Here is a 57671-nt window from a genome sequence, read left to right as displayed (position 1 = left end):
GTCCTTGACCGTTAAGCGCTGCTTTAAGCTGCGACATTTGATTTTCCAATAAATCGCGAGCCATTCCGTTATCGGTCATGAATTGTGCGGTTAATTGGCCATTGTGCATAATAAGGCGAATATCTACCTGGCCAAGATGTTCGGGAGTAAGCGATAGTTTCGCTTCCGATGTCCCGTTGCCTTGCGTCAATAGAAATTGCTTTACAAGGAACTTCTCCATCTGCTCCGCGAACTGCTGCACGGGTACTTGAGTTGGCAGTTGCGCAGGCAAAGCCGTTTTACCGGCCGCAGTATCCACGTTAGCTAACGGATCGCTTTGCAAGAAAGTCCATGCGGGCTGCGAATCCGAGTTGCTCGCTTCTTCCGAAGCAATAACGGATGGAACAACAGCGGTCTGGCCGTCCGAAGACGCTGACTCAGTGGCATTGACAACATTTACTCGCCATAACGGCTCACGAAGCATTTGAACGGGACGACGGGTTTCTTGAACGACTACAGCCGCCTGATTCATTGCTTCTTTCGGAACCGCTGCTCCGTTCTCGGAAGCTGTCGCCGCTTTGGTATCCGATGACGGGGCGTTAACGCTGTTCGTGGCCGTTTGCGTTGCCGTAGCTGCTGCATTAGGAGTCAGCGGCGCCAGCGAATCCAATAAGGATTTCAGTTGCCCGGCAAAATCGGAAGCTAATCGAGCGCCGTCCTTGCCTGAAGCAATTGCCGTGGAAAGCTGTTGCAAGGTTTCACGCAGAGCTTTAACGACTGGCTTAGAAGTGGGAACATCCGCTTGTTGAGCCGTCTGAATCGGCAACTCGACTGTCGATTGACCTGTTGCATCCGTTGGTTGGCTTTGACCTAGTTGCTGGATCACTCCTTGAAAAGCGGCTAGCAAAGCGGCCAGTTGATCTTCAGCTTCTTTAGGCAGGACATCGCCTTGCTCCAATTGCTGCAATTGCTCAACTAGATTAGCCAGCATAGCCAGCAGGTCTTGGTTTGGATCTTCAGTCGCTGATCCTCCAAGCTGTCCTAACAAACCGACTAAACCGACAGGCAAGGACAAACCAGCTGTAACTGCCGCAGTATTGCCGCCTCCGTCAATCGCCTGAATAAGAGCGCTCGCGAACCCGCCCTCCTGTGCAGAACCAGCTGCGGAAGTGGATGCCGTTGACGCTGCTTTGCCCGAGGATACGGACGTTGTAGAAATGGCTACATTCATTTTTCTCACCTCCTTTCAATAGTTACCGAAGCGGATGCTTAGGGATTGGCCGGCATAAGCTTGCTAACCAGTGCCGCCGTCGTTTTCTTGTCGGTATCGGACATCGCCGCTAAGATGCCGGAACGAGCCGTATCATCCAATACACCTAAAATACGCAAAGCTTTGCTTTGATTGGTACCCGCCATTTGGAGCAAGAGAACCGCAGCCTTAGCAGGCTGCATGCCCGAGAATGTCTTATTAAGCTCAGCGGTGTCCAACGTAGAGGAACCTTCCCCCGCTTTCTGCTCCAATTCCTTGATGCGGGATTGTAATGCCGCGATCTCTCTGTTGTCGACTTTGTCGGCATCCTTTAATTTCATCGTAACGTCTGCCGCTTTCTTCGGGGTCATTCTCTCCAACACTCTGCCTCGTACTGTGTCCGACATCGCGCCGATTACGAGAGCAGACTCGTCCAAAGTCATGCTTTCCAATATGGGAGCGGCTTTGCTCGGTGTCATCTTGCCATACATGTCCGCTAGAGAGGTAATGCGAGCTTGATAGGATTCGTTGGTAATCGTTTTCTCCGAGTTATCCTTGGTTAATTGATCCACCTTGCTTTGCAGATCGACGATTTGCTGCTTCTGTTGCGCGGTTTGATCCGTAGCTTGCTTCAAAGCCGTCTCCCGGTCCGTTAGGAGCGCATTGAGCTCCTCGACTTTGGCCTTAGCGTTCGTTACCGTTAATTGTTCATCCGTATTGGCTATAGGATCAGAAGGCTTAACAGGGTCCGGCAGCATTGATTTGATAACCGGGATCTTATTGCCGATCTCGAGTGCCGCGTTCCGCCATTCGCTATTAAACATCAATAGCAATACACCTAGCAATACGGCGGTAAACAAGATCGGGGTAACGAAAAAGAGAAATCGTTCGAAGCCGCTGTAACTGCTTTTTTCCACATCCGCGCTCGCCACGATTCTCCCTCCCTTCTCCTGCGAAACGTTCATAGTCACTGCTTACGCCCGAGACGAGGCAGCGGACCGAACGATCGCGATTTCATCGAGCTCATTTTGTTCTTTGGCCAGCCTGTCGCTCCTGAATCGTTCAAGAGCCCGGTCTCTCGCGTTAACCCATACTTTTTCGTCTACCATCTTATCGGTTAAATGGCCTTGGCGTATTCTTACTTGAACTTCGGCAGATCTGACGCCTTCATGCTGCTTGCGAATTCGCGCGTCCAATGTGTCTATATAGGTTTGCAACATCGCCAGTCGTGCCAAGGGCGTCGGTCTCTCCGATGTTTCTTGCAAAGATTGTCCCATTTCGGCGCGCTCTTGGTGCAAGTGTGCCAAACGTTCTTCCTCTTGCCTTAATTTTCCGAGCGAAGCGGCGTATTCCCATTCGGCCATCGATTTCTGGCTGCCCTTCAAATCAACGATCTTCTGCAAAGGATATCGGAATGACATAATAACTTATTCTCATCTCCTATAGAAATCGATGATCAACCGTTCTTGCGATTCCTGCAGCGTTGCCTTCTCGTTGGTCTTCTGTTGGGTGAAAGATTTAATGAGATCATAATACTGAATGGCTTTATCAATTTCGGCGTTGGAGCCTCTCTGGTAAGCACCGATATTAATGAGATCCTCGGATTCCCTGTACACCGACAACAACCTCTTTAATTGCTCAGCCGCGCCTTGCTGTTCCTCGTTAACGATATCTTTCATAACCCGGCTTACGCTTGATAGAACGTCGATTGCCGGAAAATGACCTTTGTTCGCTAGATTCCGATGCAGTACGATATGGCCGTCCAATATCCCCCTTACCGCATCGGCAATCGGTTCGTTCATATCGTCGCCATCGACGAGCACCGTATAGAAGGCCGTAATGGAACCGGTTGGTCCCGTACCTGCTCGTTCCAACAGCTTGGGGAGTGCCGCAAAAACGGAAGGCGTATAACCTCGAGTTGCCGGAGGCTCTCCGATCGCTAGCCCCACCTCGCGCAGCGCCATGGCGTACCTTGTTACGGAATCCATCATCAGCATGACGTTCAAGCCGCGATCGCGAAAATATTCCGCAATCGTTGTTGCGATGAGCGCTCCTTTCATGCGAATGAGCGCGGGTTGATCGGAAGTGGCGACAATGACGACCGACCGGGCAAGACCTTCCGGACCCAAATCCTTCTCGATGAATTCTAATACTTCCCTTCCACGCTCGCCTACCAAGGCTATAACGTTAACATCTGCCGAAGTATTGCGTGCAACCATCCCGAGCAAGGTGCTTTTCCCAACGCCCGAACCGGCAAAAATCCCGACCCGCTGCCCTTGACCGACCGTCAATAATCCGTCAATCGCTCTAACCCCGGTTCCAAGAGGATTCGTCACTCTCGGACGCTTAAGAGGATTTCCAGGCGAATTATGCGTGGAGTAGTGAGGCATTCGCACCGGCAAGCTAGTACCGTCGAGCGGCCTTCCCAATCCATCAAGCACTTTGCCTAGCAATTCGGAACCGACTTGAACGGTAAGCGGCCCTCCCGTGGCGACGACGTCGCAGCCGGGGCCGACCGAATGAAGATCGCCAAGAGGCATTAGCAATACCCGATTGTTGCGAAAGCCAACCACTTCTGCAAGAACGGATTTGCCGCCTTTCATCGGATGAATCGAGCAAACGTCTCCGATGCTGGCATCGGGTCCTTCCGATTCCACGGTCAAACCGATGATTTGCGTCACTTTGCCATTTACCCGCACAGGATCCATTAAACGAAGCGTTTCCGTATAACGATTAATGTCAGGTGACGTCATCGCGGTAAGCCTCCTCGGCACCATGGGCGGCGACTCTAAGCAGTTGCTCGCGAATGGCCTCCAATTGAGTATCGACGCGTGCATCGATACTGCCAAAGGCTGAACGAACGATACAGCCGCCTTCTTTAATCGTTGAATCCGGAACGATCTGCAATTCCGCCTGCGAATCCAAAGCCAATATTAATTCATCTTTCGCCGCTTGCACGTAAGCAAATTGCGAAGGGGATACGCATAACACGATGACTCCCTGCTCTTTCCTGCGTGAGAGAGCCTTTTCGAAGAGCTTCATGGACATTTCGGGTGCTTTAGCCAGCTTGCGGTTCATGATTTTCTCCGCAATCGAGCAGCTTAGCTCTACGAGAAATGACTCGCCTTCGTTAATAACCGTTTCTTTAGTGATGTAGGCATGCTCCACGATAGCTTGCGCTTCATGAATTCGATCGGACCATTGCTGTTTAATGTCTTCCTCCGCTTGAACAACGCCAAGCCGGTATCCCTCATCATAGCCTTGGCGACTGACCTCTTCGCGGTGCAACTCATCTTCTTCTCTGCGAGACTGCCACCAGTCTTCGGCTTCACGCTCAGAAACGGCGCGAATTTCTGCCGCAGCTTCTTGCGCTTGAAGGATGATATCGTGAGCCGCTTGCTCTGCATCCCCGATGATGCGCTCTTTCAACGTTTGAGTTTCGACATCAATCGTCTCATTTCCTTCGCTGTCGACACCCGAATCCGAAATATTTTGCGGAATCGGCGAGATTCTCTGGATGAGCTCCAACCTCTTTAAATCTTCCAGCGAGACAACGTGAGAGGATTTGATCAGATTAGACAATAATATCGTCTCCTCCGCCTCGTGCGATAATGATCTCTCCCGCTTCTTCCAGTCTGCGGATCGTCGCTACGATGCGCGTTTGCGCTTCTTCGACGTCTCGCAGCCGCACTGGACCCATGTATTCCATCTCTTCCTTGAACGTTTCGGACATCCTTTTCGACATGTTGCGGAAGATTGCTTCCCGCACTTCTTCGCTGGCCACTTTGAGCGCCAATTGCAGGTCGGCATTCTCGATGTCGCGAATGATTCTCTGAATGGAGCGATTGTCGAGATTGACGATATCCTCGAACACGAACATCCTCTTCTTGATTTCCTCCGCCAATTCCGGGTCTTGAATTTCCAAGGAGTCCAGAATGGTCCGTTCCGTCCCCCGGTCTACGCCGTTCAAGATCTGAACGATAGCTTCGATGCCGCCGGCATTCGTATAGTCCTGAGTAACCGTTGCGGAAAGCTTCTGCTCGAGAACTTTTTCGACTTGAGAGATAACCTCCGGAGATGTACTGTCCATCAGAGCGATCCGGCGGGCAACTTCAGCTTGTTTTTCTTGCGGCAAAGACGATAGCACCGCAGACGACTGCTCAGGCTGTAAGTAGGAAAGCACCAAAGCGATCGTTTGCGAATTCTCGTTCTGAATAAAATTAAGAATTTGCGACGGCTCGGCCTTACGGGCAAAATCGAACGGACGCACCTGCAATGTCGCGGTCAATCTATTGAGAATATCCAATGCCCGCTGCGAACCGAGTGCTTTCTCCAAAATTTCTTTGGCATACGTAATGCCGCCCTGAGTGATATATTCCTGAGCGACGCATATTTGATGGAATTCGCTGAGAATCATTTCTTTCTCGCCGCCATCGACTTTGCGTACGTTGGCGATTTCTAATGTGAGCTGCTCAATTTCATCGTCCCGCAAATGTTTGAACACCTGCGCGGATACTTCTGGTCCAAGCGTGATCAGAAGAATCGCGGCTTTTTGCCTGCCGGACAATTGAACCCCTGGAATACCTCTAGCCATCATTGCCACCTCTATTCATCCACTAGCCAAGTCCGGAGAAGATTAACGAAATCATCCGGTTTGCGTTTGGCCAAGCTTTCCAGCTGCTTGCGTACTTGGCTTTCGTTGGCAACATTGTCGAGATCGATTGTCGGCAGCTCCGCGGGAGGCATCGCCGCAAGCTCTGCTGCTTCCTGAGCGGACTTACGACGGCGATACATCATATACCCGCCTCCGCCAAACAAGGCTAACGCTAGCAACCCAGCGCCTGCCAGCCATAACGTCGACGGCGAGACACCCCCGCTTGAAGCCGCGTTTGCCTCGAACGATTGAGACAAGACGGAAACTCGCTGCGCCACAGCCTCATCCGTCAAGTCCAGGCCAGACTCCCTAAGGAGCGTTCTGGTGACGCGAAGCAGCACGCCTTGAATCTCTGTCAGCTTCTCAGGAGTCATGTTAGTGGAATTAACACCAACATTTATCGATAAATCCTTCACTTTATAAGGACCGTAGTCGATATTATTAGTAATACGGTTAACTTCGTAATTTACGGTGCTGGATACTTCCTCCGACGATGAGGAACCAGAACTTCCGCTGCCTGGGTAATTCGTAATATCGTTCTGTCCTGTACCTGCTACGCCTCCGGACTGCCCATTTTGCCCCGTGAACGTTTTGCTTGAATCTTGGGTACTGATCGGAATCCCCTTGTTGTCATTATCAGGCAGCGGCTGCACAAGGTTTTCCTGAGAAGTCTTCTTGTCAAAATTCAACGACGATACAACGCTCACGACCATGTTGTCCATGCCGACGATTGGGTTCAGGAACTGCTGTATGTTTCTTTTGAGATCGTTCTCGAACTCGTTCTGAATCGCGAATTGGGTTTCATAGGTTTGGCCACCCAACCCTCCGCCTCCAAGCTGGGAAGAAGGCGTCAAGTCGCCCGTGCTGCTGCTGATCGTAATATCTTTGACATTCAAATTCGGCACAGCGGATTTAACGAGATTATAGTAGCTGTCGACTTCTTCCTGTTTCGGGCGGAACCCCGGTTTGAAAGTAATAACGACAGCTGCGGTAGCTTTATCCTTATCGGCTTCGTTCAGGAATACGGAGTCTTCCGGCAAAGTTACGATTGCCTTGACCTTGGCGATTCCCTGTTTGCTTAATAGAAGCTGTTGGATTTCTCCATTCAGCGCGTTTCTAAACTTAACTTTGAATTCCTGATCCGTCGTACCGATTGTCGAAGAGGATGCTCCCATCTCGGCGAATCCGATCGAGCCGTTCTGCACGAGTCCTTGCGAACCGACATCCACTTTTACTTTGGAAGCGGAAGCGCTTGGAACTGAAATGCTCGTCCCCGCGTCGTTCAATTGATATTTGATCCCGCTGCCGTCCAAGTAATTCATGATGGCGGCTGCGTCCGTACTATCCAAATTCTGAAAGGCGAGTTCGTACTCCGTTCTTGTGAACAAATAGGTAATCATTATGATTGCAAAAATTAATAAAGCTGCCGTGGAAGCGAGTACCCATTTTTGCGTTTTGCTGTACTGGTTCCAGAAACCAAGCAGCTTCTCTCGAACCTGTGCCCACTTCTCGTTCACAATTTCACCTCACCTGCGGTTGGCGCAACAGGATAAGCGGATATCTATCCGCTTATGCCCGCCGCGTGATTGTTGCATTGTCTATCTGCGACTACATTTGCATCCGCATGATTTCCTGATAGGCTTCTATGACTTTGTTGCGTACCTGTGAGGTTAATGAGAGGCTGAGTTCAGCTTGCGCAGCTGCGATCACGACTTTATTCTCATCTACTTCTCCGATCAAAAATTGATCGTTTACTTTATGTACGTTCTGTTCTTGAGCCGCGACTCCATCTAAAGCATTCTTAAGAAACGCAGCGAAATTTTCCGTTGCTTCCGCAGGCGTTGCCTTTGTTTGAACCGGATTAATGTTGGGTAATAACCCAACAGGCGTTATCATCGAATTCGAAATCAAGTTAACTCCCCCGCTTTCATCAAGTGATTATTTTACCTTCTGCAAGAATTAGCGGCCGATCTCAAGAGCTTTCATAAACATCGATTTCCTTGAATTAAGAGCTGTTACGCTTGCTTCATAAGAACGGGATGCAGCCAGTAAATCAACTTGTTCTTTCAGCATGTCGACATTAGGCATATAAACCATTCCATTAGCATCGGCATCGGGATGCGACGGATTGTATACTTGCTTAAACGGCGTTGAATCTTCTTGTATGGATGTAACCTGCACCCCTTGTGCAGACGAACCATTCATCTTTTCATTCAACAAATCTCTGAATTTAGGCTGAGCGGCCTCCATAACGACCATCTTTCGCCTGTAAGGAACGAATTGACCGTTCACGTAGCCGGCGCGGGTTGTTTCCGCATTGGCGATGTTGGCCGATATAACGTCCATCCTGAGCCGTTGGGCCGTCAACGCAGAAGCGCTGATATCAAATCCGCCAAGCTTCATCCGTTAACTTCTCCCTTCGATTGCTATTCTCATCATTTTCACATCATGATTAACTTGCTGGGCGAGAAGGTTGTACCGAAGTTGATTTTCTGCCAGCAAGGACATTTCCTTGTCGATGTCCACGTTGTTGCGATCATTGTTAATGGATGTAGATTCATCCGTGACCACTTTCGGCGATGGAGATGGATAAGACGTATTGATCGGAATATGACGGGCATTGGTCATCCTGCCGGCAAGTACGGGGATCCCTTGCGCGCCGATCGCTTGTGTCAACAATTCCTCGAAAGCGACATCAGACCTCTTGTAATAGGGGGTATCTACGTTCGCGATATTATTGGCCAATACGCGTTCTCTCATAGTAGCGGCATTAATTGCACTTTCCAAGCGCTGAAACGCTGCGCCGCCTAATACGTTCATTACTGTCGCCCCTCTTCGCTGTTTCATGAGAATTTCATAATCTTCATTCCACTTTATTCCACGTAATTATCTCATATTCCTGCTTTTTTCGACATCACTTTCTTAACTTTCAGCAAAAAATCTACATAAGATGACAAATTAAAATTTTCTTAGATTATCATCTACGACACAGGGTCTTGTGACAATAAGAAAAAAGCCCTAATCTTTTTGTCAAAGATAGGGCTTTTCGAAGTGATCCAGGAAGGAAAATTAGTTTTTTCGATGCTCGAGTTCTTGAAGCAACTGGGAATTCAGAATGCGAATATAGGTCCCTTTCATCCCAAGAGAACGCGTTTCAATAACGCCGGCACTTTCTAATTTACGAAGGGCATTAACGATGACCGATCTAGTTATACCTGCGCGATCCGCTATTTTGGAAGCGACCAAAAGCCCTTCTTTCCCTTCCAGTTCCTCGAATATTTGTTCGACTGCTTCCATTTCGCTGAACGAGAGCGAGTTAACGGCAACGGACACAATCGCTTTGCTTCTTGCTTCCGTTTCTCTTTCCTCGACTCTTTCTCTCAGAATTTCCATGCCTATGATCGTAGATCCGTATTCGGCTAAAATCAGATCATTGTCTCCAAAAGAGTCATTTTCTCTGGATAGGACTAAAGTACCGAGTCGATCGCCGCCTCCGATAATCGGAACGATTGTTACGATCCCATTATCGAAAGCATGTTCAATCGGAGACAATATATCCTCATCTGACGATACGTTGGCAGCCGTTTCCGATATACGCAATAAGCGCTCGTTCGTTTCCACGGGAAACCGCAGTTCATCTGAATCGTCTTGACGGAGCCACATTTCAGAGAACCCGGAAGCATGCGCAGAGCCTAGTACTTTGCCCCTTCTGCTCAGGACAAAAACATTACCTTGCATCGTTTCCCGCAGTCCTTCCGCCATCTCGCGGAAGTTCAGCGGTTTGCCCGCCGCTTTCTGCAACAATTTATTAAGCGTTCGGGTTTTCGTCAACAACGTCATGATTTCTGTTTCCTCCTAATACGACAAACAAGTAAAACGGCTTCTCCGTCCTTAGGACGGAGATATACGTTTGTATCGAGCGATTAGATGAGTATAAGAACATTGAAACTTATACTTTCTAATCGTACAAGTAAACCAGCTTCGCAGTTATAAAATATATTGACTCAAATCTTTGTTACTTGCAATGGTAGCCAACTTCTCTCGCACATATTCCGGTGTAATCGTCATTTCTTCCAACTGTAATTCCGGCGCTTCAAAGGACAAATCCTCCAACAGCTTTTCCAAAAGCGTATGAAGCCTGCGGGCGCCTATATTCTCGGTATTATGATTGACTTCTTGCGCCATGCGCGCAATTTCCGAGATTGCCGTACCGGTGAAGGTTACGTTGATGCCTTCCGTTTGCAGCAGCGCGGTATATTGTTTAGTCAGCGCATTTTCCGGTTCGGTCAAGATCCGCACGAAATCTTCGTCCGTTAAGCTGCTGAGCTCGACCCGAATCGGAAATCGTCCTTGAAGCTCAGGGATTAAATCGGATGGCTTGGCGACGTGGAAAGCGCCTGCGGCGACGAAAAGGACGTAATCGGTTCTGACCGGGCCGTATTTGGTCATAATAGTCGAACCTTCAACGATGGGCAGTATGTCTCTCTGCACTCCCTCGCGAGAGACGTCAGGCCCTTGTCCGCGGCCTTGGCTGGCTATTTTGTCAATCTCGTCGATGAAGATGATGCCGGATTGCTCCGCGCGCCGCACGGATTCGGAGATAACGTCATCCATATCGATCAACTTGTTCGCTTCTTCCACGATGAGCACTTTACGAGCTTCTTTAACGGTAAGCCGCCGTTTTTTGCGGCGTTTCGGCAGAAACTGCCCGAGCATTTCCTGCATATTGCCCATCTGCTCTTGCCCGGGTCCTCCGAGCATATCCATCATGTTAGGCGAATTATCTTCAACTTCGATTTCGATGTTCTCGTTCTCTAATTGGCCTGCATCAAGCTTAGCTTTCGTATCGCGTCTTTTGTCCTGCAGGCCAGGATCAACGGGTTCCGGCTCGTCGCTTGGCGTGCTTAATCCTCCGAACAACATTTCAAGCGGATTTTTCTGGGATTTAGGCTTTTCGGGAGCAGGCACCAATAGAGCCGCCAGACGCTCGTTAGCCGCTACTTCGGCTTTGTCCTTCACTTTCTCTGTCCGCTCATCCTTGACCATCCTTATGGCCGTCTCGACTAAATCCCGAACCATCGATTCGACGTCTCTTCCGACATAACCGACTTCGGTAAACTTCGTCGCTTCGACTTTGATAAAAGGGGCATGAACCAGCTTCGCAAGCCGGCGGGCGATTTCCGTCTTTCCGACGCCCGTCGGTCCGATCATTAGGATGTTCTTAGGCACGATCTCATCGCGCAATTCTTCCGGCAGGCGGCTGCGGCGATACCGATTGCGCAATGCGACGGCAACCGAACGCTTGGCTGACTTCTGACCGACGATGTATTTATCAAGCTCCGCCACGACTTGGCGGGGAGTAAGCGTATCGTTCATGAAATCCTCTCCTCAATCGATAAGTTCAAATTTCTTCGACGACCAGATTATTGTTCGTGAACACGCAAATTTCAGCGGCTGTCTCGAGCGACGCTCGAGCGATCTCCTTCGCTTCCATGGTCGGAGCGAAGCGCTTTAAGGCACGGGCTGCCGCAAGAGCGAAACTTCCGCCCGAACCGATAGCAAGAATGCCGTCATCGGGCTCGATGACTTCGCCGTTGCCGGACAATAGCAGCATCCCCGTCGCATCCACGACGATCATCATCGCTTCCAAACGGCGCAATACCCGATCGGAGCGCCAATCTTTAGCCAATTCAACCGCAGCGCGCTGCAAATTGCCATGATGTTCCTCCAGCTTGCCTTCGAACTTCTCGAACAAAGTGATCGCATCCGCAACCGAACCCGCAAAACCCGCGATGACTTGGCCGCGATAGAGCCGGCGGACTTTTTTGGCCGTGTTCTTCATGACCATGCTGTTCCCGAAAGTTACCTGACCGTCGCCCGCGATGGCGCCCTTGCCATTATGGCGAACCGCGCAAATCGTCGTTGCGTGAAAGCTCATATCCATCGGTTAACCCTCCCTGCTTTTACTTGTAGAGCCGCAAAAGCAGCGGCTATGTGAATAACGCTGCCGCTGCTCCAAGAGCTATACCAAAGTACCTTGCTGAATTTCCGATATTAGCGCTTCGATGCCTTCCAAAGCCCTTGCCGCAATGGCTTCGTTTTTTTCCTTCTTGCTGCGGACTCTGTGTCCGAGCGGCGGAAAAAGACCGAAGTTCGCATTCATCGGCTGAAAGTGTTTGAAATCGGCCGTCGTAATATATTGCGCCATGCTTCCAAGAGTGGTGTGCGGCGGTACCTCTAAAGGCTCCAACCCCTTGGCCAGGCGTCCCGCGTTTAATCCCGCGATTAATCCGGATGCAGCCGACTCCACGTAACCTTCCACTCCGGTCATTTGACCGGCGAAAAATAACGTCTCTCTCCCGCGGAACTGATACGTGGGGTGCAACAGCTTCGGTGAGTTTATGAAAGTATTTCGGTGCATGACTCCAAAACGTACAAACTCCGCATTCTCGAGCCCGGGAATTAAAGAAAATACCCTTTTCTGCTCGCCCCACTTCAAGTGGGTTTGAAAGCCGACCAGGTTATACAGCGTACCGGCCGCATTGTCTTGACGAAGCTGGATAACCGCATGCGATTGCGCGCCAGTCCGCGGATCGACTAAACCTACGGGTTTCATCGGCCCGAACAGCACCGTCTGCTTACCGCGCTTGGCCATAACCTCGATGGGCATGCAGCCTTCAAAGTACATTTCCTTCTCGAAGTCTTTGACCTCGGCTGTCTCCGCCGTAGTCAACGCCTCATAGAAAACATCGAATTCCGCTTCCGTCATCGGACAATTCAGATAGGCCGCTTCACCCTTATCATAACGGGAAGCCAAGAACACCTTATCCAAATCGATGGAATCCTTCTCAACGATAGGCGCAGCCGCATCGAAGAAATAAAAGTACTCCTCGCCCATTAGCTCTTTAATGCTATTGGACAGCTCTGGAGAGGTCAGCGGGCCTGTTGCGATAATAACAATGCCATCTTGCGGAATTTCCGTAACTTCATCATTCACTACCGTAATCAGAGGGTGTTCCCGAAGTCGTCTTGTGACTTCTCCCGAAAATCCGTCACGGTCTACCGCGAGCGCTCCTCCGGCGGGAACGGCATGCAAATCCGCGCAGGACAATATGAGAGAATCCAATCTTCTCATTTCTTCCTTGAGCACGCCGACCGCATTGGTCAAACCATTCGCTCTGAGGCTGTTGCTGCACACTAGCTCCGCAAACCCGTCCGTATGATGGGCAGGCGTGCGCTTAACGGGGCGCATTTCATATAAAGTGACGGGGACGCCCTGTTTGGCGATCTGCCATGCGGCTTCGCTGCCGGCTAAACCTGCGCCGATTACCGTCACGGATTGGGCATTATTCAAAGCGGTGACCCTCCTTGCCTTTCGCTACCGTTTATTCTGCAATATCTTCCGTATCCTCGACATTCTCGGTGTGGGTGCACACCGTGCAATGATACTGAACTTCGCCTTTAACGCGCTTTTCTATCATCATCCCGCCACAGCTAGGACAAGGCTTCGGAACCGGCTTATCCCATGACACATAATCGCAGCTAGGATAAAGATTGCATCCGTAGAACATCCGGCCTTTCTTGCTGCGACGCTCGACGATTTGCCCTTCGGCGCATTTCGGGCAATGGACGCCCGTGTCTTTAATGATAGGCTTCGTGTTGCGGCAATTCGGAAATCCGGAGCAGGCAAGAAATTTTCCGAAACGGCCCATTTTGTAAACCATCGGGCTTTCGCATTTTTCGCAGATTTCATCGGACGGTTCGTCTTTGATTTCGATTTCCTTCATTTCGTCCTCGGCGAAATTAAGCCTTACCTCGAACGATTTGTAGAAATCGCCAATGACGTTAACCCAATCTTGAGTTCCTTCCTCCACATGGTCTAAATCGCCTTCCATGTTAGCGGTGAACTCCGCATCGAGAATTTCCGGAAAAAACTCCTCCATGAGCTGGATGACAAGTTCCCCAAGCTCCGTCGGAATAAATTTCTTCTCTTCCATCGCGACGTAATTTCTTTTCTGAATCGTCTCCAACGTTGGCGCGTAAGTACTTGGACGGCCAATTCCGAGCTCCTCGAGCGTCTTGACCAGCCTAGCTTCCGTAAATCGCGGAGGCGGCTGGGTAAAATGCTGCTTCGGATCGATTTGCTTGGATTTGACGTTATCGCCTGTCGCGAGCGCCGGGAGCAGCTTATCTTCATCCGTCGTACCATCATCGTTGCCTTCAACGTACACCTTCATGAAACCGGCAAATTTCAGCTTGGAGCCGTTCGCGCGGAAGGTTACCGGCCCGTTGCCTAAATCGACGGTCATCGTATCGAGTACGGCGGACGACATCTGACTGGCCACGAAACGCTCCCAGATTAGCTTATACAAGCGAAGCTGGTCTTTAGATGTGAATGCTTTCACGGAATCCGGATCGCGAAGAACGGACGTCGGGCGAATGGCTTCATGCGCATCCTGTGCGTTGGCGTTTTTCTTCGTGTAAATACGCGGCGTCTCCGGCATGAATTTATCGCCGTATTTACCGATAATATACTCGCGAGCTTCCTCTTGTGCGACAGGAGAAATCCGGGGTGAATCGGTACGCATATAGGTGATGAGACCGACGGTTCCTTCTTTGCCAAGATCTACGCCTTCATAGAGCTGTTGAGCGATTTGCATCGTCTTGGAAGCACGGAAATTGAGCTTGCGCGCGGCTTCCTGCTGCAAGGAGCTCGTAATGAACGGAGGAGACGGATTACGCAAACGTTCCTTCTCTTTGACGTCGCCTACGACAAAAGATTCATTTCCCATAAGGGCAAGCACTTCTTTAACGTCGGCTTCGCTCGTCAGCTCTTTTTTCTCCCCGTTCAGGGAATGGAACTTCGCTTCAAACGACGCGCTCCCTTTCATCAAATGCGCGGTAATGCTCCAATATTCTTCCGGGACGAAATCGTTGATTTCATTCTCGCGATCATAGATCAGCTTTACGGCTACCGATTGTACCCGACCGGCGCTTAACCCTTTTTTAACTTTTTTCCATAACAACGGGCTAATCTTGTAACCGACTAGTCGATCCAGCACCCTTCTCGCTTGCTGGGCGTTGACCAAGTCCATATCGATCGGACGAGGATTCTTGAATGCATCCTTGACCGCTTGTTTCGTGATTTCATTAAAAACAACGCGGCAATCTTCCTTCTCGTCTATTTCCAAATAATGCGCCAGATGCCAGGCTATCGCTTCGCCCTCCCTGTCGGGGTCGGCCGCGAGATATACTCTTTTCACCTTTTTGCTGGCGTCTCTCAGTTCCTTAAGAATGCTGCCTTTTCCGCGAATCGTAATGTATTTCGGTTGGAAGTCATTTTCGACCTCTACCCCGATTTGGCTCTTCGGTAAATCGCGTATGTGGCCCATGGACGCTTTGACGATAAATTTGCTTCCTAAATATTTTCCGATCGTCTTGGCCTTAGCCGGCGACTCTACGATTACGAGTGAATCCGCCACGTCCATTCCTCCTCTCCTACGGTCGACAAGTCCTCGCGTTTATGTGCTTATGTCTTCATTAGAGGACAGTATATACAGAACCGGGTTGTTGATGAATCCGTCTTTTTATTAGTAAAGATAGCAGAACGGAGTGTAAATGTCCAAATGTCATCCCGGATCGTATCGTCAGCTCGTCTATCGAAAAGGGTTGATCGAGTAAAAAATTGTAAATCAACGCCTCGTCTGAGGTGAGGTTAGAGGTTGGCATACTTGTTTGTTTCGATGCCTCTTCGGCCTCTGGATTCCCAGGTTTTGTTGGAAGAATATAAGAATAAGCCCGGAACACATCCGTCTCGTCAAGCACCGGAATCGCGCCTTTCCTTAAATACTCGAGCGCCCCAATACTCCGGGGAGACGTAATTTGTCCGGGTACGACAAATACGTCCCTATTGTAGCCAATCGCCAAATCCGCCGTAATAAGAGCCCCGCTCTCCTTGGCGGCTTCCACGACAATAACGCCGTAGGAGAGACCGGCTATAATTCGATTGCGGAGCGGAAACAATCCGGGTCGAAGGATCGTATCCGGCGGGATTTCCGATACGATTAACCCTTGCTCGACTAAGTCGTGATACAACGCCTTATTCTCGGGAGGGTATATATGGTCAACCCCGCCCGCTAACACCGCGATCGTCCCGTAAGGCGCGCGTAAAGCGCCCGAATGGGCCGCCGCGTCAATCCCCCTCGCCAACCCGCTTACGACCGTCATACGCTGCGCACAACCGGCTGCAATGTCTTCCGTCACCTTGCGTCCGTAACCCGTAGCCAAACGAGTGCCGACGATCGCGATAGCCGGATTCCGAACAAGCTCCCAATTCCCTCTATAATAGAGCACCCAAGGCGGATCGGAAATCTGAAAGAGCATTTCAGGATAATCATGGTCTAAGTAAGTTACCAACCGCATTCCTCTTTCTTCGTGCTTGCGCAGACGCCGCTCTACGGCCTCCGGGCGCATATTAGCGACGATAGAAGCGGCTTGTTTGGCATGCAGCCCCATATCCCTCCAATCCCCCGCCAGAAAATCGAAAGCAAATCGTAACGCCCCCTTCCCTTTCGACAGCCCATAAAGAAGAATATTCGCAATAGACAGCTTGCCTACTCCGTCCGTCTCATGAAGAGCGATCAACGCCTCTCTTGTTATACCCGTAAATAACGCTTCCGATTTGGTTACGCTCCTGACCTGTTCCCGTTTCTCTTCCATCAATGGGATTCGCTCCTTAGAGGGTTAATAACGCAAAACAGCCTCCCACTCCCTCGGACGAGGGGGCGGAAGGCTGCTTGCCTTGCCGAAAATCACGCATACGTAAATATCGCGAGCGGATTTCTATATGTGCTTACTGTAACATTAACCTTTGCATTTTTCCAGCAGTCCTTTTTCCTCAAGCACGGCGACAAGAGTCGCGCCCATGTCGGATGGCGTCGGAGCAACGCGGATGCCGCTTGCTTCGAGTACCGAAATTTTCTCGGCAGCCGTACCTTTGCCGCCGGAAATGATCGCCCCGGCATGTCCCATGCGTTTACCCGCAGGAGCAGTAGCGCCGCCGATGAAGCCGACGACAGGTTTCGTCATGTTCGCCTTCACCCATTCAGCCGCTTCTTCTTCCGCCGTGCCGCCGATTTCGCCGATCATGATAACGGCATACGTATCCGGATCTTCGTTAAACAGCTTAAGGATGTCAATGAACTCGGATCCTTTAACCGGGTCCCCGCCGATACCTACGGCAGAAGATTGGCCAATGCCGCTTGAAGTCAGTTGATGAACCGCTTCGTACGTCAAAGTTCCGGAACGCGAAACGACGCCTACATGGCCTTTTTTGTGGATATAACCCGGCATAATGCCGATTTTAATTTCTCCCGGCGTAATAACGCCCGGGCAGTTCGGTCCGATCAGACGGGTTTTCTTGCCTTCCATGAAACGCATGACCTTAACCATGTCGAGTACCGGAATTCCTTCCGTGATACAGATGACAAGTTCAAGCTCGGCATCTACCGCTTCCATGATCGCGTCAGCCGCGAACGGAGGAGCTACATAGATAACAGATGCCGTAGCCCCGGTCGCTTTAACCGCTTCGCGTACCGTGTTGAATACCGGCAAAGAAACCGTAGTTCCATTTTCCAAGTTAAAATCAACGTTCGTGCCGCCTTTACCCGGCGTAACGCCGCCGACCATCTGCGTACCATAATCCAATGCACCCTTGGCGTGGAAATTTCCCGTTGCGCCCGTGATGCCTTGGGTGATCACCTTGGTGTTTTTATCGATCAAAATACTCATGATTTTACACTCCCCGGTAGGTTCTCCCTAGTCATTTCACGAGCGACACGATTTTCTTCGCGCCGTCGGACATCGAATCGGCAGCCACGATGTTCAGGCCGGATCCGTTCAAGATTTCTTTACCCAATGCAACGTTCGTGCCTTCAAGGCGGACAACGAGCGGACGATCAAGACCTAGTTCGCGGGCAGCTGCCACAATACCTTCCGCAATGATATCGCACTTCATGATTCCGCCGAAAATGTTAACGAAAATCCCTTTGACGTTCGGATCCGACAAAATGATCTTGAACGCTTCGGTTACTTTCTCTTTGGTAGCGCCGCCGCCAACGTCAAGGAAGTTAGCCGGAGACCCGCCGAAATATTTAATGATGTCCATCGTCGCCATCGCAAGACCTGCGCCGTTAACCATACAGCCGATGTTGCCGTCGAGCGCGATATAAGACAGATCGAATTTGGAAGCTTGTATTTCTTTAGCGTCTTCTTCGTCCAGATCGCGAAGCTCGACGATATCCTTGTGACGGAACAAAGCGTTGGAATCGAAGTTCAGCTTGGCATCAAGCGCGATTACGTCGCCCGAACCGGTTACGACAAGCGGATTGATCTCCGCGATAGAACAGTCTTTATCTTCGAAAGCTTTGTACAAAGCAAGCATGAACTTGATCGCTTTGTTGATCAGATCGCCAGGGATCTTGATGTCGTAAGCGAGTTGGCGAGCTTGGAAAGCTTGCAAGCCAACGGCGGGATCTACGACGACTTTAATGATTTTCTCGGGGGAATGAGCGGCGACTTCCTCGATATCCATGCCGCCTTCTTCGGAACCCATCATAACGACGCGACCCGTACCGCGATCAACGACGACGCCGATATAATATTCTTTCTTGATGTCGCAGCCCTCTTCGATCAGCAGGCGCTTGATTTCTTTGCCTTCCGGACCGGTTTGGTGCGTGACCAATACTTTGCCGAGCAATTCCTTCGCGTAATTCGCGACATCGTCCAAGTTTTTGGCGATTTTGACTCCGCCCGCTTTACCGCGGCCGCCCGCATGGATCTGAGCTTTAACGACGGTAATCGCGCTGCCTAGCTCTTTCGCGGCGCTTACGGCTTCTTCTACCGTAAAAGCCACTTTACCGCGCGGTACGACGACGCCGTACTGCTTCAAGACTTCCTTGCCTTGATACTCATGAATATTCATGACCTTGGCATCCTCCCGTTGTGCACGTAATATCTAGTGCGACTAATTATAGCGACAATTGCATCGCGCGCAGTCGTCACATTGTGAATCTATGTAACAAAACCTTCATCATTGTATCACTATTTGTTTAACCGTTCCTCACTTTTTCATCAATTTTTTAGTCTAATTTGGCAATGGTTTCATCTCAATCTGATATGGAAATACGGCAAACACATATAGCATCTGCATTTTAATTAAAAATCATGCTGAGAAACCAATAAAAAGCTGCCCTTATTCAACATCCGTTAGCGGAATGACGAATGACAGTATTGTGCCCTCCCCCTCCTTGCTATGGATGGACAGGCCATTCCCGTACATTTGCGTCAGTCTCCGATGCGTGTTTGACAGCCCAATTCCTTCTTTGCCCTTTCTCGCTTGACCTAGGACTTGCTGGACCTTCTCTTGTTTCATGCCCTTGCCGTCATCCGTAACTTCAATTAACGCGAAAAGCTCCTGACGGCGTATCCGAATTCGGACCGTACCGCCCTTAACCCGGCTAAGAACGCCATGTCTGACCGCATTTTCTACCAGCGGCTGGATCGTAAGCGGCGGAAGGAGCACCCCGAGCATATTCGGGTCAACCTCCCAGACGACGGACAGTCTGTCCTCGAATCGTTCTTTCTCGATATACAGATAGGCGCGTACAAGATCCAGTTCATGGGAAAGCGCAACGAGTCTCCCTGCGTTCAGAAAATCGAAGCTGATCCGCAAATATGATGTAAAGGCATCGCCGAGTTTGCGCATTCTCCCCAAATCCAAGTCGCTTAGCGCCATGATCGAATTCAGCGTGTTGAACAGAAAATGGGGGTGGATTTGCGCTTGCAGGTAAGCGGCCTCCATGCGCATCCGTTCATTAACGGATTGCCTTAAGGTGGTTAGCGACCAGATGCGGTATTTCAGTTCCAGCGCGTCAATCGGTTTAGTGACGTAATCATTAGCTCCAGATATAAACCCGGCATAAGTATCCGCCGGCTCGCTTCGCGCGGTCAACAATAAAATCGGAAGCTCCGAAACGGAAAAGCGCTCCCTTACTCTTTGCGTCAGTTCGTAACCGGACATATGCGGCATCATCACATCGACAATCAACAAATCCCATTGCTCCGTACCGAGCAATTCCAGAGCCTCGCGAGCCGAAGTGACCGATTTGACGATATACGGATCCGCCTCCAGGATATCAACGAGGACCTTTAGATTAACCGGATCGTCATCGACCGCGAGGATATTCGCCCTTCCGTCCCCGAAAGGCGGTAAAGCAAGCTGCGGTGAGGGCCATGCGTTGTCTGCTGCATCCGCGAGCATCCGTGAAGCCGCGGCTTCCTCTTTACCTTCAAACCGTTGGTAAGGAAAATCCTGCAAGACCGGGAGTATAGGCGAATCGGTCAACGGAAGAAAGAGGGTGAAAATGGACCCTTTGCCTGCTTCGGAGCGAACCGTTATTTGGCCGCCATGCAGTTCTACCAACTGCTTGCAAATGCTTAGGCCTAGACCGATTCCGCCGCCGTCGCTCATTCCGTGAGGCCCTTGCTCGTAGGGGGTAAAAACGCGTTCCTGCGTTTCCTTATCCATACCGGCTCCAGTGTCGGATACATGAATAAGGAGTGCCTGTCCGTTCTCGATCTCCGCAGTGACGGTAATGTTCCCTTCATCGGTGTATTTGAGCGCATTATGAAGCAAATTAAACAAAATTTGGACGAGCCGCTTTTCATCCGCCATAACGGGCGTCATCGATTCCTCCATGTCCTTTATCAGCATGACGGGCTTGCCCTCGGCCATAAACTTCAACATGTCGAACACACCGGTAACGACCGATGGAATAGATACCGGCTTCTTCTGCAGCACTATGCGCTGCTCCTTAAGCCGCACGACGTCAAGCAGATCGTTTAACGTATGCGACATCCGCCGGCTAATCGTGATGAGAAGTTCCATGTCCTCGGAGCTTTTAACGTCCATTGCGTGTTTTTCTTTGGCGGCGATGTTCTGAGCGATATTCATTATGCCATGCAGCGGCGTTCTCAGCTCATGCGATGTATTGGCGAGAAACTGATCCTTCAACTTGTCCGACCTTCTCAATTGCTCGTTCAGCATGGCGTTTTCCTCGGAATTACGAAAGTAGCGTTTAAACCAGTATGCCGAAAATCCGACAATAGCCGCGATCACGTCAATCGGATAGTAGATACGGCTTATATTCTGGTATGAACTTATACTTCCCCAGAAGACACTGGATAAGATGCTCGTAGCGGCCAGCAACAGAAAGATAGTATCGCGCTGCTTGCGGGCCACCATTTTTGCGATAAGATAAATACTCCATGCCAAAGGGAATAAATAAAGTAAAGAGAATGCTCTAATTTCCATGGAATAATAAATGAGCGGCGCCGTTGCTGCAAGCACAAAACCCGAATAGAGAACGAGTACGGCGGTATACGTGCGAAACAATTTGACGCCTACCACGTGCTCGGAGAAGGTTCTGGTTAACAGCAACATAAAAAAAGAAAGCCATTCATACGAAAGCAGCCTGATTTTCAGATCCAAGGTATAGCCGAAAGAGAACCATTGCAGCAGCAAGTTATCGTTGGACGACACAACGGAAAGACTGGCGGTTAGGAGCAGCAGGAAGAAGATAAGGAACGCCTTTTGCCGCAGGTTGAACAAATACAAGATGCAAGCATAAAGACCGTGCATCATCAGTATGAAGAAAGTCACAAGTTGAAAATTGATGGAATTCCCGCGTTCGGCATCGACAGCCGCCTCCGACCCGAAGCGAATGGGTTTGACAATTCCGCCATTGAAGGGATCGGCGAAATTCGCCGTGCGCACAAGCAGTTCGATTTCCTTCGCGCCGTCCGCCTTATAAGATGCCACGTAGGAAGCCTTCCTCGGCTTATACGCTTCCTCTCGCTCTGCCGGCATGCCGGATACCGCAGCCGTTTCTCCGTTGATTTCCACAATGGACGATGCCTGAATTTCCTGAATCCAGAATTGGTAGGACTGATTCTCCCTTGGGTCAATCAGGATGCGCAGCCTGTACGTCCCGTAACCGAAAGACGAGTCCGAGTCTTTCGACATACCGCTGCGCCAATCTCCCGGAACATGTACATAATGCCGGTTGTCATTGGATTGTCGCATGATGTCTTCATGTGAGATGAATGCTGCGGGGTAAAACTCCCATTCACCTTTTAGCGAAATGGAAGGGGATTTCTCGAAATTCCACCCGCGCAAATCGAGTACGCCTTGAATTGCACGGGGATGCTCAGGCGTAGCAAAAACCTCGGCCCAAAGCCACCGCATGCCGAGAAGAAAAGAAAGAAACAGGATCACCATCATCATGTGTTTCAGGGCAGTTTTGTTTTTTGTCGATTTCATAATCCGTTAGATTCGACACAAATTCCGCGATATCCTTTTTCAAACAAAAATGTATTTCCAGAAGCGTATTATTGACAGTTATCGCCGATCGGGGTAGACTTTGCTCAAATGGAATATTCGGAAAGGAAGCACCTTCCCGTCTGTAGATCAACAGCGGAGGAAGGTGTTTTTTCGTGTATGTCAAAATCATGAGCGCAAGCGTGCTTGGCGTAGAGGGCCGTTTAATTGAAGTAGAGGTGAATATTTGCTCCGGATTACCGCAGGTTTCCGTCGTTGGTTTGCCGGATTCGGCGGTTCGGGAGTCTGTTGAGAGAGTACGTGCGGCTATCCAGAACGGCGGCATGAAATTTCCGATGGATCGGATCACGATCAATCTCGCCCCCGCGGATCTTCGCAAGGAAGGCAGCGCATTCGACTTGGCGATAGCTGCAGGCATACTGTGCGCGAGCGGCCAAGTCGATGAGAGGCTGCTGGATGATACGATGTTCATCGGAGAGTTATCTTTGAACGGAACGGTTAGAACCGTCCCCGGCGTGCTGCCCATGACCGAATTGGCAAGAAATACGGGTATCCGGCGTGTCATCGTACCGCAAGATGCCGTCACTGAAGCCTCGCTCATTTCCGGTATCGAGGTATTCGGAATTTCTTCTTTGGAAGAATGGATCAACGGATTTATTGACGATAGGGATACCTCTTTCAATAGCGCCTCGCGTACTAAGTTTCTAGCTAACGATTTACAAGCAGTTCAGTCCCGCTGGGGATCCGGCGAACAGGAAAGCGAAATCGACTTATCCGACGTTATTGGACAAGAACAAGGTAAGCGAGCACTTCTCATCGCGGCTAGCGGCATGCATAATCTATTGTTCATTGGTCCTCCCGGGACGGGTAAAACCATGCTTTGTCGCCGTCTACCCACTTTGATGCCGCCGTTGGACGACAAGGAAGCGTTATCCGTAACGAAAATTTTTAGCGTCTGCGGGAAGTTGGACAATGGCCATTCAGGACTCATTCGTCGCCGTACCTTCCGCGCTCCGCACCATTCCATCTCGACTGCAGGTTTGATCGGAGGGGGATCGATGCCCAAGCCGGGCGAGGTCACGCTTGCCCACCACGGCATATTGTTTCTTGATGAAATGCCTGAATTTTCCAGGACGAGCCTAGAAGCATTGCGCCAACCGCTCGAAGATCGGGAGGTAACGATCGGACGCGCTCTCGGCGTTTGTCGTTTTCCGGCCCGCTTCATGCTGGCGGCATCGATGAACCCCTGTCCGTGTGGTTATTATGGCGGGGGCGTGGACGATCGTCCTTGCACGTGCACTCCTACAGGGATAGCAAGATATCGCGCACGAATGTCGGGTCCGCTAGCCGATCGGCTAGATTTGCAGGTAGAGCTCCCTCGTCAAGCTGTACGGCAAGGGACAAATGTGGGGATGACCTCCGCGCAAGCTAGGGAGATCGTTATGGATGCCGTCCGCAGACAGAAAACCCGCTATGCTAAACACGGATTTCAATGGAACAGCCAGCTGCAAGGTCCGCTGCTTAAGAAATATGCGAAACTCTCTTCTGATGCGGAGATGATGCTTCAACAGGTATACGATCAGCTAGGCCTTAGTTTTCGCGCGCATGACCGGATTCTTAAAATGTCTCGGACGATAGCCGATCTAGCGGGCAAGGAAACGATCAGGTTGGAGGATGTGGCGGAGGCGATTAGTTACCGGTGTTTGGATAAGGCAGCGGAATAAGCGCGACGGCAAAAGAAAAAGCAAGGAAACTAGTCGTTTCCTTGCCCGCCGTAGTCGATTAGTTCTAGCAGTGCCGCCGGAATTTGGAATTCCTGATCGCGGATAATGATCCGCTTCGTGCCGTCTTCCGCGTATTCTTCGTTGTTTTCCTTTATTTCCGAAATTTCTTTGTGCAGCCGTTCCATTTGCTGATCCAGTGCGGCGGCCGAATCGGCCGCCTCCTTCAACTCCTGCAACAGTCTCGCAGGTACGGACGCATTGTATTTGTAGAAAATTTTGTGCTCCAAACTCGCCCAGAAATCCATCGCGATCGTCCGGATCTGCACTTCCACGCAAACATTTTCGTGCCGATCGGACATGTACACCGGCAATTCAACGAGCAAATGAAGGCTTTGATAGCCGTTCGGCTTCGGTTGCTTGATGTAATCCTTCGTCTCGATGATCGTAAGGTCGCTCTGGCTTTGCAGCATCTCGCTAATGCGATAAATATCCGATACGAAAGAGCATGTGATTCGCAAACCGGCGATATCTTTAATATTGCTCTTAATGCTAGGAAAAGAAAGCTCGCATTGCTTACGGTACATTTTGTTCAATATACTTTCCGGTGTCTTCAAGCGGGATTTCGTATGCTCGATCGGATTGTAATCGTGCAGAAAATGAAACTCTTCCTTCAGAATTTCGATTTTCGTCTCCAAGGAGTCCAGCGCGAATTTGTACATCATCATGAACCGGGTGATTTCGTCCTTGAATCTTTTGAAATTTTCCAGTTGCAGCGTTTGATTAGTCAGAATCGTTCACCCTTCGTGAGTAACTTATTTACCTAGCAATATACGGGTATACGGCGAATCGATCGGCAGCATGATGACCGGCTCGTTCTGCAGCGTCGTCACGTAGCTTTGCAGCGTCCGATAGAAACTGTAAAATTCGGGGTCTTTGCCATATGCCTGATTATATATTTTCGCCGCTTCTTGTTCTCCTTGCGCGATGATCTTCTTGGCGTCCGCCTCGGCTTGGGCAAGCAGCTCGGTTGCCGTACGGTCGGCTTTGGATGTGATTTTACGAGACTCTTCGTCACCCTCGGATAAATAACGCGCGGCGATCGACTGACGATCGGAGATCATCCGATTATAAACGCTTTGCTTGTTTCCCGGGGGCAGATCCGTGCGTTTAATGCGAACGTCAACGATCTCGATCCCGTAATTATCGCGTACGAATGCAGCGGCTACATCCTTCGTAATATCATCGTTGATGTTCCCTCGCTCGGTATTCTCGCTTATGATATTATCATAATTGATCTCGGAAAGCTTGCGGCGGACGGTGTTGTATACCGCTTCGTCAATCCTTTGTATGCCGACGCTTACCGTCTGGGCCGTTCTCAAAAAGCTCTGCGGATTCTTGATTCTCCAAACCGTATAATTATCGACGATTATCGGTTTCTTATCCTTGGTCAGAATCTGCGTAGGATTGCTTTCATAAGTCATTTGATATTTCGGCAATTTCGATACGCTCTCGATAAAAGGTATTTTGAAGTACAGGCCGGGGCTTTCTTCAACTCTTACCGCTTCGCCAAACTTAAGGACGACCTTATATTCTCCTTCTTTAACGATAAACAGGGATGTCGCTCCGACGATAATGACGACAACGAATAACACGAGGCCGAGAATTAATTTTTTGGTCATTTCGTTGCCCCTCCTTGCGTGGATCCTGCGTTGCCTGAAGCGGATCCGGCTCCGGAAGAAGCTCCGGTATTGCGCAGAAGCTCATTGATCGGCAAATATTTGACGGTATCGCCGCTGGAGTCCGAGATGAAAATTTTGGCTTTCGGCAATATTTTCTCCAATGTTTCCACGATTAAGCGACTTTGCGTGACTCCCGGATTTTTAGCATATTCCGCGAAGATGGCGTTAAACTGTGCGACATCCCCTTCCGCGTTCAGAATACGGGATTTTTTGACGCCTTCGGCATTCTCGAGCAATGCTTGGGCTTCTCCGCGGGCTTTCGGTATTTTGTCGTTCTCGTATTTGGCGGCGTTGTTGATCTTCGTGTTTTTCTCCTCCCGCGCATTCGTAACTTCGCGGAAAGCTTCCTCCACCTGACCGCTCGGCGGCTCGATATCTTGAAACTTGATGTCGATGATCTGCATGCCCGTATGGTATTTGCCCTGAAGCTCAAGCAGCCTCTCGCGAACTTTATCCTGAATTTCGGTTTTTCCGTCCGTGATCGCGTAATCGAGTTTCTCCGAACCGATGACGGAACGAATAGAAGAACTAGCTGCGTTACGCAAAAATTGCTCCGGATTATCGATGTTGTATAAGTACTCTTGGATATTGCTTATTTTCCACTGGACGACGGCATCCGCGGATACGATGTTCTCGTCTCCCGTTATCATCATCGCTTCTTCGTCGACCGGTGTAACGACATCTCCGTCTTGACGATAACCGATATAAATACGCTGAGTGAGCTCCGCCGGCACGACGATGACCTGCTGGATCGGGTACGGCCACTTGAAATGCAGTCCTGCGGTTGTCTCCCCCGTATACTTGCCGAACGTTAGAATAGCCGCCCTTTCTTGCTCCTGAACGGTGTAAAACGAAGAATACGCAATAATAACGATAAATAAAGCGGCAATGCCGAAACCGATCTTCTTAAATAAACCTGGCGGTAAATCCATTGGATTTTGTCGTTTTGTTTCGTTATTGACCAGTTCCATTCCGACTTATGCCTCCCTTGAATACGTAAAAGTCATATCCGACTTCCTAAGGGGTTGTTACGCAACGGGAGGCGCTTGCGTTTCATAAATTGTCCATTGATCGCTGCGGTTCGGACCAGAAAATAAAAAGCCCGCCACGTAAATGGAGGCTCGGTCATAAAATACGTCAGCGTCAGAATGCGCCTTGGAGGTGTTTGATCTCAGGATCGGCGCCGCCTTGAAGGAATGTAACGGCTATCACGTCAAACCGAATCGATTGGGGGACTCCGCCATGCTGCTTCAAGTAGACCGTTGCCACTTCGCGGACTTGACGGCATTTGCGAGGCGTCACGGCTTCAACCGCCGTTCCAAATCGGGTCGGATTCGTTCGCGAGCGCACCTCAATGATAATCAACGCAGAACCATCCATTGCGATGATATCGATCTCTCCTAACCGACAGCGCCAATTGCGCTCCAACAGCGCATATCCCAATTGCCGCAAGTGATCCGCCGCGGCGTCTTCTCCCGCTCTTCCAACGGCTGACCGATTGCTGCGTGCGACGGATTGAGTCGATTGCCCTTTGGCTTGTGATTGGAATCTAGTTTCTTCCATGAGCGTGCGCGTCTCCTCAAGGCAAGATAGGTTTGCTGCTCTTCTCGTTAACACCAGCCCGGCGATCCGACCGGTATACGAAGCTTAGCACTTCGGCGACAAGCTTATATAATTCAGGGGGAATCTCCTGATTCAAATCCAGCTTGGAAAGAACTTCTACCAAGGAGGGGTCCTCCTGAACCGGAATGCCGTTTTCCTGCGCGCGACGCATGATTTCGTCGGCTATGACGCCCTGGCCTTTGGCAATTAGGGTAGGCGCGGAGCCTTGCTCCGGTTCGTATTTGAGGGCGACGGCTCTCTTAGGTAGATGGCGTGGATTACGTTTTTCCTTGCCGGATGGGTTCATGCTCTATAGTCGACCCCTTTATAAGGTTTGGCGGCATAAGCGCTTGCGATAGCGGCTTTGTCTGCGCCCGAAGTAGGCAGAGCGTTATTGATGGAGCCGCTCTTCCATTGCGGAAGGGGAGCCGCGGTTAGGGAAAATAGCTGGAAACCTGCCGCGGACATGCCCGACGCCAGTTCTTCCCTTGCCTGATCCAATAAATCCGACATACCGGGAAAATCGTTCAGCAGCTTCAAGGAGACGATTCGGTCGACGACCTGAACGTCTACGATCGTATCTCCGAGATTTCGCATCCGCAAATCGAACAGCAGATGGCAATTGTCCACGTCCCATTCCCCGCGGCGGCTGCGCCGCGTCTGGACATGAACGGTGGCCGTCGTCTCGCCGTTCGCGCCCTTCATGGGCACGAACAGCGTCATATGGCTGAAGGGCGCAACCGCGCTCCGGTCGGAGGAAAGCAGCAGCTGTTGGCCGGTCACTTGATTGGCCAACGTTTGCGCCGCTTCCCGCAGAGCGGGGGGCACGTCATCATGCGCCGCAAGGGCGAGCAACGCGCCCTTGAGCGTATCCGCGGCGGGCCGCGCCTCTTGCCCGGGGGCATCCGCCCCGGGCGCCAGAGCTGCGGCTGCGCCCGCAGGAAGCCCCTCGGCGGGGTGCATGAGCCGATGCTCATGCCCTACGCCGAGCCATTGCAGGAAGCGGCCGATCCAGGCCGCTTCCGGTTTAGGGGCTGACGCCTGCGCAGCCGCGTCAGCTTTGTTCCCGGCGCGGAGGCTGTCCGCCGCAGCAGGCGCCGCAGGCGCTTGGCCCGCAGCCGCTTCGCCGGCTGCGGCAAGAGCTTGTGCGGCGCCTGGCTGCGCACGGGCGCCCTGCTCCGTGGCGGCGCGCGCCGTTGCCGACTGCGCCGCCGCATTCGCATTCGCCGCGGGCGTCGGAGCCGCGGCAGGCCCACCCATGGCGCGGCCAGCTTCGCCCTCGCCTCTCGCGACTACCGCTTCCGAGCCCATTCTGGTCGGCTCTCCCGCCGCTTTCGAACCATTCGCCGTTTCTTTAGCCGAATTAACTAGATTAGCCGCCAACTGCGCCTTCCCCTCATCCGTCACCTTTGGTAGATTCGCGCCACTTGCGTTAGCAGCATCTCCCGCCAGTTGGGCTTCCCCTTCCGCCAGCAGCGCCGTACCTTGGGTCAACAAGCTTTGCAGCCGCTGTCCGAGCGCGGCAGCTTCCGAGGAAGGAGCCGCTGCCCCTCCAAGCCAATTAGCTACAGCAGTTCTCAGTCCCGCCAGCTCTTCATGGATCGGTTGACCGAACAACGCTTGCCGCAGCGAGGATAACGTCGTTTCCGTCGGCGTCAACCCACGCCGAAATGCGACATCCGATGCGCTCGACCAAGAAGCGGCATCGACTCCGGCAGGTTTAAGAGCCGCCGCCGTATTAAAAAAAGCCGCCGTCTCGCGCCCTATCGGATAACCGTCCCGCTTCAACCCGCGCAGCAGCTCCATCGCCCATTTCTGCTCGGGCAGCCCGAACGTCTTCAGTACGTCTTTCAGCCCTTCCTCGGGCAAAACATCCGACGTATCCATAAGCGGCTTTAACGTAACGAGTCCACCGACTCCGCCAGGCTGCACTTGGAGCAGCGTGCTCTTCCCGACCGGCATCTCCGCATCCAGCTTGGCCCGCACTTGGACCCCGTTGATGTTGATCATCGCCTCTTGATTTTCCAACAGCTCCACGAGTACGCCTCTCACGATTTGACCGATTCTCAGTTCCAGCGCGCGGCTATCGGCCGGTTGCGCCTCACCCATCAATGCCCGAAGCATCGGACCGATGTTCATGCTCATGCCGCTTCCTCCTTACGAACAACCCTATATCCCTATATATCGGAATTTATGCAATCCCCTATAAATGAATTTCTTCTCATTGAGTTCCAGATGATTGTTGCTTGTGATCGGATGAGCTTCATTTGAGCATGATCGGAAAAGTAGCAATGAGTTACTCGAAATAATCGACTAATTCGTCAGCCATAGCCACCTAAGTAACAATTGCGCGGAATACAGCCATTTCTTTTCATTGATCCTTCTCATCCAGTCCTTCTCATTCAGTCCTTCTCATTCAGTCCTTCTCATCCAGTCCTTCTCATTCAGTCCTTCTCATTCAATCCTGCTCTTTCAGTCCTGCTTTTTCAGTCCTGCTCTTTCAATCCTTCTCTTTCTACTCTCTCATTCCGCTCTTTCGCTCTTCTCATCCACTTCTTCTCTCTAATCACTCAAACAACAGCTGCTCCTGCACATCAAAAAATCCTTTAAGAAAGCTGCGGCGATGCAAAGCCGTTGGGCCAAGCTCTTGCAACGCTTCGCGATGCACCTTAGTCGCGTATCCCTTATGTACGGCTATCCCATAACCCGGGTAAAGCGTCTCCCACACTTCCGTGCACAACCGATCACGCGTAACCTTAGCTACGATAGACGCGGCGGCTATGGATTGGCTAAGGCTGTCGCCTTTGATAATAGCGGATTGTTCTATTTCCAAGTCAACGGTTTCCGCATCAACAAGCAAATGCTGAGGCACGACGCCCAAACCTTGCACGGCTTGTTTCATGGCCAACCTGGATGCCTGCCTAATATCGATCGTATCGATAACGGAAGCTTCAATCCGCGCCACCGACCAAGCGACCGCTTCTTCTATGATTAGATCGTATAACCTGTCCCGCTTTTTCTCGCTGAGCTGTTTCGAGTCGTTCACTTCTTCGAGCACAAGCCCTACCGGTAAAATAACGGCAGCCGCGACAACGTCCCCGAACAGGCAGCCGCGTCCAACCTCGTCTACTCCGGCAACCGCCGTCAGTCCCTGCGACCATAGTGATGCCTCGAATTCCAATCGATTGATTTCCGTCATTTATGTAAAATCTCCTTACCCTTGAAATACCCTTCCGTTTCCCTATTGTCCGTTATGCCCTCTCAAAAGCCAAGCCTTATTTTGTAAAATCGCTAGAACAATAGCCGCTCCCCGCACGCCTAATCGCCATCCCACGAATCCGATAGAAATCTTTTGCGCGTGTCCTCCGTGGGCAGCAGACAACTATCGTTATAACCAAACCAAAGATATCGTTTCCTGGCGATCCAATCATAAACGCGATTCCGTACGAACGAAGGTATGACACGCAAAACGTAAAAGAGCGACCAAACGCCGCCCAGCTTCCTCAGCAGCCTTAACGCGGCCGTCGATTTGGTATAATACCGCCCGCTATCGATCAACACGAATGTATCCAGCTTATCGACCGACAAATTTCCTTTAAGCAATAACTTCCGACCCCGTTCGGATTGCAAGGAAGCGAATCGAAACTTGGCATTGGGATCGCGCTTAATGATAAATTTGGTAATCGATTGACATAGGTTGCATTGTCCGTCTATGAGTACGATCATCGGTTCCTCAGCGCTTCCTCTCTTAAACATTGCTCAACCGCCTCTCACCGTCTCCCTGCTCTCCCGCTATTGTACTCTATTATCTCATTGAACCTCTCACAACTGAAGTCACGAGTTTGCGAAAAATGATCATCAAAAAAGCCGCTCTTCAAGGGGTATGCCCCACCTGAACAGCAGCTTCGAGTTTTTTCGTTCCCATTCATTCCGGACTCTCCAACGTCATCCGCCCAAGCTTCCCCGAACGGAGATCGCGAAGCAGCAGCGTAGCCGCTTTCTCGTAATCGACATGTCCGCCGCTGACCAAACACCCGCGCCGCCTGCCGATGTTTTCAAGAACATCGATGGCCGCTTGCATATCCGGAAGCTCGGAAGGCAACTCCTCTAGTCCGTAACGCTCCGCCAAAACGGAGCCGTAACGTTCGACCAATATGCGAAGAACGAAGCAAGCCACCTCATCGATATGAAGGATTTCCTCCTTGATCGCCCCGGTTGCGGCCAATCGGAATCCCGCAACGGGATCGTCGAACCTTGGCCACAATATACCCGGCGTATCGAGCAGTTCGAGCTCGCCTCCGAAACGGATCCACTGCTGACCTTTCGTAACGCCGGGACGGTCGCCCGTAAGAGCTATATTTCGTCCTGCAAGCCGGTTGATCAACGTCGACTTGCCGACGTTCGGGATGCCGACGATAAGGGCGCGAATCGGACGGGGTTTCATGCCTTTATCAATTTGACGTTGGATTTTCTCCTGCAGCAATTCCTTTGCCTTTCCGGCAAGCTCTTTAACCCCGGTTCCGGCATTCGCGTCAATCGCGTGAGTAGAATGGCCCTGAGCGCGAAAATAGCGACTCCAAACCGCCGTTTGCTCCGGATCCGCCAAATCTGCTTTGTTCAGCAATATCAAGCGCGGTTTCGTGCCCGTTATTTCATCGATCATCGGATTGCGGCTAGATTGCGGAATCCGCGCGTCGAGCAGCTCGAACACGACATCGATCAACTTCAGCTTCTCTTCGATTTGCCGTTTCGCCCGGGTCATATGACCGGGAAACCACTGAATCGTCATCGTAAATCACCTCTCTTACAGAAAGAAACGCGAGGGGCTGCCCCCTCGCCTCATTAATGCGATACCAAATGAAAATCCTTGATCGGCCAGAACACCAAATCGGCACGGCCGACAATACGGTCCATCGGGATATAACCGATCATCCGGCTGTCCTCGCTGTTTGCGCGATTATCGCCCATAACGAACAGCATTCCCTTAGGCACGACTCCATCCGGAAACTGATTATTCGGGAAGTTGCCGTCCGCCCTATTATATAAGGCTCCTTGTGCGTGAGCCGTCTCGTAGGCTTCCTTCAAATAATTCTCTGCATAAGGTTTCCCGTTTATGTATACGGTATCGCCTTCTACCTTAACCGAATCCCCGGGCACTCCGATGACCCGTTTGATGAAATCCCGCTTCTCTTCAGGCACGTGGAATACGATGACTTCCCCGCGCTTAGGCTGACGGATGTCATAAATAATTTTATTAACGATTATCCGTTCCCGATTCCAAAAGTTCGGCTGCATGGACGGACCGTCCACGATAAACGGGCTGACCAGAAACCAACGGATGACGAAAACAAGCAATCCGGCGATCGCCAACGCTTTGATCCACTCCGTGATTTCGTTGCCTGCTCGAGATTTAGAAGGTTTCTTCGGCCCTGCTGCTCCAGAATCGCCGGAGTCCGAACCTTCAGCTTGTTCATTGTAAGTTCCAACCGGCTGCAGATCACGAATCGCTTGTTCATCGGCAACAGAAATTGTTCCTGTTTCGGCTGATTCGTTTGGTTTATCATTCCGATGTTGTTCCATTCGCAATCGCCTCTAGCTTTCTTTATTGAAATGCAAAAAGGAGGACTTGAACTTTGCCAAGCCCTCCTTTGACGCCAATTATCGAATTTCTTTGATCCGTGCTGCTTTACCGCGCAGGTTGCGCAAGTAGTACAGTTTCGCGCGGCGAACTTTACCGCGGCGAGCCACTTCGATTTTCTCAAGACGCGGGGAATGTACCGGGAAGGCACGCTCAACGCCAACGCCATAAGAAATTTTACGAACCGTGAATGTTTCGCTGATTCCGCCGCCGCGACGTTTAATAACAACGCCTTCGAACAGCTGTACGCGCTCACGGGAACCCTCGACGACTTTCACGTGTACTTTAAGCGTATCGCCCGGACGGAAGTTAGGAATGTCCTTGCGCAATTGCTCTTGCGTGATCGCTTGAATAAGATTACTCATAGAGTGTTCACTCCTTCCATAACAGACGTTCGTACCCCGCTCCCCGAATGTCCTCATTCGGATCATGGCGTGCAGAGGACCGTCCTACTCGTTCATAACCGTTTGTCGACTCCTACGGAGACGCAAACAACATTTGAAATTTTATCACATATGAAGGCAATTTACAACCATTACATTGCCGATTGTCGTTATATGTTGTTCAACCGAAGTTTAATCTTTAAGTGCGTTCCGTTGCGTCATCAACCACTTACGTTCCTCCGGTGTCAACTCCGCTTGCTCCAGCAGATCGGGACGACGCTCCCATGTTCTCTTAAGCGACTCGCGCCTGCGCCATTTCACGATTTCCGCATGGTGCCCCGACAGCAGCGCGTCCGGTACTTTCCACCCCCGGAATTCTGCCGGGCGGGTGTAATGCGGGTATTCCAACAAGCCGTCGCTGAAGGAATCCGTAATCGCCGACTGGTCGTTCCCGAGCACGCCAGGCAACAACCGCGCTACCGCGTCGATAACAACCATCGCGGGCAGCTCGCCGCCCGTCAGCACGTAATCCCCAACGGACAGCTCGTCCGTTATGAGATGATCCCGGATACGCTCGTCATAGCCCTCGTAATGGCCGCAAATGAATATGAGGTGCGATTCCCCGGAAAGCTCCTTGGCAATCCCCTGGTTAAACGGAGTGCCCTGCGGACACATCAGAATAATCCGCGGTTTTTTTTGTCCCTCAGACTCCCCGGTATCCCCTTCGATTTCCTGCTCCGCCTTTATCGCAAGCAAATGCTCGACAGCCCCGAAGATCGGTTCCGCTTTAAGAACCATGCCGCCGCCGCCGCCGTAAGGCGTATCGTCGACGGTATTGTGCTTGTTGCCGGAAAAGTCGCGGAAATTAACGGTGGAAAGCGACACGATGCCCTTATCCTGCGCTTTTCCCAGAATGCTCGCATTGAATACGCCCGTAAACATTTCCGGGAATAGAGTTAATACATCGATTCGCATCTCTAGAGCAATCCTTCCATCAGGTGCACTTTAATTTTGCGAGCCGCAACATCTACGTTAAGCACCACATCGTCAATGACGGGAAGCAGCAGCTCTTTGCCCTTGGGCATCTTAACGACCCAAATATCGTTAGCCCCGGGAGATAAAATATCCGTTATCGTACCCAGCTGTTCGCCTTCCTCGGTTTCAACCGAACAACCCACGATATCGCGGAAATAATACTCGCCCTCGGGCAGCGGCACTCGTTCAGCTTCGCTCACCTTGAGCTCCCAGCCTTTGTATTTTTCCACTTGATTGATATTATCGAACCCTTTAAGCTTCAGAACGAACATGTTCTTCTGCTCGCGCGAAGCAGCCACCTCGATGGTGATCGGCTCACCCTTTTCCGGCGGGAACATCAACAGCTTGCTGCCTGATTTGAAACGAACCTCCGGGAAATCCGTCTGCGGCCATACTTTGACCTCTCCCTTGATGCCATGCGTATTCACGATTTTCCCTATATTGAGCAAGCGCTCTTCAGACATGGAAGTACTCCCTTCAACTTTAAACGAAAAAAACTTCAGATACTATAATATAGCACTGAAGTCGGGGTTCGCAAACATTCGTTACGAAAGAGGACCGTACCCTGCAAAAAGCAAGGTACGGTCCTCTGCCAATTATTCCGAGACAATATCCACGATGACGCGCTTCCGCTCTTTAACCGCGGCGGAAGAGACTACCGTACGTACCGCCTTGGCGATACGTCCCTGCTTGCCGATTACTTTGCCGACATCGTCGGGATGAACGGAAAGCTCGTACACCAGGCCTCTCGCGTCTTCCCTGACCTGAATTTGCACGTCTTCCGGATGATCCACCAACGCTCGGGCAATGACCCGAATCAATTGTTCCATGGCTCAGCCCTCCGGTACTTAGACGATTACTTCTGGAGCTTGGATTCGTGGTATTTCTTCAAAACACCGGCTTTGCTAAGAAGATTGCGAACTGTATCGGACGCTTGCGCGCCGTTTTGCAGCCATTTCAAAGCTTTTTCCTCGTCGATTTGTACTTGAGCCGGTTGTGCAACCGGATTGTACAAGCCGATTTCTTCAATAAAACGACCATCGCGCGGGGAACGGGAATCCGATACGACTACGCGATAGAACGGAGCTTTGTGAGCACCGATACGTTTCAAACGAATGCGAACTGACATTGACTTTCACCTCCTTGAAAAGAATTTCATCAATTTCATAGGGCATCTTAGAACGGAAACTTCATATTTTTGCCGCCGCCGAACATGTTTTTCAGGCCTTTCATGCCGCCCTTCGGACCTTTGGGGCCCATCATGCCGGAAAACTGCTTCATCATTTTTTTCATATCCTCGAATTGCTTCAGCAGTCGGTTAACATCGGCCACCGTTGTTCCGCTGCCTGCCGCAATCCGCTTGCGACGGCTGTAATTGATGATGTCCGGCTTCTTCTTCTCCGCCTTCGTCATCGACTTGGCGATCGCTTCGGTGCGCGCGATCTGTTTCTCGTCGATCTTGAAGTTCGGATTGCCTTTAAGTTTGTTCATTCCGGGCATCATATCGAGCAACTGGTCAAGCGGTCCCATCTTGCGAACCTGCTCCATCTGCTCGAGGAAATCGTCGAAGGTGAAATCCGCGGTGCGCATCTTGCGTTCCATCTCCGCAGCTTTCTCCGCGTCCATATTCGTCTGCGCTTTCTCGATCAGCGACAGCATGTCGCCCATGCCGAGTATCCGCGAAGCCATCCGATCCGGATGGAACGCCTCGAGCTGGTCGATCTTCTCGCCTGTCGACGCAAACTTGATGGGACAGCCGGTTACCGCTTTAACGGATAATGCGGCTCCGCCTCGGGTATCGCCGTCTAACTTGGTCAGCACGACTCCTGTAAGCGCTAATTGCTCGTGAAAGCTTTGGGCTACATTGACGGCTTCCTGACCGGTCATCGCATCGACGACCAGCAATACTTCGTCAGGATTGACCGCGGCATGTATATCCTTGATCTCTTGCATAAGTTCCGCATCGATCTGCAGGCGCCCCGCGGTATCGATCAATACGTAATCGTTGCCTTGATCCTTGGCCAGTTGAACGCCTTGCTTGGCAATCTCAACGGGGCTGACTTGATCGCCAAGCGTAAATACCGGCGCTCCGATCTGACCTCCGAGCACTTCCAACTGCTTTATAGCCGCAGGACGATAAATATCGCCCGCGACGAGCAACGGCTTGTGGTTCTGGGACTGCAGCAACTTGGCTAGCTTGCCGGTCAGGGTCGTCTTACCGGCCCCTTGCAACCCGGCCATCAGAATAACCGTCGGAGGTTTATTCGCTTTCGCCAGCTTCTCCTGCGTGCCGCCCATTAGTTCGGTCAATTCTTTGTTGACGATATCGATGATGACCATCGCGGGAGTGAAGCTCTTCATCACTTCCTGGCCGGTGGCCCGTTCTTTGACCTTGGCGATGAAGTCCTTGACGACCTTAAAATTCACGTCGGCTTCCAGCAACGCCAGGCGCACCTCGCGCATCGCTTCGTTAACGTCGTCCTCGGATACTTTGCCTCGTCCCTTCAGCTTGCCGAACACGTTCTGCAGCCGGGTCGATAATCCTTCGAATGCCATATTCCCATCCCTCCTTCGGAACGGTTTTTTACGTAATCTATTATTCTTCTTGGGTCGTAACGAGCAATTCCGCTCCGCGCAGCACAGCCGCTGTCTCCGTGAACGGCCCGCGCCATTCGGCTGGCAGTCCGGCGATTTGCGACTCGAGCAGGTCGATCCCCGCAAGCAGCCGTCCATGCCTGTCCACAAGCCCAAGCTTGGATTCGTATTCCTCCAACACTTGCTCGGCCCGCTTCAGATGCTCGTATACCGCTTGCCGGCTAATCTGAAATTCGGCGGCAATTTCACCCAACGTATAATCATCGTGAAAATAACATTTAACGAACGTTTGCTGTTTCTCCGTCAACAAGGCCCCATAAAAATCATGCAGCACGTTAATTCGGTTTGTTTTCTCTAGCGCGTCGTTATCCAAGGGCAACCGATGTCACTCCCTTCGTCAAACGCATGCGTCAAGGCAAAGCACTTGACACCCAACTCACTTTTCCTATACTACGGAAAATGATGATGGATGTCAAGGTATAATGCTTTACATAATTTTGCCGTAACCGTCTGTCATGTCGCTTGCTCCTCGTAGGCCATTTCGTATAAAAGCGAGGCTAGAACAGAAACTCCGTCGGAAAGCTGCTCCGGGGAAGAATATTCATCGGGCGAATGGCTGATTCCCGCTTTGCTGGGCACGAAGATCATCGCTGTCGGGCATATCGGCGAGAATAGCTGGGCATCGTGCCCGGCTCCGCTGAACATTCTGCGGTGGGACAACGATAGCTTTCCGCAAACCTGCTCGATCTGCTCGGCCAAAGATCGGTCCATTGGAACAGGAGTCGTTGCCAGCCAAGGCGTAATCGCAAGCCCGAGCCCGCGGCGATTGGCGATGTCCTCGTATTCTTGAAACAGGTAGTCGCAAAACCAGGATAAAGTCCCTTCGTTGTCATGGCGGATATCGAGCGTGAACTCCACCGTGCCCGGGATGACGTTCGGAATATTCGGCGCTGCCTGTATGCGCCCTACCGTCGCTACAAGAGCGGCAGCTCTTGCCGCCAGAAGCTCTAGCCGGACGATCATTTCCGCAGCGCATGCCATGGCATCGGACCTCATGTTCATCGGAGTCGTGCCCGCGTGATTCGCCTCTCCGCGCAAGGAGACCGAGTATCTCCGCTGGCCGACGATCGCTTCCACGATGCCGATTTGTTTCGCCATCCGCTCCAGGATAACGCCCTGTTCGATGTGCAGCTCCACGAAAGCCCCAAGGTCGCCGCGTTTGCAATCCGGTTGTCCGCGCAACCCGAATCCGGATGCTTCCATCGCCGACTGCAGGCTCGTTCCTTCCACATCGAGCAGTTCTTGCCCGCTATGCGGATCGAACAATCCCGTCACGTTGCCCGAACCCCAATAAGCGATCGGAAACCGGCTGCCTTCCTCCTCGCAGAAGGAAACGACCTCAAGCGTATGAATCGGCGTACCGTGCGTTTCTTTCAAATATTTCAGCGCGGCGATCCCGCCCATTATCCCGTAAGCCCCATCCAGCTTGCCACCGTTCCTTACCGTATCGATGTGCGAACCTGTTAAGATAACGGGAACATCCGGATTGCTCCCCTGCAGCCTTCCGAATAAATTTCCTACTTTATCGAAGCGGACATCAAGCCCGGCCTCCGTCATTGTCTCGGCAAGAAACGCCTGAGCTTCCTTCCAAGGCTGCGTATACAGCAGACGGGTCACGCCCCCTGTCGCTTCTGTGCCTTCCGTGAAAGTCGCAAGTTTTTCTAGCAATAGCCAAAGCTCTGATCCCATATCGAATCGAACCGGCTGGTCCATCCGAACCCCTCCCTAACTTCCCCGATATGTGCTGTAACCTCCAGGAGCTACGAGCAATGGAACGTGATAATGGCTTTGCGCATCCGATACCTCGAACCGGATCGGGATAAAATCGAATAACAGCGGGGTTAATCCGTGTTCTTTGAAATATTCGCCGGCATTGAAAACAAGCTCATAGATGCCGACCGTCAGAAGGCCTCCCGCGAGCAAGGGCTCATCCAATCGCCCGTCCGCGTTAATCCGATCCTCTTTCAGCAGAATGGGCGTTGCATCGGTTTCCCGCTTCCAAAGCTGCACCTTCATCCCCATCGCGGGCTTCCCTTCGGATATGCTCAGCACGTGTGTCGTAATCCGCCCTGGGCCGCCCATTATCCGTTACCCGCTTCCGCCAAATCACCGCGTGTCATCGTAAAGCCTTGAAAACCGTAAGGCGGCCGCGGCTCCGTGTAGACGCCCGCTTGGCCGACGCCTGAAGGTTCCACGATCGTCTCCCAAGTCCGATTGTTGGACTCAAAGAATATTTCGGATAACTGCGAAAATCTCGTTAATATTCTTAGGCCGATTTGATAGATGAGATGTTGAATGGAGGGCGTGGCGTATTCGTGAAAGACATGGTGGGCGATATCGCGGATTTGTTCCGCAGCAGCGTAACGACCATCGTTCACGCCTAGCGCATCGGATGGATTGCCGTACTTCCAGCCGATGTTCAGAAAAATAAACAACGGCCGGTCATAGCTGTCCGGCAGCGTCGTATATTCATCCCGGACAAACCCGTAGAAAGAGCTGCCGCTCACTTTGATCAGTTGCAGGTCGGCAATGCCGCTCTGGAGCGAAGTCAAAGATACCCTTTCGCCTTCCGATTCGCGGACGAATTCCAACCGGGCATGGGCATGATCATTATGGGAAGGCCGATATACGAGTTTACTATTCTCGAACCCCTGTTGCCCCGGTACGCTAACCTGCCCGAAGGGAAGGCGGTCGGCTTCGATTTCGATCGCCGTAATATGCGGATATTTCTCCAGGAAAAGCTCGCTTATATAGGATAACAATCCTTCCGTCGTGCTCCCTTCGTAAGATGCGCTATGACGAAGGATGAAGTTTTTCATCGAATCGGTCGCCACGACGTTGGCGTTGTCGCCTTCGGTGAAGGAAGCAAGCAACGACTCCCCGCTGACGGAAAACTTAATATTATGCGCGAAAATCACGTTATCGTTCCCATTGAATAGGGATTCTTCTATCGGTTCAACGACTAAGGGAGTCCCGTAAGTCCGATAAGTAAGAACGTCTCCCTTGCCGTAATAAAGCGTTCGTCCGCCGTTTAGCTTCCGCATGTTTTCCTCTCCCCCGTCCGTTTAAGCCTCCAGTAAATCTTCCATCCGGAAACCGGTGATTTTCCCGATTTCCACGAGGGCGGTTTCCCTCTCCTCCGCTTCGGAATGGTTGATCCGCGTTTTCATGGCGATCAGGATCTCGCTCCTGCCTTTCCCCTTAACCGCCATAATGAAGGGAAAGCCGAATTTCTCCGTATAATCTCGGTTATAGGCTACGAAATGCTCATATTCCTCTTGCGTTAATTGATCTAACCCCGCTCCATGCTGCTCCGATGCGGAATATTCGGTAACCTGAAGCCGCGTCGCCAGATCGGGATGTCCGCGGAACAACGCCGTCACGGTTTCTTTCGGCGCACGCTTCACGACGTCCATCATCCTATCATGCAGCTCCTTCCGGGATTTGAACGGCCTAAGCTCCCAAGCGCTAGCAGCCACCCAAGGCGCATGCTCGAATATGCCTCCCAACACTTCGGTAAATTGCTCTCGGCTCATTTTGCTTATGACAAGCATTGGAATTCGCAACTTCGTTCTCATTGGGTATTCCTCCTCAGCGAAACGGCTTTTTGGACGGATCGGATGATGCCGCCATATCCGGTGCACCGGCATAGGTTTCCCGACATTGCCTCTTCGATGTCTTCCGCGCTTGGCTCCGGGTTGTGGGTGAGCAGAGCTTTAACCGATATAATCATTCCCGGGGTACAGTAACCGCATTGATAACCGCCTTCTTCCAGGAAGCATTGTTGGATCGGGTCGACCTCCGAGCTTCCAAGCCCCTCGATCGTCGTAATTGATTTCCCATCGCATTGATAAGCCATCGTCAGACAGGAATTCACTTGCTGCCCGTCAACAAGCACCATGCAGGCTCCGCATCGCCCGATTTCGCAAGAAACTTTCGTGCCGGTCAATTGTAAATCATCCCGTAAAATCGAAAGCAATCTTCTGGTCGGAGGAACGTCCAGTGAGATCGGTTCACCGTTAATTTCGCATTCGAGGTCCATTTCCGTACGCCGCTCCGCCAATATTTTATGAATCATCGGCCATCCACCGCCTTAGTAAGAAACTCGGGTACTTCCTGCAGAAGCTCCGGGTCGATGGGAAGCTTATTTAATCTCTTGCCCGTTGCTTGATAGACGGCTTCCGCGATCGCGGGCGCGATGCCGACGGACCCGATCTCGCCTACGCCGCGGGGGCCGTGCTCATCGCCTTCCGGGAGATCCTCGATCGCTTGAACCTCGATTTCCCCGTTCAAGTCTGCCCACGACGGAATCAAATACGTATCGAGATTACGCGTCAAGTAAACGCCTTTGTCCATATCCGAATCTTCGGTAAGCGCGAATCCGACGGCCATGCCGCTGCCGCCTTCGATCTGGCCCAGAAATCCTTGCGGATTCATGACCGGCCCCGCGGCAACCGCGTGAACTTGCTTCAACAGCTTAACCCTGCCGGTCAGCATATTCACTTCCACTTGAACGGCAACTGCAGCATACGTGTACAAATAGTGCGCCCCGATCCGTTTGGTCGGCGAAGCAGGGAAAGGAAAATGGGTTTGATAGATGATTTCTTCCGTTGCCCCTTGGGCTAGCTGGCCGTACGTCAGCAATAAATGATCTTGGGTGTCGTTCCATATTCCCCCGATGCCGACCCGAAGGCTTTCGGTAGGAATGGATAGCAGCGATGAAGCTTCCTTCAGCAAGCGGTTCAGGAAAGGTCCGCGAAGCTTCTGCAGCGACTTCCACATCATGCCGGTCGCTCTAGACGCGGTGCTCGATCCACTATGGGGAACGAGATCCGTATCTCCAATCACGATGCGCACGTCGTCCGCGCCGAAGCCGAACTGCTCGATCAGCATGAGCTCCAACGTGGCGATGAGCCCTTGGCCGAACTCTTCGTAGCCGAATATCGCCTCGATCTTGCCGTCGGCCGCCAACGCAAGCATCCCGCCCGCGGGATCCGGGATTCCAAAGCCAAGCCCCGAACCGTGCATAACGAACGCGGCTCCGGTTCCCCGACGGATCCAATGCTCGCTCTTAGACGTCTCCTGTCTTTGCAGCCATAGGGGATTGACCGCCAACGCATCCCATACTTGCTTAGCCCCGTCGGTCCGCACGATCTCCTGCCCGAGCGGCCCGGGATCTTCGGGCTTCCGCATGTTCAGCAAGCGGAATTCCCATGGATCCATTCCGAGCCGCTCGGCAAGCCGATCCATTTGTCCTTCCAAGGCGAATATGGCCTGATTGCCCCCGAAGCCGCGAAACTCTCCGGATACGCCGTTATTCGTATACACCGACACGCCTTCGACTTCAACGGATTCGTAGCGGTAAGGCCCGATGACATGCTCTACGCAGAAATTCAGCACTTCCGCGCCGAGCGTCGCATATGCGCCGGTATCCGCTATGATGCTAACCCGGTGGGCAAGGATGCGCCCCTCCCCGTCTACTCCCGTCCTCATCTTGATCGTCATCGGGTGTCGCTTAAGGCCGGCCCGCACCGATTCCCAGCGGGAATGATGAATTTTCACGGGTTTGCCTGTCACCAGAGCAAGCAGTGCTCCGTAAGGCTGAACGTTTAACTCGTCTTTGCCGCCAAAAGAACCTCCGATCGGGCTCGAAACGACTCTAATATTGAATTCGGGCAAGCCCAATATCCTTGCAAGCTGCATCCGATCTTTGTATCCGTGCTGCGTAGGGGAATAGACGGTTAACCTGCCGCCCTCCTCGGGAATGAACAAACCGCCTTCCGTTTCCATATAAGTATGCATTTGCCGCGGCGTCATATAGGTCTCTTCTACAATATGCTTGCAACCGGAAAATTCCTTCTCTACCTTGCCTTCGCCGTACTGGGTACGATGGAGCACGTTGCCGCCTGGATGAAGCTTAGGAGACAGTTTGCTTTGCGCCTGCACGGGGTCATCCACGACGGGAAGCAATACGTACTCCACCTCTATGCTTTCCAAAGCAAGCGCCGCAAGCTCCGGCGTTTCGGCCGCCACCGCGGCGACGGCGTCGCCGATAAACCGTACCCTATCCTCGCACAACACCGGTTGATCCGGATTTACGATTCCGAAACGGTTCAAGCCCGGTACGTCCGCATGCGTAATGACCGCGTGGACACCCGGTATTTTCCTAGCGTTATCCGTATGAATGGCTACGATACCCGCATGGGGATGGGGGCTTCTCAACACTCGGCCGATGAGCATGCCTTCCCTGGACATATCCGTTAAATAGGCAAGTTTCCCGGTTACTTTATCCGGTCCGTCAGGCCTAATGCGCCATCGCCCGCCGCTTGTCGTCCGATTAAGGATCATCCCGCTCCCTCCCCTCATCCGACGGCCCGGCGGCTATTTTCCATAACTCCGCCACGATCAAATTCGCCGCCGTCTTCTTGCGGTAAGCTTCCGTTGCGAACGGATCCGGCTTGGGCTTGTAGCCGTCGACAATCGTTTGATGCACGGCCGCCAGCAACTCGCGGTTAATCTGTTGCCCCTTCATCAGCTTCTCCGCCGCGAATAACCGATGGGGAATCGTCTGGCCTCCGCCAGCGGCGACTCGAATCTCACCAACCGTTCCGTCCGCCTTTAATCCGCCGTTAAGCGCGACGGTAATCAGCGAGGGCGTGAACGCTTCCCTTCTGCCTACTTTATGGAACGCCCCGAACCGGCGAGGCACGATTTCCGTTGTCTTGAATAAAGGAAGATGAATCCGGGTCAACAGATGGGAAGCCTTCGGCAATTGCGCCTGAAGCCTCTCCGTCCATTCCGAAGCATCTTCCGTCATCGGGCTAAGCCCCGTGTTCCATTCGAAATCCGCTTGGCAGACGATGAATACGGGCAAACAATCGCCCACCCGGGAGACGATGTTCCCCCCGATCGTCGCAACGTTCCTGACGGATATGGCCGCAATGGAACGAATCGCATCGACCAACATCGGACAATGCAGCCTAATATGCTCATCCTTGCGGCATTCGCTAAGCGGGGTAAGCGCCCCGATCGCAAGCGAATGCTCTTCCTTCTCGATCCCTTTTAGCCCCGGAATGGAGCTCAGATCGATTAAATGCTTAGGCATGGCCGCCTGCCCGGATTCCCATTGCGTTCGCAATAACGTCCCACCTGCCACGTACACGGCATCGGAGTCCAAAAGCTTCTTGAAAGTCCATGCTTCCGTCATATCCCTAGGATGCAATACGGAGGGAGACATAGACATCAACATGTTCTCATGCTCGGACGCCATCGTTACCCCCTCCTTTTTCGAATCGAATGTTAAAATCTTTGTTCCCGTATATACGGCATTCCAAGCGCCTCAGGAGAGCCCGATGGCTTATTCCGATTGCGCCAACCCAAATACATCAATACGAGAATAGTTACGAGATAAGGAATCATTTTCAGAAAATAAGACGGAATGTGGCTGCCGAGCAATTGAAACCGGAAGCCGACCGTATCGAGCGCCCCGAAAAAGTAAGCGCAGAACAAAGCGCGAACCGGGTTCCATCTGGCAAATATAATAAGCGCGATGGCGATCCAGCCTCGTCCGGCCGTCATCCCTTCCGTCCACGTCGGGGAATAGACAAGCAGCATATCCGCTCCCGCCAATCCGATGAGCATCGAACCGACAACGATATAGCCGTAACGGAACGCTTGAACCCGAATGCCCATCACGTCCGCGGTAGGCGGGTTATCCCCGATCGCCCGAAGATGAAGCCCCCAAGAAGTCCGATGAATGAACAAATGCATCAAGATGACGAGTAAGAAGCTTAGCCAAGTCAATACGTCCAAATGAGCGAACAAATCTCCGATCAGAGGAATGGATTCGAGCCCCGGCATATCCCATTTCGGCACCGATCCCGGGATAGGATTGCCGCTGTAAGGCTTCCCCAGATAAGCGCTAAGACCTGCTCCGAACAAGGTCATCGCCAAGCCGCACACGATCTGGTTGCTGACCAAGGAGACGGTTAGAAACCCGTGAATGACGCCAAGCAAGGCACTAACGGCAAATACGGCTAGTAGAGCCGCCGCGAGGCTGCCCGTATGGATATAAGCGATGCAGGCAACGACAGCCCCCATCAGCATGAGCCCTTCGGCTCCCAGCTGGATGATCCCGGATCTTTCAATAAGAATTCCGCCTAACGTCGCGAACAAGAGAGGCGTTCCGGAACCGACGGCGGCAACTATGATTTGAATCAACATATCCATCGCTTATTTCACTCTCCTAGTCGTTTCGCCGCAGCCGGAATTTGCCGATCGTATCGCTCGCGATTAGGAAAAACAAGATCGCGCCCTGAAGCATGTTGGATATCGAAGAAGGCAATCCGAGCGTCTGCACGCTATACCCGCCTACGATCAACCCTCCGAACAAGAATGAGGACACGACTAGGCCGATGGGGTTCAGCTTGGCAAGCCAAGCGACGATGATCGCCGTGTAACCGTAACCCGGAGAGATTCCATACATCAAGCGGTGCGTAACTCCCGATACTTCGCTCATGCCCGCAAGTCCGGCCAATCCTCCGCTGATGACCATGACGATCAGAATGTGGCGGGAAATGCGGATGCCCGCGTTTTTCGCCGCTTCCGCGTTGGCGCCGATCAATCTCAGCTCGTATCCCCAGCGGGTGTAACGAATCGTGAACGCGTAAAGAAGAACGACGACAATCGCGAATAGCAGCCCAAGATGCAAGCGCGTGTCACCGAGAACCGGAAGTGTCTGCGCTTCGTTAAACATCGGGGTGCCGGGGAAGTTAAAGCCTTTCGGGTCTTTCCAAGGACCGAACACGAAATAATTCAGGGCAAGCAAGGCAACGTAGTTCAGCATTAAGGACGTGATCAGTTCGTTAACTTGAAAATAAGTGCGCGGGATCGCCGTTAATAAACCCCAGAAACCGCCCGCCGCGATTCCGAACACGATCATTAAAGGGATGCTCAGGTAAATAGGCAAATCGGGAAAATAGATCGTCACGGAAGTGGCGGCGATCGCCCCCGCGGCGAATTGTCCCTCCGCACCGATATTCCATACCGATATCCGGTAGGCGATCGATACGCCGAGTCCGCAAAGGAGCAACGGAATCGATTTAACCAGCGTTTCGGTTAGACCGAAGGAGCTTCCGAACGCACCGGAGAGCAGCTTCTTGTATACCGGGAAAGGATTCATTCCATTAGCCGCGATGAATATCCCGCATATGGCTAATGCGAAGAGAACGGAAGCGATCGTCATCCACCATACGTTGATTTTTTTGCTAGGATCGTAATCCAACCGATAAGGGAGGCGCATCCGCTTGGCGGCTAGTTCCTTCATACCGCTTCCTCCCCGCTGTCGCGCAAACCTGCCATATATTCCCCGATCCGTTCCCGATCGGCTTCCTCGCGAGCCATCTCCCCGATAATGCCGCCGTTATAGATGACGAGGATTCGGTCGGACAGTTGCAGCACCTCATCCAAATCCTCCGAGATCAGCAGTACCGATTTGCCGGAATTTCGCAGGTTAGTCAACAGGCGATGAACGCCTTCCGTCGCACCGATGTCAAGGCCTTGGGTCGGATGCACGGCGATCATGAGCAAGGGCTCGCGGTGGATTTCCCTTGCAAACAGCAGCTTCTGTTGGTTGCCGCCCGACAATTGCTGTACCGGAGTGTCGAGATCCGGCGTCTTCACGTCGAATTGCTCGACTAACGTCTGCGACCATCGCCGGTTGCTTCCGATTCTTAGAAAACCCAATAGCGAGCGTTCTTTGGTCCGGTACGATTTGAACAACAGATTGTCCACGACCCCCAAGCTGCCGGCAAGGCCGCTTTTCATCCGATTCTCGGGTACGTGGGAGATACCGGATTCAATGGCGTTGCGAACGGAAGCTGTTCTCATCTCTTGACCGTTGAAAACGATCTTGCCTCTCTTCCAAGGCAGCAAACCCGAGAGCACTTCCGCCAGCTCCTTCTGTCCGTTGCCGGCGACGCCCGCCACGCCGACGATCTCGCCTTCATGGACTTCAAGGGACAGATTATCCAGCGCTTTGCGTCCAAGCTCGGCCAATACGTCGAGATGCTGAACGCTGAGCAGCGACTTCCCCTTTTGTCGCTTTGCCATCTCGCGAGGGGGAGTCATTTCTTTGCCAACCATGATTTGCGCGAGCTCGCGTTCGCTTGTTGCGCTTTTGTCGACGGTGTGAATCATTCGGCCTTTACGCATGACCGATATCCGGTCCGCTACCGCCATAACCTCTTTCAGCTTGTGGGTCGTGAGAATAATCGTTTTGCCTTCGGCCTTCAATTGCACAAGCGTATCGAATAATTGGGAAGCTTCGCCCGGGGTAAGTACCGAAGTAGGCTCGTCTAGAATGATCAAACCGACTCCGCGGTATAGCGTCTTGACGATCTCGATGCGCTGCTGCTCGCCGACGGACAATTGCCAGATCGGGCGGTCGACGGGGAAAGGCAGGCCGAACTTCTCGGAAATGCCGCGGATTTCTTCCTGTTTGTCTCTCATCCATTTCGATCCCCGCCAGAACGACGACTTCTCGCCCAAGACGATATTTTCCGCGGCCGTCAGCGTCTGAACGAGCCGGAAATTTTGGAAAACCATCCCGACTCCAAGCTGCGCGGCATCTTTGGGCGAACGGATTTTGACGGATTTGCCGAAGAGGCGAATGTCCCCGCTCGTTGGACGGTACACCCCCGACAACATGCACATCATCGTGCTTTTGCCCGCGCCGTTCTCTCCCAATAATGCGTGGATTTCCCCGGCATTGGCACTGAAATCGACCTGATCGTTCGCCATTACCTTACCGAACTTCTTGCATATTCGACTCATTTCCACCGAAACCGATGTTGTCATCTCCGTCGCCTCCTTCCCGTTCCGATTTCGCGGTCATCCACGAATTTCTTGCAATCGTTAATTCCAAAGGAGTATCGATATCCGTAAACACGAGATCCGACTTTACCGGCACAAGCGATCCCCGGTAAGCGGGTGAAGCCAGAAGCTTGCGGGCTCCCCTATCTCCTTCCAATCGGCTTATCGCGTCGAACATGGAAGGAGCGAACAAAACGGGGGGCATCGCGGCATTAGCACCGACGCAAGCAACGAAATCCAAATCGGGCCGGTCCCGATAGACGGCAACAAGGTTATCCAGCAATTCCGACGTAATGAAGGGCTGATCCGCAAGCACGATCATGATGGCCTGAGGCGATTCGGAAAGCGTCGCCCTCAAACCTTCCCTAAGGGAGTAAGACATTCCGAGTGCCGCATCCTCGCAACGCGCGATACGCAGCTTTCCGCTGCCGTTCGTTCCCCATTCCTTCTCGGGGATCCAATTCAGCGTATCGGATTTCCTCACAACCGCCGTGACCGTATCTATCTGCTTGCTCGCCAACATCCGCTTTAAGGCTATCGATCCTAGAAAGCTACCTGGTACAAGCTCCAAGGAAAGCTTGGGAATTCCCATTCTCTTGCTCTGTCCCGCCGCCAAGTAAATCCCAGCGATACGCAAATGAACCCACTCCTTGCCGTCTTTGCCGGTCTTTCCTCACCGCGATCAATTGAGCCGTTATGCTGATCGCGATCTCTTCCGGCCCTTCCGCCCCGATATCGATTCCGACGGGCGCGTAAATATCCTTCGTATCCTGGAGTCCCTCGAATAAATGCCGGATCCTATTCTTTGAACCCATAACCCCTAGATAAACCGGCTTTAACGGCAATACCCTCTCCAGCATTTCGCGATCCTTGTGCAGTTGATGGCCGCAAATCAGAATATAATCGTCCGCCGTGATTGCAAGCGAAGCACAGATCGACTCCGGCGATCCGATTGCCAGTTCTGCGTCCGGAAACCGCTCCGGATAACAGAGTGAAGACCTCCAGTCGCCAACGGCGACGCGAAACCCAATGCCGCCAGCCAATCGCGCGATCGGCACCGTTCCATCGTCTGCCCCGAATACGAATAGCCGAGGTCTCGGTGCGAAAGTGGTAGAGAACAAAGCCGTTCGTTTCTCCTTCGCGAGAGATGACGCGATCGGATTCGATCGGTTTACCCGGCTGCTCTTGATTTCGTAATGGATTTTCCGGCCGATTAGATATCGAACGAGTTCAACCTCTGCGCCCGCTTCTACCTCGGAGCAAGCTTCCGCAAGCCATTCCAGCGGGCAGCCTTGCATCGGCTCGAGCAAAATCCGAAGAACGCCCCCGCAACCGATCGCTTCGCCCCAGACGGCATCCTCTTCCGGTCGCATATTATAGACGACGTGCTCCGCTTCGCCGGTATGCAGGATGTCCCCGACTCTTTCCTGGAGATCGGATTCCAGACAGCCCGGGCTTAAACTACCTATTTTGATGCCATCCGGCAATAGCAGCATGGAAGCTCCGGCTTTGCGGTAAGAATGGCCCTCCACGTGGACGAGTGTTGCCAATACGGCAGGTTTACCGACGTTACAGGCATAGGACAAAATCGAGTAACCATCCATGAAGCCGCCCCCCATTGTTAGCCGATTCTGTTCAACAGTCCTTTGAGCGCGCGATCCGATTCCTTTAACACTCGTTTGCGATCTACTGTCTTCACCATTTTCCCTTGCATGACGATTTCTCCGTCAATGAAAACCGTGTCCACATCGCCGCGCGTAGCGGCATAGACGACTCTGGAGAACAAATCCGCGTCGTACGACGGATACGCATGGAAATCTTCCAAATCGAGCAGCTGCAAATCCGCTAATTTGCCGACTTCGATGCTGCCGATTTCCTTCTCCATGCCGAGAACTTCCGCTCCGCCCATCGTTGCCATTCGAAGCACCGTTCTCGCATCCATAACGGTAGGTCCATGCTGAATCTTCTGGATGAAGGCGGTCAGCCTCATTTCTTGGAACATATCCAAGTTGTTGTTGCAAGGCGCACCGTCCGCTCCGATCCCGACCGCAATCCCTTCCCTCATCAGTTCGGGTATTTGGGCGACACCGGAAGCAAGCTTCATGTTCGAGCCCGGACAATGCGTCACCTTCACTCCGCGATCGCGGATAATTCTCTTCTCCTCGTCGTTCAGCCAGATGCTGTGCGCCAAGATCAGATTGGGCTTTGCTAAACCGATATGATCCAAATAAACCACGTTGCGCATTCCGCGTTCCGCTTCGACCAGCGCGATCTCGTCTAAATTTTCCGAAGCGTGCGTATGCACTTTGACTTTATATTGCTCGGATAAATCCCGAACCCCCACCAGCAGCTTTTCCGTGCATGAGACGACGAACCGCGGGCAGAAGGCATATTGGATGCGTCCGTTCGCCGTGCCGTGCCAACGCTCCAGCAGATCGACGCTTTGCTGCAAGGAGCTTTCCGTCTGCTCTTGCAGCGCTAGCGGAACTTCCGTTCCATGATCCATCATGACCTTGCCCGACAAAGCCCGCATCCCGCTCTCTTCGATGGCGCGGAAGGCAGAATCCGTATAATGCACGGTTTCCATGTCGAGTATCGTCGTCGTTCCGCTTCGGATCAGTTCACCCAAACCGAGCAAGGCCGAATAATAAACGGAGTCCTCGTCGTGAGCGGCTTCAAGCGGCCATATTTTCTGGCGGAGCCAGTCAATCAATGCCAAGTCGTCCGCCCTTCCGCGAAATAACGTCTGGCACAAATGGATATGCGTTTGCACGAATCCGGGGAGCAGAACTTTACCCTCGGCATCGATGATGACATCTGCTTGTTCGGTTAAGTGATCTCCAACGGAAGTAATCCTATTGCCCGTGATCAGAACATCGCCCTTTAACACTTCATTGCTGCCATTCATCGTCACGATAATCGCGTTGCGAATCAATTTCGTTGCCATGGAACGCCTCCTCCTCAAAGATGCTATAAGATACCGTATGCGGTCTGCCGATGAGGTTTCCCTGCTAAGAAGCCTGCGGAACAGAAAAGCCATCTTCAGTCTCAGCAAATGTTGCAGACGTGCATGACATAAGTATTCCTCTTTTAAGCATTCCAGCTTCTCCGTTCGAACCGATGGCGGTGTCGAAACCGGAAAATCGGTTGTCACGCATCGGTACGGCTATTTGAAAAGATCCTTCTAAACGGAATGCTTGAGACAGAGGATATACCGATAATGCTTGCTCGACTGTCAAAAACATAGCTGCACCTCCCCTCGGCAAGCGACACGTGAAGCGATATCGAGCCAGCATGTGAATTACATGTAAATATATATAACATTTTAGAGGCAAAGTTGTTTTGTTGCAATATACATGTTATGTATTATTGCTTAATGGGACATAATGGTATTTATTTATTTTTATAGTGAACGATTCGGAAAGGTGTATGTAATATTACATAACATATAGTATCAATTTTAGTTAAATTACACTTGAGCGTTATTGTTAGTGTTGCAACAAACAAAAAAAAGATCACCCCTGGACACAAAGTCCTAGTTGGGTGATCTTACATTTATCTTTGATTAGTTGGCTTCCGTATCTTCAACTTCATCGATACCTGCCAGGCCCGCAAACAAGGCATGAACGAACTGGTCCGCATCAAACTGCTGCAGGTCGTCCATCTGCTCTCCAAGCCCAACGAACTTCACCGGCAGCGAGAGCTCGTTGCGGATAGCAATGACGATTCCGCCCTTGGCCGTTCCGTCAAGCTTAGTGAGCACCAATCCGGTTACGCCGCTTTTCTCGCCAAACAGCTTAGCCTGCTGAAGCGCGTTCTGACCCGTCGTTGCATCAAGAACGAGCAACGTTTCATGCGGAGCTCCGGGAATTTCGCGTTGGATAACGCGATGGATTTTGGCGAGCTCCTCCATCAGGTTCGCTTTGTTCTGCAGCCGGCCGGCCGTATCGCAGATGAGCACGTCTACGTTCCGCTTCTTGGCCGCTTGGACGGCATCGAACATGACCGCCGCCGGATCGGAGCCGGACTCTTGCTTGATCACATCCACGCCTACGCGTCCGCCCCATACTTCCAACTGCTCGATCGCGCCCGCACGGAACGTGTCCCCAGCAGCTAGGAGCACCTTCTTGCCCTGCTGCTTGTAACGCCAAGCCAATTTCCCTATTGTCGTCGTCTTTCCGACGCCATTAACCCCGACGAACAAGATCACCGTAATCCCGTTCGGATTTTCCTTAAGACCCGCTTCTTCGCCGCTTCCTTGCAGCATGGCCACAAGCTTCTCGGACAGTATAGGCCTCAACTCGGAAGGCTGTTCGATTTTGCGCTTCTTAACTTCCGTACGCAGATCATCGATCAAACCCATAACCGTATTCACGCCGACGTCGGCTCCGATCAATATTTCTTCCAGCTCTTCGAAAAACTCTTCGTCGATTTTTTTGCGCCGGCTGAACAATTCCTCCACTTTGCCTACGAACGCATCGCGGGTTTTGGCCAATCCTTCACGGAACTTGCTCGTCACCGATTCGGTCTTGGAGGCAATACTTTCCCTCAATCTCTTGAAAAAACTCATAACCGCTTCCTCCAACCTGTTGCATCTATTACTCGTTCCTAACTCTTAAGCCGTCGCCGTCATCTCTTCGCTATCTTCCAACCGGACGGAAACGAGCTTCGATACGCCGCCCTCTTCCATCGTTACCCCGTAGAGTACGTCCGCTTCCTCCATCGTTCCTTTACGGTGGGTAACGACGATGAATTGCGTGGAATCCGAAAATTCGCGCATGTATTGGGCGTAACGGGCAACGTTCGCTTCATCCAGCGCAGCCTCGACTTCATCCAGCACGCAGAAAGGTACCGGCTTGACATGCAGAATGGCGAACAAAAGCGCAATCGCCGTAAGAGCCCTCTCTCCGCCGGATAACAGCTGCAAGTTCGTCAGCTTCTTGCCGGGCGGCTGCGCTACGATATCGATACCCGTATCGAGCGGGCGGTCCGGTTCGCTAAGAATGAGATCCGCGCGTCCGCCTCCGAACATCCGGGAAAACACGACAACGAAATGCTTGCGAATTTCCTCGAAAGTGGTACGGAACCGCTTGGACATCTCATCGTCCATCTCTCGAATGATTCCGTTAAGCTTCGTCTTCGCTTCGATGAGGTCGTTCTCTTGTTCCGACAAGAAATGAAACCGCTCGAACACGCGCTTGTACTCCTCGATTGCCCCGAGGTTGACGTCCCCTAGCGAAGAAATCTTCCGCTTCATGTCGCGAACTTCGTTCTGGGTAGCCGGGATATCCTCCGGAACCGGATAACGTTCCTTCGCCAACTCGAAGCCGATTTCATATTCCTCGGTTAGCTTGCGAAGCAGGTTATCGAGTTCAACGTCCATCCGGTTAACGGCGATCTCGGCCTGTCGCAGGCTTTCTTCAACGTTTCTCAGCTTCGTGCGCTGCTCCTTCGTCTCGCCTTCCTTACGCTCCAGATCACGATGCTTTTCCGCACGATCGGCTCGCTTGAATTCGATGTTCTCGGTAAATTGTTTTTTCTGCAGTCGCAGCTCGTTCAAACGTTCTCTGTGCTCGACCGATTCTTCCATATTTCTCGCGGTTTCCGTATCGTTGTGTTCCAAGGATTCCTTAAATTGCTTCCTCTCCGCCGTTAAACGCGACAAGTCCGTGCGTTGGCGGCTTGCTTGCTCGTCGAGAGCGCTGAGGTCCTGCTCCAAACGCGCGATGGAAACTTTCATTTCGGTAAGCGCCGACTGAAGCTCCTCTTTCGCGGATTGGCTCTTGCGCCGCAATTCCTCCGCTTCGCGAATTCGGTTCTGAATGCGCTGTTCTTCTCCCGTGAGTTCGGCAAGCCGGGCTTCAGCTTCTTCCCGGCTCGATTTAAGGCTGCCGGCTTCCACATCGAATGCCGCCTTTTCCCCCAACAATGCGGAGTGCTGCTCTTCAAGCTGCTTCTCATCCTGCAACAGCTGCTGGTGCTCGCCGGCAACCTGCTGCTCGTTCAAGCGCTCTTGCTCTCCTTGATTACGCAGCATTTCAATATTTTGCGCCACTTGGGCGAGCTCTTTTTTCAAATCGTCGACTTCCGCTTTAGAAAGCTCTCGCGCGGTTTCCGCTTCTTTGATCTCCCGTTCCAATTCTTCCAGCTGCCGTTGACGGCCGAGCAGGCTCGACGACTTCTTCTGCAGGCTTCCGCCCGTCATGGAACCGCCGGCATTGACGATATCCCCGTCCCGCGTTACGACGCGAAACCGGTACTGCAGCTTGGATGCGATTCGGTTAGCCTGCTCCAACGTTTCCGCGATCAACACGTTTCCGAGCATGCTGCTGACGATTGCCGAATATTTCGGTTCCGAACCGACAAGCTCGGATGCTACGCCGATAAAACCTTCCGCCTGCTCCAGCATTCGACGATCGCTGTCCGGTAAACTCCTTGCCCGGATAACGTCGAGGGGAAGGAAAGTCGCGCGTCCCGACTGCCGCTGCTTCAAGTAAGTTATTGCGGTACGAGAGCTCTTCTCGTCTTCCATAACGACATGCTGAAGCGCCCCGCCGAGCGCGGTCTCAATGGCAACCTCCAGATGAGCGGGTACGCTCACCAGCTCCGCCACCGCTCCGTGCACGCCATGCAGATTACCGCGTTTGGATGCTTTGAGCACTTCGCGAACGCCGTGCTGGAAGCCGTCATAATCATTTTGCAGCTCTTTGATCGTGTCGCGGCGCGACACGAGCGCTTCGCGCTTCTGCTCGAAACGGCGAACGGCCGCCTGCGCCTCCTCCAGATTGCGTTGAAGTTCGGAAGAACGGGTGCCCTCCGCTACGTAACGATCGCGCACTTCGGTAAGCGCCAGCGTTACGGCGGCAAGCCTCTGATCCAACTGCTCACGCTTAGCCTTCAACGCATTCAGCTGATCACTCCACTTCGCTTCCTCTTCCGCGATTCTGGATACCCGCCGCTCTAACACCTCTCGTTGCCCATCGCCATAACGGATATCGTTGCGGGCTTGCGCCATCGCGTTTAACGTATCGAACAACTCCGCTTTAAGCCGTTCCTCCGCTTCGGAGCTTCCATCCGCCAGAGCCAGCTTCTCTTCTTCCTCGTAGAGTTTAGCAGACTTCGAAGTCAGTTCGGCTTCAAGTTCAATCCGTTTGCTCTTAAGAACGGCTTCCTCGGCCGAAGCTTGTTCGAAACGCTCCTCAGCCGAAGCCAGAGATTGCTGAAGACCTTCGCGGGTACGCTCCAAATGGCTGCGGCGTTCGTTAAGCAGTTCGACGTAACCTTCCGATTTCTCGGTTTCTTCGCTGCATCGCAGCAATTCATCTTGGAGCTGCTCCAGCAATTCCTCCAAGCGAACCAATGCTTGACGTTCTTCTTCCAGAATCGCGTCGTGTTTGCTGACGAAAGTAGAGTATTCCGTCTGTTCATTGCGAAGAATCGCCAGCTTATCGTTCGTTTGCGACCATGAAGTATGCACTCCCTCGATCTGATGAACGTACAGCGCGATTTCTTTATTTTTCAAATCCTCTTTTAAGGTTTTGTATAATTCGGCTTTCTCGGACTGATCCTTAAGCGGCTCGATTTGTTTCTCAAGCTCGCTGACCAAATCGTGAATCCGCAGCAAGTTGCCCTCTGTATCCTCTAGCTTCTTCTGCGCTTCCTTCTTGCGGCTTTTGTACTTGACGATACCGGATGCTTCTTCGAAAATACCCCGACGGTCCTCGGAGCGCGTGCTCAATATTTCCTCGATGCGCCCTTGTCCGATAATGGAATAAGCTTCCCGGCCGATCCCCGTATCCATGAACAGCTCGGTAATATCCTTAAGCCGGCAAGGCTGCTTGTTGATTAAATATTCGCTTTCCCCGTTGCGGTGAACCCGGCGTGTGACCGTAACTTCGCTGAAGTCGAGCGGCAGCGCCTTGTCTATATTGTCGAGCGTCAAAGAAACCTCGCCGAAGTTAACCGCCTTGCGGGAATCGCTTCCGGCGAAAATAATATCCTGCATGTTGCCGCCGCGGAGCGATTTCGCGCTCTGTTCGCCAAGCACCCAGCGAATTCCGTCGGAAATATTGCTTTTACCGCTGCCGTTCGGTCCGACCACCGCTGTAATCCCGCGTACGAATTCCAACTCGGTCCGGTCCGCGAACGACTTAAAACCGGTTAGCTCGATTCTTTTCAAATACATAAGGATGAATTCTCCTCTCGACTCGGCCCTTACTCGGGAAATGGCTTCGCAAACGTTGCGAGCGCTTGGGAAGCAGCCTGCTGCTCCGCTTCCTTCTTGGAACGCCCAATCCCCTTGCCTAGACGCTGCTTGCCGATGACGACGACTGCCACGAACTCGCGGTCGTGAGCGGGTCCCCGTTCCTCCACGATGCGATAATCGAGCGCACCCATTGACAATTGTTGAACCTTCTCCTGCAGCTCCGTCTTGAAGTCCTTAAGCGGAGCTTGCCCATCTCCCGGCAGCAAAGAAAAGAGATGGCGATCCAAGAACGCGCGTACCGCGTTTAATCCCTGATCCAAATACAGAGCGCCTAAGAACGCTTCGAAAGCGTCCGCAAGCAAAGACGGCCGAGTGCGGCCTCCCGTTTGCTCCTCCCCTTTGCCGAGCAGCACGACCTGCCCGAAATCGAGCGTCTCGGCAAAACGGACAAGCGACGGTTCACAGACGATACTCGCCCGCAAACGGGTCAATTCCCCTTCCGGAGATTCCGGATAGAGACGATACAAATATTCGGATACCGTCAGTTGCAGTACAGCATCCCCTAGAAATTCCAAGCGTTCGTTATCTGCAATGCGGGCGCCCCGCTGTTCATTCACATAGGAAGTATGCGTAAAAGCTTGCTTCAGCAAAGCGGGGTTGCGGAAAGTCAGGTTAATACGTTGTTGCAATTGCTGAAAACCGTCTTTCATCGTCTCTCACCTCAACCTGCGCCCCATAAACAGTCGACGCAGGCAGCATATGCCGCCTGCGTCGACGTTCACGCGCTTATTAAGCTTCGTATTTACGCATGATGATGGTAGCGTTATGGCCGCCGAAACCGAAAGAGTTCGACAAAGCCACTTGCACATCCGCTTCACGCGGTTTATTAGGCACATAATCCAAGTCTAGCTCCGGATCTTGGTTATCCAAGTTAGCCGTTGGCGGGATAATGCCGTTCTGCAGCGTCAATCCCAAGATTACCGCTTCTACTCCACCGGCAGCGCCGAGCAAATGCCCGGTCATGGACTTCGTTGAACTAACCGCAAGCTTGTAGGCGTGATCGCCGAATGCTTTCTTAATCGCGGTTGTCTCCGATTTGTCCCCGATACCCGTGGAAGTACCGTGCGCATTAATGTACTGAATAGCCTCCGGTTCGAGTCCCGCGTCGGTAAGCGCCTTCCGCATGCAGCGAGCAGCGCCATCCGGATCGGGATCGGTCATATGATGAGCATCCCCGCTCATGCCGTAGCCAATGACCTCGGCATAGATGCGAGCGCCTCTGTTCAAGGCATGCTCGAGCGATTCCAGAATCAGAACTCCCGCGCCTTCGCCCATCACGAATCCGTCGCGATCGACATCGAACGGACGGCTAGCTTTCTCCGGCTCGTCGTTACGAGTGCTCATCGCTCTCATCGCGCAGAAACCCGCCATGCCGATCGGACGAATCGTCGCTTCCGCGCCGCCGCAGATCATGACGTCGGCGTCTCCGCGCTGGATCATCTTATAGCTGTCGCCGATAGAGTGAGTCCCTGTCGC

55 protein-coding genes (2 of these 55 running past the window's edge) are annotated in these 57671 nt (G+C 52.2%); 1 reads left to right on the top strand and 54 read right to left on the bottom strand.

The window, feature by feature from the left end; genetic code table 11:
• From K7P76_RS16225 to K7P76_RS16135, 19 genes are all read right to left on the bottom strand, one after another.
• Positions 1-1210 carry the 5' portion of a flagellar hook-length control protein FliK gene (locus tag K7P76_RS16225; protein ID WP_232186353.1) on the bottom strand. 224 nt of this gene lie to the left of the window's left edge, so only the first 1210 of its 1434 coding nucleotides appear in the window; its start codon is at positions 1208-1210; the stop codon falls past the left edge of the window.
• Between the two features lie 38 nt (positions 1211-1248).
• Entirely contained in the window at positions 1249-2160 is a 912-nt protein-coding gene (locus K7P76_RS33475; RefSeq protein ID WP_232186352.1) for a magnesium transporter MgtE N-terminal domain-containing protein, read from the bottom strand.
• A 42-nt stretch (positions 2161-2202) separates the two neighbouring features.
• On the bottom strand, positions 2203-2649 hold the full coding sequence (gene fliJ, locus K7P76_RS16215) for a flagellar export protein FliJ (RefSeq protein ID WP_232186351.1): 447 nt from the start codon (positions 2647-2649) through the stop codon (positions 2203-2205).
• A gap of 12 nt (positions 2650-2661) precedes the next feature.
• Positions 2662-3981 carry a flagellar protein export ATPase FliI gene (fliI, locus tag K7P76_RS16210; protein ID WP_232186350.1) on the bottom strand — a complete coding sequence of 440 codons (1320 nt, stop codon included), beginning with the start codon at positions 3979-3981 and terminating at the stop codon, positions 2662-2664.
• A complete protein-coding gene (locus K7P76_RS16205) occupies positions 3968-4810 on the bottom strand; it encodes a FliH/SctL family protein (RefSeq protein ID WP_232186349.1) in 843 nt (280 codons plus the stop codon). The genes fliI and K7P76_RS16205 overlap by 14 nt, the downstream gene beginning before the upstream one ends.
• Positions 4803-5822 carry a flagellar motor switch protein FliG gene (fliG, locus tag K7P76_RS16200; RefSeq protein ID WP_232186530.1) on the bottom strand — a complete coding sequence of 340 codons (1020 nt, stop codon included), beginning with the start codon at positions 5820-5822 and terminating at the stop codon, positions 4803-4805. The genes K7P76_RS16205 and fliG overlap by 8 nt, the downstream gene beginning before the upstream one ends.
• An 11-nt stretch (positions 5823-5833) precedes the next feature.
• Positions 5834-7399, bottom strand: a complete 1566-nt coding sequence (fliF, locus tag K7P76_RS16195; protein WP_232186348.1) for a flagellar basal-body MS-ring/collar protein FliF — start codon at positions 7397-7399, stop codon at positions 5834-5836.
• Between the two features lie 91 nt (positions 7400-7490).
• Entirely contained in the window at positions 7491-7778 is a 288-nt protein-coding gene (gene fliE / locus K7P76_RS16190) for a flagellar hook-basal body complex protein FliE (RefSeq protein WP_232186529.1), read from the bottom strand.
• Between the two features lie 63 nt (positions 7779-7841).
• Positions 7842-8285 (bottom strand): flagellar basal body rod protein FlgC, encoded by a 444-nt coding sequence (gene flgC, locus K7P76_RS16185; protein WP_232186347.1) that lies wholly within the window; start codon positions 8283-8285, stop codon positions 7842-7844.
• Between the two features lie 3 nt (positions 8286-8288).
• On the bottom strand, positions 8289-8702 hold the full coding sequence (flgB, locus tag K7P76_RS16180; RefSeq protein ID WP_232186346.1) for a flagellar basal body rod protein FlgB: 414 nt from the start codon (positions 8700-8702) through the stop codon (positions 8289-8291).
• A 249-nt stretch (positions 8703-8951) separates the two neighbouring features.
• A complete protein-coding gene (gene codY / locus K7P76_RS16175; RefSeq protein WP_232186345.1) occupies positions 8952-9722 on the bottom strand; it encodes a GTP-sensing pleiotropic transcriptional regulator CodY in 771 nt (256 codons plus the stop codon).
• Between the two features lie 147 nt (positions 9723-9869).
• A complete protein-coding gene (gene hslU / locus K7P76_RS16170; RefSeq protein ID WP_232186344.1) occupies positions 9870-11258 on the bottom strand; it encodes an ATP-dependent protease ATPase subunit HslU in 1389 nt (462 codons plus the stop codon).
• A gap of 25 nt (positions 11259-11283) precedes the next feature.
• The gene (hslV, locus tag K7P76_RS16165; protein WP_232186343.1) at positions 11284-11826 is read right to left on the bottom strand and encodes an ATP-dependent protease subunit HslV; all 543 of its coding nucleotides are present in this window, start codon (positions 11824-11826) and stop codon (positions 11284-11286) included.
• 78 nt (positions 11827-11904) lie between these two features.
• Positions 11905-13236, bottom strand: coding sequence for an FADH(2)-oxidizing methylenetetrahydrofolate--tRNA-(uracil(54)-C(5))-methyltransferase TrmFO (trmFO, locus tag K7P76_RS16160; protein WP_232186342.1), 1332 nt, complete (start codon positions 13234-13236; stop codon positions 11905-11907).
• A gap of 31 nt (positions 13237-13267) precedes the next feature.
• Positions 13268-15364 carry a type I DNA topoisomerase gene (topA, locus tag K7P76_RS16155; protein ID WP_232186341.1) on the bottom strand — a complete coding sequence of 699 codons (2097 nt, stop codon included), beginning with the start codon at positions 15362-15364 and terminating at the stop codon, positions 13268-13270.
• A 58-nt stretch (positions 15365-15422) separates the two neighbouring features.
• Positions 15423-16601 carry a DNA-processing protein DprA gene (gene dprA / locus K7P76_RS16150; RefSeq protein WP_232186528.1) on the bottom strand — a complete coding sequence of 393 codons (1179 nt, stop codon included), beginning with the start codon at positions 16599-16601 and terminating at the stop codon, positions 15423-15425.
• Positions 16602-16745: 144 nt separating this feature from the next.
• Positions 16746-17672, bottom strand: a complete 927-nt coding sequence (gene sucD / locus K7P76_RS16145; RefSeq protein ID WP_232186340.1) for a succinate--CoA ligase subunit alpha — start codon at positions 17670-17672, stop codon at positions 16746-16748.
• Between the two features lie 31 nt (positions 17673-17703).
• Positions 17704-18864, bottom strand: a complete 1161-nt coding sequence (gene sucC / locus K7P76_RS16140) for an ADP-forming succinate--CoA ligase subunit beta (RefSeq protein WP_232186339.1) — start codon at positions 18862-18864, stop codon at positions 17704-17706.
• A gap of 270 nt (positions 18865-19134) precedes the next feature.
• On the bottom strand, positions 19135-22263 hold the full coding sequence (locus tag K7P76_RS16135; protein ID WP_232186338.1) for a hybrid sensor histidine kinase/response regulator: 3129 nt from the start codon (positions 22261-22263) through the stop codon (positions 19135-19137).
• A 173-nt stretch (positions 22264-22436) separates the two neighbouring features.
• Between K7P76_RS16135 and K7P76_RS16130 the strand changes: the two genes are divergently transcribed.
• On the top strand, positions 22437-24005 hold the full coding sequence (locus tag K7P76_RS16130; protein ID WP_232186337.1) for a YifB family Mg chelatase-like AAA ATPase: 1569 nt from the start codon (positions 22437-22439) through the stop codon (positions 24003-24005).
• Positions 24006-24034: 29 nt separating this feature from the next.
• Here the strand turns inward: K7P76_RS16130 and K7P76_RS16125 are convergent, their stop codons facing one another.
• The 35 genes from K7P76_RS16125 to fabF form a co-directional block, all read right to left on the bottom strand.
• Positions 24035-24730, bottom strand: a complete 696-nt coding sequence (locus K7P76_RS16125; protein ID WP_232186336.1) for a GTP pyrophosphokinase — start codon at positions 24728-24730, stop codon at positions 24035-24037.
• Between the two features lie 87 nt (positions 24731-24817).
• A complete protein-coding gene (gene hflC, locus K7P76_RS16120; RefSeq protein ID WP_232186335.1) occupies positions 24818-25684 on the bottom strand; it encodes a protease modulator HflC in 867 nt (288 codons plus the stop codon).
• Entirely contained in the window at positions 25681-26715 is a 1035-nt protein-coding gene (gene hflK / locus K7P76_RS16115) for an FtsH protease activity modulator HflK (protein WP_232186334.1), read from the bottom strand. Before hflK ends, hflC begins: the two co-directional genes overlap by 4 nt.
• A 172-nt stretch (positions 26716-26887) precedes the next feature.
• A complete protein-coding gene (locus K7P76_RS16110) occupies positions 26888-27307 on the bottom strand; it encodes a YraN family protein (protein WP_232186333.1) in 420 nt (139 codons plus the stop codon).
• A 16-nt stretch (positions 27308-27323) separates the two neighbouring features.
• The gene (locus tag K7P76_RS16105) at positions 27324-27653 is read right to left on the bottom strand and encodes an EscU/YscU/HrcU family type III secretion system export apparatus switch protein (RefSeq protein ID WP_232186332.1); all 330 of its coding nucleotides are present in this window, start codon (positions 27651-27653) and stop codon (positions 27324-27326) included.
• Complete coding sequence (locus tag K7P76_RS16100) at positions 27650-29491, bottom strand: TP0910 N-terminal domain-containing protein (RefSeq protein WP_232186331.1); 1842 nt, start codon at positions 29489-29491, stop codon at positions 27650-27652. Before K7P76_RS16100 ends, K7P76_RS16105 begins: the two co-directional genes overlap by 4 nt.
• 421 nt (positions 29492-29912) lie before the next feature.
• Entirely contained in the window at positions 29913-30545 is a 633-nt protein-coding gene (gene rnhB, locus K7P76_RS16095) for a ribonuclease HII (RefSeq protein WP_232186330.1), read from the bottom strand.
• A gap of 119 nt (positions 30546-30664) precedes the next feature.
• Positions 30665-31102, bottom strand: coding sequence for a thiol-disulfide oxidoreductase DCC family protein (locus K7P76_RS16090; protein WP_232186329.1), 438 nt, complete (start codon positions 31100-31102; stop codon positions 30665-30667).
• A 169-nt stretch (positions 31103-31271) separates the two neighbouring features.
• Complete coding sequence (gene ylqF, locus K7P76_RS16085; RefSeq protein WP_232186328.1) at positions 31272-32135, bottom strand: ribosome biogenesis GTPase YlqF; 864 nt, start codon at positions 32133-32135, stop codon at positions 31272-31274.
• 53 nt (positions 32136-32188) lie between these two features.
• Positions 32189-32926: a signal peptidase I gene (lepB, locus tag K7P76_RS16080; RefSeq protein ID WP_255678581.1), complete on the bottom strand. Its 738-nt coding sequence runs from the start codon at positions 32924-32926 to the stop codon at positions 32189-32191.
• 78 nt (positions 32927-33004) lie between these two features.
• Positions 33005-33349 carry a 50S ribosomal protein L19 gene (rplS, locus tag K7P76_RS16075; RefSeq protein WP_130611845.1) on the bottom strand — a complete coding sequence of 115 codons (345 nt, stop codon included), beginning with the start codon at positions 33347-33349 and terminating at the stop codon, positions 33005-33007.
• 210 nt (positions 33350-33559) lie between these two features.
• Complete coding sequence (gene trmD, locus K7P76_RS16070; RefSeq protein ID WP_232186327.1) at positions 33560-34342, bottom strand: tRNA (guanosine(37)-N1)-methyltransferase TrmD; 783 nt, start codon at positions 34340-34342, stop codon at positions 33560-33562.
• 2 nt (positions 34343-34344) lie between these two features.
• Positions 34345-34866 (bottom strand): ribosome maturation factor RimM, encoded by a 522-nt coding sequence (rimM, locus tag K7P76_RS16065; protein ID WP_232186326.1) that lies wholly within the window; start codon positions 34864-34866, stop codon positions 34345-34347.
• Between the two features lie 132 nt (positions 34867-34998).
• Positions 34999-35232, bottom strand: coding sequence for a KH domain-containing protein (locus K7P76_RS16060; protein ID WP_041064596.1), 234 nt, complete (start codon positions 35230-35232; stop codon positions 34999-35001).
• Positions 35233-35258: 26 nt separating this feature from the next.
• Positions 35259-35531 carry a 30S ribosomal protein S16 gene (gene rpsP / locus K7P76_RS16055; RefSeq protein WP_232186325.1) on the bottom strand — a complete coding sequence of 91 codons (273 nt, stop codon included), beginning with the start codon at positions 35529-35531 and terminating at the stop codon, positions 35259-35261.
• Positions 35532-35578: 47 nt separating this feature from the next.
• A complete protein-coding gene (gene ffh, locus K7P76_RS16050; RefSeq protein WP_232186324.1) occupies positions 35579-36958 on the bottom strand; it encodes a signal recognition particle protein in 1380 nt (459 codons plus the stop codon).
• A 40-nt stretch (positions 36959-36998) separates the two neighbouring features.
• A complete protein-coding gene (ylxM, locus tag K7P76_RS16045) occupies positions 36999-37370 on the bottom strand; it encodes a YlxM family DNA-binding protein (protein WP_232186526.1) in 372 nt (123 codons plus the stop codon).
• Between the two features lie 140 nt (positions 37371-37510).
• On the bottom strand, positions 37511-38770 hold the full coding sequence (gene allC, locus K7P76_RS16040) for an allantoate deiminase (protein ID WP_232186323.1): 1260 nt from the start codon (positions 38768-38770) through the stop codon (positions 37511-37513).
• Between the two features lie 12 nt (positions 38771-38782).
• A complete protein-coding gene (gene uraH, locus K7P76_RS16035; RefSeq protein WP_232186322.1) occupies positions 38783-39139 on the bottom strand; it encodes a hydroxyisourate hydrolase in 357 nt (118 codons plus the stop codon).
• A complete protein-coding gene (gene pucL, locus K7P76_RS16030; RefSeq protein ID WP_232186321.1) occupies positions 39139-40101 on the bottom strand; it encodes a factor-independent urate hydroxylase in 963 nt (320 codons plus the stop codon). Before pucL ends, uraH begins: the two co-directional genes overlap by 1 nt.
• 21 nt (positions 40102-40122) lie before the next feature.
• Positions 40123-40635: a 2-oxo-4-hydroxy-4-carboxy-5-ureidoimidazoline decarboxylase gene (gene uraD / locus K7P76_RS16025; protein ID WP_232186320.1), complete on the bottom strand. Its 513-nt coding sequence runs from the start codon at positions 40633-40635 to the stop codon at positions 40123-40125.
• Positions 40632-41135, bottom strand: coding sequence for a (2Fe-2S)-binding protein (locus K7P76_RS16020; RefSeq protein ID WP_232186319.1), 504 nt, complete (start codon positions 41133-41135; stop codon positions 40632-40634). The genes uraD and K7P76_RS16020 overlap by 4 nt, the downstream gene beginning before the upstream one ends.
• Complete coding sequence (gene pucD / locus K7P76_RS16015) at positions 41132-43405, bottom strand: xanthine dehydrogenase subunit D (protein WP_232186318.1); 2274 nt, start codon at positions 43403-43405, stop codon at positions 41132-41134. Before pucD ends, K7P76_RS16020 begins: the two co-directional genes overlap by 4 nt.
• Complete coding sequence (locus K7P76_RS16010; protein ID WP_232186317.1) at positions 43395-44327, bottom strand: FAD binding domain-containing protein; 933 nt, start codon at positions 44325-44327, stop codon at positions 43395-43397. Before K7P76_RS16010 ends, pucD begins: the two co-directional genes overlap by 11 nt.
• A gap of 29 nt (positions 44328-44356) precedes the next feature.
• Positions 44357-45286, bottom strand: coding sequence for an ABC transporter permease (locus K7P76_RS16005; RefSeq protein WP_232186316.1), 930 nt, complete (start codon positions 45284-45286; stop codon positions 44357-44359).
• Between the two features lie 16 nt (positions 45287-45302).
• Positions 45303-46382, bottom strand: coding sequence for an ABC transporter permease (locus K7P76_RS16000; protein ID WP_232186315.1), 1080 nt, complete (start codon positions 46380-46382; stop codon positions 45303-45305).
• Complete coding sequence (locus tag K7P76_RS15995) at positions 46379-47914, bottom strand: ABC transporter ATP-binding protein (RefSeq protein WP_232186314.1); 1536 nt, start codon at positions 47912-47914, stop codon at positions 46379-46381. Before K7P76_RS15995 ends, K7P76_RS16000 begins: the two co-directional genes overlap by 4 nt.
• Positions 47862-48566, bottom strand: coding sequence for a nucleotidyltransferase family protein (locus tag K7P76_RS15990; protein WP_232186313.1), 705 nt, complete (start codon positions 48564-48566; stop codon positions 47862-47864). Before K7P76_RS15990 ends, K7P76_RS15995 begins: the two co-directional genes overlap by 53 nt.
• Positions 48481-49533: an XdhC family protein gene (locus tag K7P76_RS15985; RefSeq protein WP_232186312.1), complete on the bottom strand. Its 1053-nt coding sequence runs from the start codon at positions 49531-49533 to the stop codon at positions 48481-48483. The genes K7P76_RS15990 and K7P76_RS15985 overlap by 86 nt, the downstream gene beginning before the upstream one ends.
• 17 nt (positions 49534-49550) lie before the next feature.
• Positions 49551-50876, bottom strand: coding sequence for a 5'-deoxyadenosine deaminase (locus K7P76_RS15980; RefSeq protein WP_232186311.1), 1326 nt, complete (start codon positions 50874-50876; stop codon positions 49551-49553).
• Positions 50877-50940: 64 nt separating this feature from the next.
• On the bottom strand, positions 50941-51174 hold the full coding sequence (locus tag K7P76_RS15975) for a hypothetical protein (protein WP_232186310.1): 234 nt from the start codon (positions 51172-51174) through the stop codon (positions 50941-50943).
• Between the two features lie 320 nt (positions 51175-51494).
• Positions 51495-52499 (bottom strand): signal recognition particle-docking protein FtsY, encoded by a 1005-nt coding sequence (ftsY, locus tag K7P76_RS15970; protein WP_232186309.1) that lies wholly within the window; start codon positions 52497-52499, stop codon positions 51495-51497.
• Between the two features lie 45 nt (positions 52500-52544).
• The gene (gene smc, locus K7P76_RS15965) at positions 52545-56114 is read right to left on the bottom strand and encodes a chromosome segregation protein SMC (protein WP_232186308.1); all 3570 of its coding nucleotides are present in this window, start codon (positions 56112-56114) and stop codon (positions 52545-52547) included.
• Between the two features lie 29 nt (positions 56115-56143).
• On the bottom strand, positions 56144-56845 hold the full coding sequence (gene rnc / locus K7P76_RS15960; protein WP_232186307.1) for a ribonuclease III: 702 nt from the start codon (positions 56843-56845) through the stop codon (positions 56144-56146).
• Between the two features lie 79 nt (positions 56846-56924).
• On the bottom strand, positions 56925-57671 hold the 3' portion of the coding sequence (gene fabF, locus K7P76_RS15955) for a beta-ketoacyl-ACP synthase II (RefSeq protein WP_232186306.1). 492 nt of this gene lie beyond the right edge of the window; 747 of the gene's 1239 nt are visible here — the last part of the coding sequence; its start codon lies beyond the right edge, outside the window; it ends in the stop codon at positions 56925-56927.

Source organism: Cohnella silvisoli (assembly GCF_021190915.1).
GTDB classification, from domain to species: Bacteria; Bacillota; Bacilli; order Paenibacillales; family Paenibacillaceae; genus Cohnella; species Cohnella silvisoli.
This window is presented reverse-complemented; position numbering and strand designations above follow the sequence as displayed.

Excerpts from the sequence above, each read along its gene's own strand:
- codY (WP_232186345.1), bottom strand. The coding sequence starts at position 9,722 with ATGACGTTGTTGACGAAAACCCGAACGCTTAATAAATTGTTGCAGAAA.
- flgC (WP_232186347.1), bottom strand. The coding sequence starts at position 8,285 with ATGAAGCTTGGCGGATTTGATATCAGCGCTTCTGCGTTGACGGCCCAA.
- K7P76_RS16005 (WP_232186316.1), bottom strand. The coding sequence starts at position 45,286 with ATGGATATGTTGATTCAAATCATAGTTGCCGCCGTCGGTTCCGGAACG.
- K7P76_RS15975 (WP_232186310.1), bottom strand. The coding sequence starts at position 51,174 with ATGTTTTTGACAGTCGAGCAAGCATTATCGGTATATCCTCTGTCTCAA.
- K7P76_RS15985 (WP_232186312.1), bottom strand. The coding sequence starts at position 49,533 with ATGGATGGTTACTCGATTTTGTCCTATGCCTGTAACGTCGGTAAACCT.
- rplS (WP_130611845.1), bottom strand. The coding sequence starts at position 33,349 with ATGAGTAATCTTATTCAAGCGATCACGCAAGAGCAATTGCGCAAGGAC.
- K7P76_RS16010 (WP_232186317.1), bottom strand. The coding sequence starts at position 44,327 with ATGGCGTCCGAGCATGAGAACATGTTGATGTCTATGTCTCCCTCCGTA.
- K7P76_RS16090 (WP_232186329.1), bottom strand. The coding sequence starts at position 31,102 with ATGTTTAAGAGAGGAAGCGCTGAGGAACCGATGATCGTACTCATAGAC.
- ftsY (WP_232186309.1), bottom strand. The coding sequence starts at position 52,499 with ATGAGTTTTTTCAAGAGATTGAGGGAAAGTATTGCCTCCAAGACCGAA.
- K7P76_RS16105 (WP_232186332.1), bottom strand. The coding sequence starts at position 27,653 with ATGAACCCATCCGGCAAGGAAAAACGTAATCCACGCCATCTACCTAAG.
- uraH (WP_232186322.1), bottom strand. The coding sequence starts at position 39,139 with ATGGGCGGCCCAGGGCGGATTACGACACACGTGCTGAGCATATCCGAA.
- lepB (WP_255678581.1), bottom strand. The coding sequence starts at position 32,926 with ATGGAACAACATCGGAATGATAAACCAAACGAATCAGCCGAAACAGGA.
- hflC (WP_232186335.1), bottom strand. The coding sequence starts at position 25,684 with ATGACCAAAAAATTAATTCTCGGCCTCGTGTTATTCGTTGTCGTCATT.
- K7P76_RS15980 (WP_232186311.1), bottom strand. The coding sequence starts at position 50,876 with ATGGCAACGAAATTGATTCGCAACGCGATTATCGTGACGATGAATGGC.
- K7P76_RS16000 (WP_232186315.1), bottom strand. The coding sequence starts at position 46,382 with ATGAAGGAACTAGCCGCCAAGCGGATGCGCCTCCCTTATCGGTTGGAT.
- K7P76_RS16110 (WP_232186333.1), bottom strand. The coding sequence starts at position 27,307 with ATGGAAGAAACTAGATTCCAATCACAAGCCAAAGGGCAATCGACTCAA.
- rnc (WP_232186307.1), bottom strand. The coding sequence starts at position 56,845 with ATGAAAGACGGTTTTCAGCAATTGCAACAACGTATTAACCTGACTTTC.
- fliG (WP_232186530.1), bottom strand. The coding sequence starts at position 5,822 with ATGGCTAGAGGTATTCCAGGGGTTCAATTGTCCGGCAGGCAAAAAGCC.
- hslU (WP_232186344.1), bottom strand. The coding sequence starts at position 11,258 with ATGAACGATACGCTTACTCCCCGCCAAGTCGTGGCGGAGCTTGATAAA.
- K7P76_RS16125 (WP_232186336.1), bottom strand. The coding sequence starts at position 24,730 with ATGATGATGTACAAATTCGCGCTGGACTCCTTGGAGACGAAAATCGAA.
- flgB (WP_232186346.1), bottom strand. The coding sequence starts at position 8,702 with ATGAACGTATTAGGCGGCGCAGCGTTTCAGCGCTTGGAAAGTGCAATT.
- pucL (WP_232186321.1), bottom strand. The coding sequence starts at position 40,101 with ATGCGGAAGCTAAACGGCGGACGAACGCTTTATTACGGCAAGGGAGAC.
- uraD (WP_232186320.1), bottom strand. The coding sequence starts at position 40,635 with ATGAGAACGAAGTTGCGAATTCCAATGCTTGTCATAAGCAAAATGAGC.
- dprA (WP_232186528.1), bottom strand. The coding sequence starts at position 16,601 with ATGGAAGAGAAACGGGAACAGGTCAGGAGCGTAACCAAATCGGAAGCG.
- sucD (WP_232186340.1), bottom strand. The coding sequence starts at position 17,672 with ATGAGTATTTTGATCGATAAAAACACCAAGGTGATCACCCAAGGCATC.
- rpsP (WP_232186325.1), bottom strand. The coding sequence starts at position 35,531 with ATGTCAGTTCGCATTCGTTTGAAACGTATCGGTGCTCACAAAGCTCCG.
- ylqF (WP_232186328.1), bottom strand. The coding sequence starts at position 32,135 with ATGACGATTCAGTGGTTTCCCGGTCATATGACCCGGGCGAAACGGCAA.
- K7P76_RS16020 (WP_232186319.1), bottom strand. The coding sequence starts at position 41,135 with ATGATTCATAAAATATTGGCGGAGCGGCGTACGGAAATGGACCTCGAA.
- fliE (WP_232186529.1), bottom strand. The coding sequence starts at position 7,778 with ATGATAACGCCTGTTGGGTTATTACCCAACATTAATCCGGTTCAAACA.
- K7P76_RS15995 (WP_232186314.1), bottom strand. The coding sequence starts at position 47,914 with ATGACAACATCGGTTTCGGTGGAAATGAGTCGAATATGCAAGAAGTTC.
- fliI (WP_232186350.1), bottom strand. The coding sequence starts at position 3,981 with ATGACGTCACCTGACATTAATCGTTATACGGAAACGCTTCGTTTAATG.
- K7P76_RS16100 (WP_232186331.1), bottom strand. The coding sequence starts at position 29,491 with ATGAGCATGAACATCGGTCCGATGCTTCGGGCATTGATGGGTGAGGCG.
- K7P76_RS16060 (WP_041064596.1), bottom strand. The coding sequence starts at position 35,232 with ATGGAACAATTGATTCGGGTCATTGCCCGAGCGTTGGTGGATCATCCG.
- fliJ (WP_232186351.1), bottom strand. The coding sequence starts at position 2,649 with ATGTCATTCCGATATCCTTTGCAGAAGATCGTTGATTTGAAGGGCAGC.
- rimM (WP_232186326.1), bottom strand. The coding sequence starts at position 34,866 with ATGTCTGAAGAGCGCTTGCTCAATATAGGGAAAATCGTGAATACGCAT.
- hslV (WP_232186343.1), bottom strand. The coding sequence starts at position 11,826 with ATGGATATGAGCTTTCACGCAACGACGATTTGCGCGGTTCGCCATAAT.
- smc (WP_232186308.1), bottom strand. The coding sequence starts at position 56,114 with ATGTATTTGAAAAGAATCGAGCTAACCGGTTTTAAGTCGTTCGCGGAC.
- sucC (WP_232186339.1), bottom strand. The coding sequence starts at position 18,864 with ATGAATATTCATGAGTATCAAGGCAAGGAAGTCTTGAAGCAGTACGGC.
- K7P76_RS16135 (WP_232186338.1), bottom strand. The coding sequence starts at position 22,263 with ATGAAATCGACAAAAAACAAAACTGCCCTGAAACACATGATGATGGTG.
- pucD (WP_232186318.1), bottom strand. The coding sequence starts at position 43,405 with ATGATCCTTAATCGGACGACAAGCGGCGGGCGATGGCGCATTAGGCCT.
- allC (WP_232186323.1), bottom strand. The coding sequence starts at position 38,770 with ATGGACCAGCCGGTTCGATTCGATATGGGATCAGAGCTTTGGCTATTG.
- rnhB (WP_232186330.1), bottom strand. The coding sequence starts at position 30,545 with ATGACGGAAATCAATCGATTGGAATTCGAGGCATCACTATGGTCGCAG.
- trmD (WP_232186327.1), bottom strand. The coding sequence starts at position 34,342 with ATGCGAATCGATGTATTAACTCTATTCCCGGAAATGTTTACGGGCGTA.
- ffh (WP_232186324.1), bottom strand. The coding sequence starts at position 36,958 with ATGGCATTCGAAGGATTATCGACCCGGCTGCAGAACGTGTTCGGCAAG.
- hflK (WP_232186334.1), bottom strand. The coding sequence starts at position 26,715 with ATGGAACTGGTCAATAACGAAACAAAACGACAAAATCCAATGGATTTA.